This is a genomic window from Sphingobacterium sp. R2, from assembly GCF_040760075.1.
GTDB lineage: Bacteria > Bacteroidota > Bacteroidia > Sphingobacteriales > Sphingobacteriaceae > Sphingobacterium.
The window spans coordinates 807,401-865,071 of record NZ_CP142884.1 but is presented as its reverse complement, the minus strand read 5'-3'; the positions used below and the strand labels follow the sequence as shown (position 1 = coordinate 865,071).

Annotated in this window: 46 protein-coding genes and 1 riboswitch (2 of these 47 running past the window's edge); of the genes, 29 read left to right on the top strand and 17 right to left on the bottom strand. The window is 40.0% G+C overall.

Annotated elements, in window-relative coordinates; translation table 11 throughout:
• Together VXM68_RS03570 and dapF are read right to left on the bottom strand one after the other, a co-directional pair.
• A protein-coding gene (locus tag VXM68_RS03570) for a DEAD/DEAH box helicase (protein ID WP_294348314.1) crosses the window boundary here: on the bottom strand, window positions 1–462 show its 5' end (the start). 2,424 nt of this gene lie to the left of the window's left edge; only the first 462 of its 2,886 coding nucleotides appear in the window; the start codon lies at window positions 460–462; its stop codon lies beyond the left edge, outside the window.
• Window positions 463–606: 144 nt separating this feature from the next.
• Window positions 607–1,386, bottom strand: a complete 780-nt coding sequence (gene dapF / locus VXM68_RS03565) for a diaminopimelate epimerase (RefSeq protein ID WP_367210470.1) — start codon at window positions 1,384–1,386, stop codon at window positions 607–609.
• 230 nt (window positions 1,387–1,616) lie between these two features.
• Between dapF and VXM68_RS03560 the strand changes: the two genes are divergently transcribed.
• The 6 genes from VXM68_RS03560 to VXM68_RS03535 all read left to right on the top strand — a co-directional run bounded on the left by VXM68_RS03560 (window position 1,617) and on the right by VXM68_RS03535 (window position 6,020).
• On the top strand, window positions 1,617–1,976 hold the full coding sequence (locus VXM68_RS03560) for a hypothetical protein (RefSeq protein ID WP_367210469.1): 360 nt from the start codon (window positions 1,617–1,619) through the stop codon (window positions 1,974–1,976).
• Window positions 1,937–3,169: a trypsin-like peptidase domain-containing protein gene (locus VXM68_RS03555; RefSeq protein ID WP_367210468.1), complete on the top strand. Its 1,233-nt coding sequence runs from the start codon at window positions 1,937–1,939 to the stop codon at window positions 3,167–3,169. Before VXM68_RS03560 ends, VXM68_RS03555 begins: the two co-directional genes overlap by 40 nt.
• Before the next feature lie 404 nt (window positions 3,170–3,573).
• The gene (locus VXM68_RS03550) at window positions 3,574–4,020 is read left to right on the top strand and encodes a low molecular weight protein-tyrosine-phosphatase (RefSeq protein ID WP_293957135.1); all 447 of its coding nucleotides are present in this window, start codon (window positions 3,574–3,576) and stop codon (window positions 4,018–4,020) included.
• On the top strand, window positions 4,017–4,364 hold the full coding sequence (locus VXM68_RS03545) for a hypothetical protein (RefSeq protein WP_294185269.1): 348 nt from the start codon (window positions 4,017–4,019) through the stop codon (window positions 4,362–4,364). Before VXM68_RS03550 ends, VXM68_RS03545 begins: the two co-directional genes overlap by 4 nt.
• Window positions 4,365–4,419: 55 nt before the next feature.
• A complete protein-coding gene (locus tag VXM68_RS03540) occupies window positions 4,420–5,178 on the top strand; it encodes a peptidylprolyl isomerase (RefSeq protein ID WP_294348308.1) in 759 nt (252 codons plus the stop codon).
• Between the two features lie 74 nt (window positions 5,179–5,252).
• A complete protein-coding gene (locus VXM68_RS03535) occupies window positions 5,253–6,020 on the top strand; it encodes an exodeoxyribonuclease III (protein ID WP_293957130.1) in 768 nt (255 codons plus the stop codon).
• An 84-nt stretch (window positions 6,021–6,104) separates the two neighbouring features.
• On the opposite strand, the gene VXM68_RS03530 is transcribed toward VXM68_RS03535, so the two are convergent.
• Entirely contained in the window at window positions 6,105–7,169 is a 1,065-nt protein-coding gene (locus VXM68_RS03530) for an Mrp/NBP35 family ATP-binding protein (protein WP_293957128.1), read from the bottom strand.
• Window positions 7,170–7,461: 292 nt separating this feature from the next.
• Here VXM68_RS03530 and VXM68_RS03525 point away from each other — a divergent pair, with 292 nt between their 5' ends.
• A complete protein-coding gene (locus VXM68_RS03525) occupies window positions 7,462–9,636 on the top strand; it encodes a transglycosylase domain-containing protein (RefSeq protein WP_367210467.1) in 2,175 nt (724 codons plus the stop codon).
• Between the two features lie 27 nt (window positions 9,637–9,663).
• Window positions 9,664–10,203, top strand: a complete 540-nt coding sequence (gene hpt / locus VXM68_RS03520) for a hypoxanthine phosphoribosyltransferase (RefSeq protein WP_367210466.1) — start codon at window positions 9,664–9,666, stop codon at window positions 10,201–10,203.
• Between the two features lie 95 nt (window positions 10,204–10,298).
• On the opposite strand, the gene VXM68_RS03515 is transcribed toward hpt, so the two are convergent.
• Window positions 10,299–10,883: a DNA-3-methyladenine glycosylase I gene (locus VXM68_RS03515; RefSeq protein ID WP_367210465.1), complete on the bottom strand. Its 585-nt coding sequence runs from the start codon at window positions 10,881–10,883 to the stop codon at window positions 10,299–10,301.
• A gap of 121 nt (window positions 10,884–11,004) precedes the next feature.
• Here VXM68_RS03515 and VXM68_RS03510 point away from each other — a divergent pair, with 121 nt between their 5' ends.
• The 3 genes from VXM68_RS03510 to VXM68_RS03500 all read left to right on the top strand — a co-directional run bounded on the left by VXM68_RS03510 (window position 11,005) and on the right by VXM68_RS03500 (window position 13,958).
• Complete coding sequence (locus VXM68_RS03510) at window positions 11,005–11,979, top strand: DUF4271 domain-containing protein (RefSeq protein WP_293957121.1); 975 nt, start codon at window positions 11,005–11,007, stop codon at window positions 11,977–11,979.
• Window positions 11,980–11,989: 10 nt separating this feature from the next.
• Window positions 11,990–12,760, top strand: a complete 771-nt coding sequence (locus VXM68_RS03505) for a uroporphyrinogen-III synthase (RefSeq protein ID WP_293957119.1) — start codon at window positions 11,990–11,992, stop codon at window positions 12,758–12,760.
• 328 nt (window positions 12,761–13,088) lie between these two features.
• Entirely contained in the window at window positions 13,089–13,958 is an 870-nt protein-coding gene (locus tag VXM68_RS03500) for a cupin-like domain-containing protein (RefSeq protein WP_294185278.1), read from the top strand.
• Window positions 13,959–14,035: 77 nt separating this feature from the next.
• Here VXM68_RS03500 and VXM68_RS03495 read toward each other — a convergent pair whose 3' ends face one another.
• Window positions 14,036–16,912, bottom strand: a complete 2,877-nt coding sequence (locus VXM68_RS03495) for a PD-(D/E)XK nuclease family protein (protein WP_367210464.1) — start codon at window positions 16,910–16,912, stop codon at window positions 14,036–14,038.
• Between the two features lie 7 nt (window positions 16,913–16,919).
• Window positions 16,920–20,270 (bottom strand): UvrD-helicase domain-containing protein, encoded by a 3,351-nt coding sequence (locus VXM68_RS03490; RefSeq protein WP_367210463.1) that lies wholly within the window; start codon window positions 20,268–20,270, stop codon window positions 16,920–16,922.
• 363 nt (window positions 20,271–20,633) lie between these two features.
• On the opposite strand from VXM68_RS03490, the gene VXM68_RS03485 reads away from it, so the two are divergent.
• From VXM68_RS03485 to VXM68_RS03465, 5 genes are all read left to right on the top strand, one after another.
• Entirely contained in the window at window positions 20,634–21,155 is a 522-nt protein-coding gene (locus VXM68_RS03485) for a 30S ribosomal protein S16 (RefSeq protein WP_294185281.1), read from the top strand.
• Between the two features lie 119 nt (window positions 21,156–21,274).
• Window positions 21,275–21,799, top strand: coding sequence for a ribosome maturation factor RimM (gene rimM, locus VXM68_RS03480; RefSeq protein ID WP_367210462.1), 525 nt, complete (start codon window positions 21,275–21,277; stop codon window positions 21,797–21,799).
• 105 nt (window positions 21,800–21,904) lie between these two features.
• The gene (locus VXM68_RS03475; RefSeq protein WP_367210461.1) at window positions 21,905–22,756 is read left to right on the top strand and encodes a hypothetical protein; all 852 of its coding nucleotides are present in this window, start codon (window positions 21,905–21,907) and stop codon (window positions 22,754–22,756) included.
• A gap of 217 nt (window positions 22,757–22,973) precedes the next feature.
• A riboswitch (SAM riboswitch) is annotated at window positions 22,974–23,076 on the top strand.
• A gap of 72 nt (window positions 23,077–23,148) precedes the next feature.
• Window positions 23,149–24,105, top strand: coding sequence for a methylenetetrahydrofolate reductase [NAD(P)H] (gene metF, locus VXM68_RS03470; RefSeq protein ID WP_294185283.1), 957 nt, complete (start codon window positions 23,149–23,151; stop codon window positions 24,103–24,105).
• Between the two features lie 239 nt (window positions 24,106–24,344).
• Window positions 24,345–27,374 (top strand): DUF2723 domain-containing protein, encoded by a 3,030-nt coding sequence (locus VXM68_RS03465; protein ID WP_367210460.1) that lies wholly within the window; start codon window positions 24,345–24,347, stop codon window positions 27,372–27,374.
• A gap of 144 nt (window positions 27,375–27,518) precedes the next feature.
• Here VXM68_RS03465 and VXM68_RS03460 read toward each other — a convergent pair whose 3' ends face one another.
• The 5 genes from VXM68_RS03460 to VXM68_RS03440 all read right to left on the bottom strand — a co-directional run bounded on the left by VXM68_RS03460 (window position 27,519) and on the right by VXM68_RS03440 (window position 33,356).
• Window positions 27,519–28,184 (bottom strand): OmpW family outer membrane protein, encoded by a 666-nt coding sequence (locus tag VXM68_RS03460; RefSeq protein ID WP_293957106.1) that lies wholly within the window; start codon window positions 28,182–28,184, stop codon window positions 27,519–27,521.
• 425 nt (window positions 28,185–28,609) lie between these two features.
• Window positions 28,610–30,280: a glutamine--tRNA ligase/YqeY domain fusion protein gene (locus VXM68_RS03455; RefSeq protein WP_367210459.1), complete on the bottom strand. Its 1,671-nt coding sequence runs from the start codon at window positions 30,278–30,280 to the stop codon at window positions 28,610–28,612.
• A 175-nt stretch (window positions 30,281–30,455) separates the two neighbouring features.
• Window positions 30,456–31,103, bottom strand: coding sequence for a carbonic anhydrase (locus VXM68_RS03450; RefSeq protein ID WP_293957103.1), 648 nt, complete (start codon window positions 31,101–31,103; stop codon window positions 30,456–30,458).
• Window positions 31,104–31,311: 208 nt separating this feature from the next.
• Window positions 31,312–32,853, bottom strand: a complete 1,542-nt coding sequence (locus VXM68_RS03445; protein WP_293957102.1) for a SulP family inorganic anion transporter — start codon at window positions 32,851–32,853, stop codon at window positions 31,312–31,314.
• 230 nt (window positions 32,854–33,083) lie between these two features.
• Window positions 33,084–33,356: a hypothetical protein gene (locus VXM68_RS03440; RefSeq protein WP_293957100.1), complete on the bottom strand. Its 273-nt coding sequence runs from the start codon at window positions 33,354–33,356 to the stop codon at window positions 33,084–33,086.
• 234 nt (window positions 33,357–33,590) lie between these two features.
• On the opposite strand from VXM68_RS03440, the gene VXM68_RS03435 reads away from it, so the two are divergent.
• From VXM68_RS03435 to VXM68_RS03425, 3 genes are all read left to right on the top strand, one after another.
• Window positions 33,591–35,132: a helicase HerA-like domain-containing protein gene (locus VXM68_RS03435; protein ID WP_294185286.1), complete on the top strand. Its 1,542-nt coding sequence runs from the start codon at window positions 33,591–33,593 to the stop codon at window positions 35,130–35,132.
• 134 nt (window positions 35,133–35,266) lie between these two features.
• The gene (locus VXM68_RS03430) at window positions 35,267–36,178 is read left to right on the top strand and encodes a sugar phosphate nucleotidyltransferase (RefSeq protein ID WP_294185287.1); all 912 of its coding nucleotides are present in this window, start codon (window positions 35,267–35,269) and stop codon (window positions 36,176–36,178) included.
• Window positions 36,179–36,274: 96 nt separating this feature from the next.
• Window positions 36,275–36,958, top strand: coding sequence for a TIGR02117 family protein (locus VXM68_RS03425; protein WP_294185288.1), 684 nt, complete (start codon window positions 36,275–36,277; stop codon window positions 36,956–36,958).
• Between the two features lie 114 nt (window positions 36,959–37,072).
• Here VXM68_RS03425 and dnaK read toward each other — a convergent pair whose 3' ends face one another.
• The 4 genes from dnaK to VXM68_RS03405 form a co-directional block, all read right to left on the bottom strand.
• On the bottom strand, window positions 37,073–38,977 hold the full coding sequence (gene dnaK, locus VXM68_RS03420; protein ID WP_293957095.1) for a molecular chaperone DnaK: 1,905 nt from the start codon (window positions 38,975–38,977) through the stop codon (window positions 37,073–37,075).
• A 131-nt stretch (window positions 38,978–39,108) separates the two neighbouring features.
• Window positions 39,109–39,516: a GLPGLI family protein gene (locus VXM68_RS03415; RefSeq protein WP_367211289.1), complete on the bottom strand. Its 408-nt coding sequence runs from the start codon at window positions 39,514–39,516 to the stop codon at window positions 39,109–39,111.
• A gap of 29 nt (window positions 39,517–39,545) precedes the next feature.
• A complete protein-coding gene (locus tag VXM68_RS03410; RefSeq protein WP_367210458.1) occupies window positions 39,546–39,989 on the bottom strand; it encodes a hypothetical protein in 444 nt (147 codons plus the stop codon).
• A complete protein-coding gene (locus VXM68_RS03405) occupies window positions 39,982–42,669 on the bottom strand; it encodes a TonB-dependent receptor (RefSeq protein ID WP_367210457.1) in 2,688 nt (895 codons plus the stop codon). Before VXM68_RS03405 ends, VXM68_RS03410 begins: the two co-directional genes overlap by 8 nt.
• Before the next feature lie 226 nt (window positions 42,670–42,895).
• Between VXM68_RS03405 and VXM68_RS03400 the strand changes: the two genes are divergently transcribed.
• Complete coding sequence (locus tag VXM68_RS03400) at window positions 42,896–43,450, top strand: thioredoxin family protein (RefSeq protein WP_294185292.1); 555 nt, start codon at window positions 42,896–42,898, stop codon at window positions 43,448–43,450.
• Window positions 43,451–43,515: 65 nt separating this feature from the next.
• The gene (locus VXM68_RS03395; RefSeq protein WP_294185293.1) at window positions 43,516–43,878 is read left to right on the top strand and encodes an MmcQ/YjbR family DNA-binding protein; all 363 of its coding nucleotides are present in this window, start codon (window positions 43,516–43,518) and stop codon (window positions 43,876–43,878) included.
• Between the two features lie 221 nt (window positions 43,879–44,099).
• Here the strand turns inward: VXM68_RS03395 and VXM68_RS03390 are convergent, their stop codons facing one another.
• Window positions 44,100–45,062: a 2-oxoglutarate and iron-dependent oxygenase domain-containing protein gene (locus tag VXM68_RS03390; RefSeq protein WP_294185294.1), complete on the bottom strand. Its 963-nt coding sequence runs from the start codon at window positions 45,060–45,062 to the stop codon at window positions 44,100–44,102.
• 275 nt (window positions 45,063–45,337) lie between these two features.
• Here VXM68_RS03390 and VXM68_RS03385 point away from each other — a divergent pair, with 275 nt between their 5' ends.
• The 8 genes from VXM68_RS03385 (at window position 45,338) to VXM68_RS03350 (ending at window position 57,507) form a co-directional block, all read left to right on the top strand.
• Window positions 45,338–45,778, top strand: coding sequence for a MarR family transcriptional regulator (locus VXM68_RS03385; protein ID WP_294185295.1), 441 nt, complete (start codon window positions 45,338–45,340; stop codon window positions 45,776–45,778).
• A 40-nt stretch (window positions 45,779–45,818) separates the two neighbouring features.
• Window positions 45,819–48,248, top strand: coding sequence for a 3-hydroxyacyl-CoA dehydrogenase NAD-binding domain-containing protein (locus VXM68_RS03380; RefSeq protein ID WP_367210456.1), 2,430 nt, complete (start codon window positions 45,819–45,821; stop codon window positions 48,246–48,248).
• Between the two features lie 30 nt (window positions 48,249–48,278).
• Window positions 48,279–49,454 carry an acetyl-CoA C-acyltransferase gene (locus VXM68_RS03375; RefSeq protein ID WP_367210455.1) on the top strand — a complete coding sequence of 392 codons (1,176 nt, stop codon included), beginning with the start codon at window positions 48,279–48,281 and terminating at the stop codon, window positions 49,452–49,454.
• A gap of 135 nt (window positions 49,455–49,589) precedes the next feature.
• The gene (locus tag VXM68_RS03370; RefSeq protein ID WP_367210454.1) at window positions 49,590–51,371 is read left to right on the top strand and encodes an acyl-CoA dehydrogenase family protein; all 1,782 of its coding nucleotides are present in this window, start codon (window positions 49,590–49,592) and stop codon (window positions 51,369–51,371) included.
• 121 nt (window positions 51,372–51,492) lie between these two features.
• Complete coding sequence (locus tag VXM68_RS03365) at window positions 51,493–52,749, top strand: YeiH family protein (RefSeq protein ID WP_367210453.1); 1,257 nt, start codon at window positions 51,493–51,495, stop codon at window positions 52,747–52,749.
• 769 nt (window positions 52,750–53,518) lie between these two features.
• Window positions 53,519–56,116: a TonB-dependent receptor gene (locus VXM68_RS03360; protein WP_367210452.1), complete on the top strand. Its 2,598-nt coding sequence runs from the start codon at window positions 53,519–53,521 to the stop codon at window positions 56,114–56,116.
• Window positions 56,117–56,261: 145 nt separating this feature from the next.
• A complete protein-coding gene (locus VXM68_RS03355) occupies window positions 56,262–56,810 on the top strand; it encodes an RNA polymerase sigma factor (protein WP_075994424.1) in 549 nt (182 codons plus the stop codon).
• Window positions 56,800–57,507: a hypothetical protein gene (locus VXM68_RS03350; protein ID WP_367210451.1), complete on the top strand. Its 708-nt coding sequence runs from the start codon at window positions 56,800–56,802 to the stop codon at window positions 57,505–57,507. Before VXM68_RS03355 ends, VXM68_RS03350 begins: the two co-directional genes overlap by 11 nt.
• A 70-nt stretch (window positions 57,508–57,577) precedes the next feature.
• On the opposite strand, the gene VXM68_RS03345 is transcribed toward VXM68_RS03350, so the two are convergent.
• Window positions 57,578–57,671, bottom strand: partial view of a nitroreductase gene (locus VXM68_RS03345; protein WP_367210450.1) — the 3' portion only. The gene runs 470 nt beyond the window's last position; only the last 94 of its 564 coding nucleotides appear in the window; its start codon lies beyond the right edge, outside the window — the gene reads right to left on this strand; it ends in the stop codon at window positions 57,578–57,580.

The window sequence follows — 57,671 nt, the reverse complement described above, 5'->3', positions numbered from 1 at the left end:
GTTTCGACGGAAATGAAAAAGTATTGAGGCCGGGGATGTGGCCAGTTTAATTTCTTGATCTGCAGGATATCCATCTTTGCTCATCATAAAGAATGGTTTGTCTCCAACAGCTTCAAAAAATTGAATCATTTTTTCATCTATTTTAGGACGAAGGAGTTCATAGAGCTTTTTATCAAAAACTTTGGAAAAGAAATCTACAGGTCTGATCGCTTTTTTGTAGTATTTTTTGATGAGGTGTGTTTGTTCAATTTCATCAAGCAGTCGAATGAGTTTGTAATCTACCTCATCTAATTCGGCGGCGTAGGCACCGACAGTGTTACTAAATATGCGTTGATATCGGAGTGAGTAAGTCCCATTGGGATTGAGTTGGACCATGTGTGGCTCAATGAGATAGCCGAGATAAGGGTGCTCACATATGGAATAAACGATTTTATATACTGGAAATGACTTTGACTGTTGCATTAAAGATAGCGGACCTTGTAAATAAAGGTATCTAATATACAATAAAATATACCATTACTCGCAATTTGCCCGATGAAATTTTAAAAATTGACATGCTTGGATTGAAAATTCTGAAAACGATTAGTGTTGATTGATAGTAGAAACCTAGTAGTTGCCCTCGAAGACAAACTGCGCCGGCCCTTTTAAGAATACCTTTGTGAAATGCTGACCATCTTTATGGAAGGAGATATAAAGCTGCCCTCCTAATACACGGATAGGAATATGAATATCGCCTGTGAGATTCTGCTGCAGGGCGACGGCCATGGCTGCCGCAGTAGCACCGGTGCCGCAGGCATAGGTTTCGTCTTCGACACCGCGTTCAAAAGTACGCAGGAAATAACCATCTCCTTCAGCTTCAATGAAATTTACATTGATGCCTTCCGTTCCATATGTCGCGTTATTACGAATGGCGTAGCCGTCTTGATAGACATTCTTATGTGCGAGATTTTTTGCAAATTCAACATAATGTGGAGAACCTGTTTGTAACAGGTAGGCGTCTCCATCGCGGGCAAAATCATGCACGTTGATCATTTGGAGATTGACAAGATCTTCCGCTAAAGAGGCATGGTGTATACCGTCTACTGCCAAAAAGACAGTTTTGTCAGTAATAATGCCAAGGTCGCGAGCAAAAGCGACAATACAACGGCCTCCATTACCACACATGCTTCCTTCTCTACCATCTGCATTAAAGTAAATCATCTCAAAATCGTAATTCTCGTTCTGCTGTAAGAGCATCAGCCCGTCAGCTCCAATACCAAACCGGCGGTCACATAGCTTCGCTACCAATGCTTCGTCTGCTCTGTCAAATGCATTGTGGCGATTGTCTACTAAGATGAAATCATTGCCTGCTCCTTGGTATTTGGAGAATCTTACTTTTGTTGCCATTTTGTTGATTTTTAGTAACAAAAGTACGTTTTTTTGTTACAAAAAAACGTGATAAAGTTAAGATTTGTTAAAATGCTTGCATTTGTCTAGTAATTAACATTTTTTAACGTGTCTTATTTTCCGAAGGTTTCGAAATGGTATTACATTTGGACATATCCGAATAAAATCGGTAATTTTAAGAGCAAAAATTATCAGCTTATATTAAGACATTTTAAAATAGAAATAAGTTTATGAATAAGGTCGGTTTAACGCTATTAACAGCTGTTTTCGGTGGAGCGGTAGCATTAGGAGGTTACAAGCTTATTGAGAATAAGAAGTTTGATGGTCTGTCTTTCGAAGACAAACAAAAGGTTTATTTTGCAAATAATCCAACAGGAGTAATGTCCTCTACAGGTAATCCTGATTTTACCCAGGCTGCTGCGGCTGTGTCACCGGGTGTTGTACATATTAAAACCACATATAGCCGTAAGGGATCACAACAATCTCAGGGTTCTCCGTTTGACATGTTTGAAGAGTTTTTTGGCATGCCACAAGGGGGGGGCGACGTCAAATGCAGTCGCAACCGGTACAAGCATCTGGATCAGGTGTAATTATCTCAGATGATGGTTATATTGTAACCAACAACCATGTGGTGGAAGATGCAGACAAGATTGAAGTTGTATTAACAGATAAGCGAACATTTGAAGCCAAATTGATCGGACGTGATCCAAATACCGACTTAGCTTTATTGAAGGTGTCGGGCAAGGGGCTTCCTGTGGTTAAATTAGGTAACTCAGATAATGTCAATGTTGGTGAATGGGTATTGGCTTTTGGCTATCCACTTGGACTTCAGTCTACCGTGACTGCAGGTATCATTAGTGCGAAAGGTCGTCAGATCGGCATTTTAAGTGAAGGTCAACAACAACGTGGTAACCCATTTGGTGGGGGGCAAGACCAAATTCCTGTCAGTTCAGCGATTGAATCTTTTATTCAGACAGATGCAGTAATTAATAGGGGGAATAGTGGCGGCGCTTTAACGAATGCTTCGGGTGAATTGATCGGAATTAATTCCGCTATTGCTTCTCCAACAGGTACCTATGCGGGTTATGGTTTTGCGATTCCTGTCAATTTGGTAAAGAAAATTGTTGATGACTTTGTTGAATACGGTAATGTAAAACGTGGTTACATCGGGGTAACTTATACTGAAATAACCCCTGAATTGGCGAAAGAGAAGGGTTTTGCAGATGTTGATGGCCTTTATGTTCAGGATGTCGTAGCTGGTGGTGCTGCTGAGGCTGCAGGTATCAAGAAAGGTGATATACTGTCCAAAATTAATGGGAAAGTGATTACAGGTTCACCTGTTTTAAGTGAAACTATAGGTCGTGCGCGTCCTGGAGATAAAGTAAATGTGACTTACAAACGAGATGGTAAGGAAAAACAGGTTACGATGACATTGAAAGGAGAAGATTCGTTGAAGTCTGAGAATGCTGGCGGAAAAGCTTCGAAAAGTGCAACCGAAATTTATAACAAATTAGGAGCAAGCTTTATTCCTGCATCGGCTCAGAAGAAAAAGGAATTGGGTGTGAACTCCGGCGTTGTTGTCACTCAGGTGAACCGTGGTGGTATCTTTGATTACTTCGGTGTAGAGCGCGGATTAGTTATTACTGAGGTTAACGGAAAGGCTGTTAATTCAGTTGATGATGTTGAAGCCGCTTTAGGAGCAACACAACGTAATATTGTACGTTTGAAAGGTGTGTCGCCTCAAGGTGGTGCTGTTCAATTGAGCTTCCCAGTAGAATATTAAGCATTGAGTTAAGAATTGGTTGATTAATATAGTTTAGGTGGCTCTAGCCGTTAGGTTAGGCCACCTTTTTTTTGGTTCGGAAAAACTGCTAACGGTACATTGATTCTCTTTTATAAGGGTTGGGAGAAGCGTTAGGGTATTAGAAAACCATGGTTTGGTAAGAAGTTGGTCACTTTTAAGCGGGTTGTTTCGTTAATAATTTTAGTTTAGCTATTTTGCGGAACGAAAATACAGCAGGAATTCGGCACTTGATAAGCACAGAATTTTTGGAATTGCAATCTACTACTATTGTGCTATTGATGAATCGACGGAGTGACTCGTTGATTTAATTGAGTTTTTACGGAATTAGTCGAATTCCATAGCAGTCGTGGTATTTATTGTATAGCTTTTTAAACGTTATAGAAATGAAGATTTTAATGGTTTGTTTGGGGAATATCTGTCGTTCACCCCTTGCACACGGTATATTGAAGCAAAAGGCATTGGATCAACAATTAAACTGGGTCGTTGAATCGGCTGGTACAGGTGATTGGCACATTGGTGAAGCACCTGATCATAGGGCGATCGCAGTTGCCAAGAAATACGGTATCGATATATCTGGTCAGCGGGCTCGGCATTTTAAACCACAGTTTTTTGGTGAATATGATCTAATATTTGTCATGGATAGACAGAATTATGCAGATGTTTGTGCCCAGGTTGTAGATAAAGCGGATCTGAACAAGGTTAAACTATTTTTAGGCGACGATATTGTTCCCGATCCATATTTTGATGATAATTTGTTTGATCCGGTTTTTCAGATGATTGACCAACGTAGTGCAGAGGTGATGGCTAGTTTGATTAAATCAAAAAAATGAAGGCAGCTGAAGTTAACAAGAAATGGAGTATCTTGCAGGATGAGATTGCGGCACTATTTGATATGGAAAAACCAGACATCAAGGTGTGTTTATTTCTCATTGGTGTTCAGGAATTGGGCAAGGGTGCCCAGAAATTCTCGAAACGGGAAAAAGAAGAATTGATGCATATTGCCACCTGCCGTCTTTTCAGTGCGATGGGATTTTATACGCTGAAAGGCCTTGATGAGGAGGGATGGCCGCATTGGCAATTAATAAAACCAATTCCCAACTATACACTTTTGGAACAAGAACTGATTATGAAGTCGCTGATCATCGATTATTTTGAGGAATTAAATGTTATCTAGCGATCACATCAAGAGAAAAATAAAAGTTCAATTGGGAACGTAGAACCATCAACACATGAAATTTTTAAAAGCTAGTTTAATTGCAGTATTCTGCTTTTTACAGGTTTTGGCATTTGCGGCTAAACCTGAATTTAAATATGTACAGATCGTTACTGAGAAGGGCATCTGTGTTGTGCGGCTGTATAATGAAACGCCAAAACATCGGGATAACTTTGTCAAATTGGCAAAAAGCCAATATTATGATGGGACGCTTTTCCACCGCGTCATTCAAAATTTTATGATTCAGGGCGGTGATCCTGACTCAAAAAATGCGGTTGGCGGAGCACAGTTGGGTAATGGAGGCCCAGGATACACCATTCCTGCGGAGATTCAGGATGGTTTATTTCACAAAAAAGGTGCTATCGGAGCTGCCCGGGATAATAATCCTGAAAAAGCTTCGTCGGGATCTCAGTTTTACCTTGTTCAGGGAAAGGTATTTAGTCCTGAAGATCTCAATCGGTTAGAGCAGACCCGAATGAATGGCAAGAAGTTTTCTGAAACCCAACGTCAGGTGTACACCACTATTGGTGGTGCACCCCATTTAGATTGGAATTATACCGTATTTGGTGAGCTGGTCAAAGGTGTAGATGTTATCGATCAGATTGCGGCGGTAAAGACAGATCAGCATGATAGGCCGGAGACGGATCAAAAAATGACCATGCATGTACTTACGAGACGAGAAGCATTAAACTTGGAGCGGGAACTCAAAGGTTTAAAGCCTCAAACGGGTATCTTTTCAAAGATTGGTGATTTGTTCTCTTCAAAGGACTACTAATGTTATGTGGAAATAATATATCAGGGATTGATAAGTTTTCTTTTTTCTATAATCTAGCATCACAACAATAAACAATGAAAATAGTAACTTATAATGTGAATGGTTTGCGTGCAGCCTTAAAGAAGGATTGGTTGGGCTGGTTGAAAGCTGTAAATGCAGATGTCATCTGCCTTCAGGAGATTAAGGCTACGCCTGATCAGATTCCCGAAGTTGCCCTATTGGAGGAGATGGGTTATGAGCATTACTGGTATCCAGCACAAAAGAAGGGCTATAGCGGAGTTGCCTTGTTTACTAAGATGACGCCTAAGCATATCGAGTACGGTTGTGGTCATGAGGATTATGATTTTGAAGGTCGTATTATCCGTGCTGATTTTGATCAACTATCGGTGATGAGTACTTATTTTCCTTCGGGTACAACCGGAGACGTAAGACAGGATTTTAAATACCGTTTTTTAAAGGATTTTCAGTTGTATAGCGATAAGCTTTTGGTGGAAAAGCCGAATCTAGTTGTCTGCGGTGATTATAATATTTGCCATCGTGCGATCGATATTCATAATCCAAAATCAAATGCGAACTCTTCGGGCTTTCTTCCAGAAGAGCGTGAATGGATGGAAAATTTTATTAATTCGGGTTATATTGACTCTTTTCGCCATCTAAATCCAGATCCGCACCAGTATACCTGGTGGAGTTATCGTGCTGGAGCGCGCGCAAAGAATTTGGGTTGGCGCATCGATTATAATATGGTTTCTAAGCCTTTGGCCGATCATATTAAATCTTCCAGTATATTGCCGGATGCTGTGCATTCCGATCATTGCCCCGTAGTATTAGAGCTGGCGCTCTAATAAAATGTCAATCATACAAAAAGGCTTTCATACCCATGAAAGCCTTTTTGTATGATTGACAGCGGCATCACTGCCTTTGAATAGCTATTTTAACTGACTATGAATGATGGAAAGCTGCTGAGCAACTTTTTCTGCAATCGTGAGAAATGATTTTGTTACAGGATCTTCGTTGTCTATCGCAATGGGGAATCCATTATCTCCAGCATCAGAAATACCTTTTAATAGTGGTATCTCACCAAGGAAAGGTACTTTATATTCTTCAGCTAACCTTTTTCCGCCGTCTTTTCCAAAAATATAATATTTATTATCAGGAAGCTCTGCTGGTGTAAAATAAGCCATATTCTCCACCACGCCCAGTAACGGGATATTGATACTATCCATTAAAAACATACCGATACCTTTGACAGCGTCAGCTAGGGCAACTTGCTGCGGCGTAGTGACGATCACTGCACCTGCAATCGGGAAAGTTTGTGATACGGTAATATGAATGTCGCCTGTACCTGGAGGCATATCGACCACTAGATAATCGAGTTCACCCCAGTGTGCATCATTAAAGAGTTGCTTGATTGCAGAGGTGGTCATGGGGCCACGCCATGGGATAGGCTGGTTTGGGTCGGTGAAAAATCCGATCGACAGTAATTTTAGTCCAAATTTTTCAAGCGGTTCAATTTTAACCTGTCCATCAGGCATTTCTACTGATCCGGGTTTAGCACCTTCTAGGCCAAACATAATCGGAAGTGATGGCCCATAAATATCAGCGTCTAAAAGTCCTGTTTTAGCTCCTTTAGCCTGGAGGGCAAGCGCCAAATTGGCGGCAACAGTTGACTTTCCAACTCCTCCTTTCCCTGAGGAGACCAGGATGATGTTTTTAATGCCTGAAACCTGTGCGCCTTGTTTCCCGATCACATTGGAAGTCATGTTGATCTGAACTTCGAGATTTTTGTCGATGAAATGAGCGATGGCATTTCGGCATGCGTGCTCAATATGGTCCTTAAGCGGACAAGCCGGAGTAGTTAGAATGACATCGAAAGAAATTTTTTCACCTTCGATCCCGATATTTTGAATCATATTCAATGTGACAAGATCCTTTTTCAAATCAGGCTCTTCCACATAGGATAATGCATTTAATATTTGTTCTTTGGTAACCATCTATTGTTCATTTGTAATCATGGATTACAAAACTACTCATTGCGGATCAATTTCATGTCATTTCTCTGTTTTTAATGGGATTAAAATTATTGTATATAGGGCTGGCTTTTAGGAAAGACAGCTTTTTTGGAACATTTTTATTTTTATGTAATTAATGCGTTTTATCAATAAATTTGTCTTGCTGAAGCTGCGTATAAAGCGACCATCGTTTCCGTGAATTATAATTGTATATACAGCCAAATTTATCTAAGTTTGACTGTTGATATGCACGAATTTGCATTTAGTAATAATTATGTCCAATCGATTTATAACATCTTTTAAGTCCCGCAAATGGCGATGGCTTTATATCTCTTTAGCTGCTATTTTGGTTTTGGCGTTTGCAGTAGGCGCGTATGCTTATCAAAAAAGAGATGCGATGCTCATGGGGGTAATCAACAAAGCAAAAGCGAAGTTGCTTGAAAAATATGATTTGGATTTGAAGATCCAATACTATGCTTTCCGTGGAATTAATGCTGTACAGTTTAAGAATATCCAACTATTGCCCAAAAATAGAGACCAATTGGCTCAAATTAATGATCTGACAGTATCTGTAAAATTATGGCCTTTATTATTCGGGGATGTGAAGTTAGGACAAGTTATTTTAGATCACGGTACGGTTTCTCTTATAAAAAAGGATTCAATTAGTAACTATGATTTTCTATTTAGAAAGCAGAAGAAAGACACAATAGAAAACGATAATCCGAAACAGAATCTGGCCGCTTTGGCAGATCGATTGTTGAAAAATGTGTTTTTTAAGATTCCCAACGATCTCGATCTGAAGAGCTTTGAACTTTCTTATCGTGATGACAGCACTTCACAACGTGTTGTTATTCCTTCTGCTGTGATCGATGGCGGTGATATGGAAACTAAATTTTTGTTAAACGATCATGAGGCCGCCTGGAATCTGACGGGAACAATTGATTCGGATAATCAAGAATGCGATCTCCGTCTTTTTTCTGATAAAAAGGGCGTAAATCTTCCCCTATTGCAGCGCAAATTTGGTCTTGCTGTAAGTTTTGATGAAATATCCTTCCGATTGGACAAGGCACACAGAAGAAATAAAGAATTGCTGGAACTGCATGGGCAATGGGGTTTTAAAAATTTAAAAGTAAACCATCGGCGTATTTCTAGTAAAGATGTGATCTTTCCTGAGGCCCAAATGCAAGGGGCCCTGAATATCGGAGCGTCGTCGCTCGAAGTAAGCAAAGAAAGCACGGTAAAGGTTAAAGATTTTGTATTTTCTCCCTACGTTAAATATGTTCATAAGCCTGAGAAAGAGCTTTTTTTGGCCATTCACACGAATAAAATACAGGCCCAACACTTTTTTGATGCTATGCCAGTTGGATTGTTTCCTGGTCTAGAAGGTATTCAGGTGGAGGGGCATATTCAATACGACCTGAATTTTGCTTTTGAATTTAGGAAACCTGAAAATCTCCTTTTCTCTTCTAAAATGGATGATAAGGATTTAAAGGTAGTGAAATGGGGAGAGGCTAATATTGCAATGTTAAACACACCTTTTACGTATACCGCTTATGAAGATGGCAAGCCGATGCGGGAGATCGTTGTGGGCCCTCAGAATCGCAATTTTACGCCTATCGATCAAATCTCCCGGTATATGCAAATTAGCTTGATCAATACCGAGGATCCATTTTTCTTTAAGCACAAGGGATTCGAGGAGAAGGCTTTTAAATTGTCGATTGTTACAAACATCAAGGAAAAGGGATTTAAGCGCGGAGCCAGCACGATATCAATGCAACTGGTGAAAAATGTTTTTCTAAATCGCAATAAGACGGTTGTGCGGAAGTTGGAGGAGATTCTGTTGGTATGGCTGATGGAGCGCTCCCAGCAAGTGAGCAAAAAGCGCATGTACGAGGTTTATCTCAATGTCATCGAATGGGGAAATAATGTCTATGGCATAACTGAAGCTGCGCGCTATTATTTTGGAAAAACTCCGGCACAATTAGGCCTTGGAGAGAGTATATTTTTGTCAAGTATTGTTCCGCGACCCAAAAAAGGATTGAACTTTTTTGACTGGACAGGTCACTTAAAAGGAAGTATGTTGCGGTATTTTAATACTTACGGTCATATTATGACGAAAACCGGGCAGATTAGCGTGGATTCAACAACCTCAAATTATGGATTTTATGAGGTTGTTCTGCAGCCTCAATTGCGTGCAGCAAGACCGGCTGTGGTAGATTCTGTCGATATATTCGATATGGGAGAAGATCCGCTGTTGTTCGATCGTCTTGATGGCAGCTCTCCTGCCGAGGATCTCGAAAATGTATCTGTTCCAAAGAAATTAAACAAAATGGATCTCACGGAAAAGAAGGACGAGGAAAGCGGTGAGCAGGATAAGCCAAAGCGATCGTTATTTGACAAGATATTGGGACGTAAAAAAGAAGAAAAAGATAAAGATGCACAAAAGTAGTGTGTGTTATGAAAGATTAATAATAGCATGAAAAACATAGAAATTGACGGATTGTTATTTGAACCTCTCATTGAAGAGGAACAGATTCAGAAGCGTGTTCGCCTGATGGGTATCGATATCAGTCTGCGTTATGAGCATAAACAGCCTGTTTTTATAGGCGTATTGAATGGATGTTTTATGTTTATGGCAGACTTGCTCAAGCAAATTGAAGTTCCGTGCGAGATGTCATTTATTAAGTTGGCATCATACATCGGAACAGGCCAATCTGAGTTAAACGAGCTTTTAGGTCTTGGTATTGATCTGAAAGGGCGGGATGTGATTATCGTGGAAGATATTGTCGACTCTGGGCATTCACTCAAACATACGTTGGATGCAGTAAAAAAATTAAATCCGGCGAGTGTCATTGCCTGTGCGCTTTTGGTGAAACCTGACGCGCTGCAGTATCATTTCGAAGAATTGAACTATGTTGGGTTTGAAATAAGTAAAGAATTTGTGGTCGGGTATGGCATGGACTTTAATGGGCTAGGTCGGAATCTGCCGGATATCTATAAAAACATACCTGGTTAGAAAAAATCGGGTCTACTATGAGGCTGAAAAAAAGAAGGCTTTTTTGATTTTCAGTGCACTGCGCTATTTCACATTGCAGTGCACTTTTTTGGGGTTTAGGATACTGCATCTGCAGGATATTTAAAATAACAAGTTTCAACATGGTCATTCACCATTCCAACGGCTTGCATATAAGCATAGCAGATGGTAGATCCAAAAAACTTAAAACCTTTTTTCTTCATATCCTTAGCGATTTTATCAGAAATATCGGTAGTAGCTGGTACTTGTTGTAAACTTGACCAATGGTTTACGATGGGCTGCTGTTCGGGCAGGAAGCTGTATAAATAGTTGTAAAAGCTGCCATGTTCGGTCTGTACTTTTTTGAAAAGTTTCGCATTTGTGATGGTTGACTCAATCTTATTGCGATGTTTTATAATCCCAGAGTCGGCGAGCAACTGTTCTACATTTTCATTACTGTAGGTTGCTACCTGATCGACATCAAAGTTAGCAAAAGCTTCTTGGTATGCTTTTCTTCGACGTAAGATAGTAATCCAGCTTAATCCCGCTTGTGCTGATTCTAATACCAAAAACTCGAATAAGGTTTTATCATCTTTGACTTGTCGGCCCCATTCTTTATCGTGATAGGCAACATATTGTTCATCAGATCCGCACCATTGGCAGCGTGTGGTTTCTTTGTGCATGTTCTATAAAGATTTTTGAATGCAATATAACTTTTTATCCTAACTTTACGACCACAATTAAAGAGTTTCGATTATAGACGGTTCTTGAATATTTCATTGCCGTTAAAGACAATTCATTTTAATGAACGCAGCTATCTTCAAATATCATATTCTATTTGTACTATTTCTTTTATTCGCAATAACAAAATTGAATGCGCAGGGGCGTACTTATCGAGACGTTGTGCAGGACGGTAGCACAATTGGGATTGATAGTACGCATGTTGTAAAGGATTCGCTTTTAACACCTAACGAGAAAGTCTTGGTATCCTTGAATCCAGCGTTACAGGATCAATATCGAATCGTAACAGTGGAAAGGGAGGGGTTGATGGTTCATAATATTTATAACTTCGATGTGCAGCAATATTTTCAAGGAGAATGGCGAACTAGCAAGTTGGATAGACAATATGGGACACTTAAAGTGCACCGGGAAAATTGGATTCTTTTCACGGTTCTTGCATTAATTTTTGGTGTTGGGATGATTCGGATATTTTTCCCTTCTGATATCAAATTGGTTTTTCAGGGTTATTGGGATGATCGGGTGTTGCTATCGGTAAGCAAAGAGGATACAATCTTAACATCATGGCCTTTTATTTTTCTATTCATATTATTTTCAGGCGCATTGGGTTTATTTGTAAGTCTATTCTATGCATATGAATTAGATAGATTTGATTTTATCACGTTCTCCAATTATATGAAGACGGTGGCGATGGTTGGAGGCTTATTTGCGTTAAAAATCGGATTTATTCGATTTCTATCCTTTGTGTTTGAAATTAGGAAGTTGGTAAAGGAATATGTGACTGTATTGTATCTGATTTATTTCAATACACTTTTTTTAATGCTTCCTGTACTTTTAATATTGAGTCTTGTACCCTCAACATCGGTAGGTGTTGTACTGCACTTGGCCATTGTTGGAGCGGCATTACTTTTTTGCTACCGCTTTCTTAAGACAGCGGCTCATATTATGTCGATGTATAAATTTTCAATTTCCTATTTAATTTTGTACCTTTGTTGCCTAGAAATAGCACCAATATTAATACTATTAAGATTATTGAGCTAAAAGTGGTTATATGCAAACTTCAGACGTAGAAAGAGCAAAGAAGGTAAAAAGTGTACTGGTAACTTTACCGAAACCTGAAAACGATAAGTCCCCTTATTATGATTTAGCAAAGAAATACGGGTTAAAATTAGATTTTCGAGGTTTTATACACGTAGAGGGAGTTCCTGCCAAAGATGTGCGTAGGGATAAAGTGAATTTGGCAGATTATTCTGCCGTAATATTTACAAGTAGAAATGCTGTAGATCATTATTTTAGAGTTTGCGAAGAGATGCGATTTGAAGTATCTGCGGAGATGAAGTATTTCTGCATTTCGGAGACCATTGCACTTTATCTTCAAAAGTACATTCAATATCGGAAACGGAAAATTTTCTTTGGTAAACAGACGGCGAAAGACCTTGAAGACGTATTGAAAAAACACAAAAGTGAGAATTTCTTATTTCCATGTTCGGATGTAGCCAATGAGGAGACAAGGAATTGGTTACAGCAAAACGGCTATAAATTTACACCAGCTGTGCTTTTTAGAACTGTTGTAAGTGATTTGAGTGACCTAAAAGATGTTTTTTACGATGTTATCGTATTCTTTAGTCCTTCCAGCGTACAGTCTTTATATGATAACTTCCCAGATTTTAAACAGAATAATACAAGGATTGCAGCATTCGGTGCTTCTACTCAGCAGGCACTTTTGGATCATGGATTGATTTTAGATATTCCTGCTCCAACGCCAAAGGCTCCTAGTATGACTATGGCTGTTGAAGAATACATCAAAAAGGTAAATAAATAATAGCCTTGCAAAAGGTAAATATGAAAAAGGGTTTTTAAGACCCTTTTTTTTGTTATTTATAGAGCGCTTAGCAAGCGAAGCGCTGTTGGGGGGCATAGATCGTTAAACAGAAGGTTTCTTATGTTGGTTTATTGAGCTATGAGATGATGTTCAGCTGAATCGGAGGTGTTAAAATATAATAAAATGACGAAGGTCATTGAGATTTTAAGTATATTTCTGTTAAATTGCTTGGTATAATTCATTCTATGTAAAATAACGCATAGGTGGTATTTTTGAAATTTGGTAGAAATATTTTTTTATGTTTGTAATTAAGCAAAATTAATCAGTCGTGAAGTTAAAGCAAGTTGATAAAATTTCGGGCATTCGATCAGAGGACTTCCTAAAAAATTATCTGAAACCAGGTTTTCCTGTCATTATATCAGATTTTATAAGTGCAGAAAGTCCAGCGTGGAAGAAATGGAGTTATGATTACTTTAAAGAAATTGCAGGAGATATAAAAATAGATGTCTACGGAAAAGAGGAGGAATCGATGGACCGTGCTGCCAGCGCTCCTGTTGGCCAGATGACATTTGCTGAGTATTTGGATCTGATTACAAAAGAACCTACGGAGTTACGGTTGTTTTTGTTCAATCTGCTTAAAATTCGTCCCGAACTGAAAAATGACGTTATTTATAACGATGTCACAGGTGGCAAGGTGTTGCAATGGTTGCCATTTATGTTTTTTGGTGGTGAAGGTTCGAGTACCCGTAATCATTTCGATATTGATATGTCACATGTGTTTATCTCTCAATTTCAGGGGTTAAAGCGTATTTGGCTTTTTCCAAATGATCAATCTGATTTGATGTACAAATTGCCATACAATTTTCATAGTATTGCCAATCCAAAATACAGTAATGTAGAGGAATATCCTGGAATTAAGTATTTGGATGGCTATGAGGCAGTTATTCACCCTGGAGAGACTCTATATATGCCCGCAGGATGGTGGCATTATATTCAATATGAAACGGAGGGGTATTCAATTTCCGTTAGGGCTTTAGCAAATTCAATCAGCGAGAAATTGAAGGGCGCACGCAATTTGTTTATCACAAGACATTTTGATAATACAATGCGAAAGATCTTCAAGGGACATTGGTTCAATTATAAAATTAATACAGCGAAACGTCGTGCTAATAACGCGATAAAAAGAAAAGCACGTTGATATAGAAAGGGGACACCAAATGCAATGTCCCCTTTCTGTTTAGTTTGGTGTCCCTTGTCAAACCGTAGTTCATTTTATTATTCTGCTTCGGCCCATTTGCTTGCTTCTCGATAAAATAAGGTATAAGGATCGCTTGGATAAACGACTGTTTCCGGATTATGCCGAAATGGAATATCGGGATTAAAGATCTCTTGTAAAATATCGCGCAAGAATTTGATAAAATTCTCTTTCTGGAATGCGAGAAATTCATCCGTCAATATTCCCTCTTTACCACTAAATAAGGTTCCCTCTTCCCGCATTTTCCGCGCAACATAGAGATGAGGTTCGAGTTGTTTTCTTCCTGTTTTCTGTTCAAATACATAGGCATAAAATAGCGTCTGCACCATGGCCTTATTTTCGGTGTTGGGAGCAAATACCTGATCGATTTCTTTGAATAGGATCGAATCTCCGCCCGTTTTGTAATCGACAATTCTACTGATAATACGCTCGTCGTGGGTTACCACCTCATCTACACGGTCAATAATACCGTATAGTGAGACTTGATGTTCTTCTCCATTGATCTTTAGCGGGAATGGCAAGATATAATCGGTATCGTTTTCAAGTTCAATAATCCGAAATGATTTATAGTTATTGATGTCATATTCGAGATACATTTTGACATACTCGGAGGCAATTTTCAGCATGATCCGCTGCAAGCTATTTAAATTCTTTTCTTCTTTTAATTCAATCTGATATTGAATGCCTATTTCTCGGGTCACATATGCCTCGATACGGCCTATCTGCCCTCGTAGAATATGTGTTGGCGTAAACTCCTGTTTTCCTTTGAAGGGTAGGAATATTTCCTCCATGACATTATGGATGACTGTTCCGAGCTTATTCATTTCAAATTCCTGAGACAGTGAAGGTGGCTCTTTGATGTTGGCAATATGTTTTAGGAAAAACTGTAATGGAGATTGCAGGTATGTCGTCAGTGCGGTCGCCGATATCTTTTTCTGGTTAACGATAAAGTCCTCATACATTTTTTTCCATATTTCACCACGCTTTTGGATAACGATCTCTTGCGCTTTATCTGCAAATTGGATAGGTTGTTGTTGAACTTTTCGGTCAAACTGAAATTTGCTTTCAAATTCTAGCTGTTTGATAAACCGGCTTTCTTCACCAGTGGAGCTTTCATCAACTAAACCATTGTAGAAAATATGTATTCCCTCACTGTATTGAAAATGGCGATAAAACAAATAGGCCGATAGGGCATTCTGATTTTCCAATATAGGAAGACCGTACGCGCTCCTCAGGCTATTGGGTATGAAGGTCGGTGAATTGGATGTTTTGGGTAGGATGCCCTCATTAGCTCCCAGGATATAGATATTGTCAAAATTTAAACAACGGCTTTCCAAGAGCCCCATGATTTGTATACCTTCGAGTGGGTCCCCTTCTATGGCGGAATTTATTGGAGCAATGGCTTTTTTTATCAAACCGATCTGGAAGCTTATACTTAACGGGGCCACGGTTTCAAAACCCAGTAAAAGCTGGTTCAAGGTTTTTTTTGTTTCGATTAGGAGATTGTTGTCAATTTGGCGGATACGCTCTTGAGATGAGATGCTATGTAAGAGATCATCGACGAGCAGGATGAGCGCTGGTACCAAATGAACTGAATTTTCGATAGGTACAAAAAACTGTGGTAAGGAGCTCTTGAAATGAAGCTCTTCCAATGTGATCTCGAAGAGTTGTTTGTCGGCAATCTCTTTTTGAATCTGAAGCTTATCTGCCAAAGAAACCATACTCAGGGGATGATTTATGAAGGTCTCTATGATTTGATAGGGAAGTTTGCGTCTTTTAAACTGTGATATCTCCAAATGTACCTCCATCCATAGATCCAGTATGCCATAAATAGGAGACTGCGTCAAGGGGTAGCCCGTAGTGATATTAGGTTTTACATCTGGTAAACTTTGCAGTAAAGGAACAAGTAGATTTTCATCTGCCAGAAGAATAGCGGAGGTCTGCTCCATGTTCTTGTGCTGTTCGAGGATATCATGCAGTAATTTTGTTTGGCTGATCTTGCCGGTACTCGCATATAGATTTACGGTTGAGGTTCTATTGCCAATAATATTCGGGCTATCGCCGAGGGCATTTACCAAGCCTGTTTGGAAAATATTTCGACGAATAAATAGCCCGGCCTCCTGCATGGTGTCTTCCAGGTAATAGGCATCAGCATCGAAGTAAAATAGCGCACGGCCTTCCTCTTGCCATTGCCTAAATAATTTTGCTTCGACTTTGTTTAAAGCATTGAAACCGACAAAAAGGATATGGTGGTAGGATGATGCAAACTGCTGATGTGTAGCCTTGCCTTCAGCTAGATCGCGGTAAATAGTTGGATAGTTGGTTTGTCCTTCTGTTTTAAGCTTTTCCTTAAATTGACTATACAATACAGGTAGTCTTTTCCAAAGTTGCAGAAAGCGCTCTTGTACGCCACTATGTCCAGCAATGGAAAAAGACTGCCAAAATTGACGTATAAATCCTTGCTGTTCTTGGGTTAGATGTTGAAAAGCAATGTCGATTTTGGTGTTGTCATAAAGTTCTAGATAGATCTGCTCAATAGGAACGAGATCGTAATCGAGCTGGCCGAAGTCACTCAGTATTATTTCGGCAATTGGATAAAACTCTTCCAATGTTTCTGGCTGTTTTCCTTCAATCACCAATAACTCATTATGGATATTAAAAAGGTGGAAAAATTGTGTCAAAGGACTGGCTTCTGTATCATCGGTCGAACGTCTAAAAAATTCCTGAATTGTAAAAAACTGAGGAGACCAGATTGCCTGTCCATATACTTCAGAAAGATGTTTTTTGAGATAGGTAATTGGCCTTTTATTATTAAAGACGATGGCAATCTCACTCAGATCGTTTCCAAAACGCTTTTGAATATCTGTTGCTACTAATTTTAGAAAGGCTGTCTGCATCGTGCTATTATTTTACTTCAGTTAATTGATTTGATTTTGCATAATAGAGAAAAGCCCTAACATTGTTGTAGCCTAGATTCTCTAGATTTTTTTTGTAGTTATCGACTTGATACTGATGTCCGATATAGTCTGTCTGCGTAAACTTAAAATCGAGTACGATTGTTTCTTCTTTGGAAGTGAAGACCTTATCAGGCCGGATGGTTTCGCCCTTAGCGGTAATGATACTTGCCTCATTCCAGATCTTATAGTTTCCGGTAAGCCATTTATTAATGACGGGATGCTTCCAGATTTGGTTGATTTCGTGCATGAGAAAGGGTTGTTCCTCCTTGGAGAGAATACCTTCCTGGATCAGTTGGCCAACCAGTTTATGGATGTCTTCTTCGTTTGAAATCTGAGCCATAATATCGTGTGCCAATATGCCATACTGTGCCGCTTTTTCCAACATCATAATATCATTGATACTTCGCGTACTCGCTTTTTCCAGAGCCATTTCCAGTTCTTTGGAAATGGGATAATGGCTCAGCGAAATAATACTGTCATTACGCGACAGCGCTTTTCTTTTTTGGATGATCTGATCAATAAATAGGACTTTATTTTCGAGTTTAAACGGAGATTCTGGAGTATCTAAGACTTGGAAGAGCACATCGCTGATATATTCGTCTTTGGTATCATAGCCTGTAATCTCTCCTGTCTTTTTGTCGACAGATTCTTTAAAGCACGGAGCAGTAATATAAAGGTGTTCAACGGCGCGGGTTGTTGCCACATAGAACGTGTTAAGGGCGTCCATGTAGTTGAATAGCATCTCTTCAAAATATTGTTTGAAAAATATAGATTTGCCGACCGTAGATGTGTATTTGATTGGAATTTTCCCCAATTGGGCAAAAGGAGTTTCGGATGTCTCGATCCAAAAATCGCCATTGATCATGCCGTCGAGATCCCATGAACAAAATGGAATCATAACCACGTCATAAGCCAGTCCTTTTGATTTGTGTATTGTCGTTACTTCAATCGCATTAATTTCTCCATTGGAAGGGAGTACAGCCCGGTTGCCATCTTCTTCCCAGAACTCTAAGAACTGTATAATGCCACGTTCGCCATTGGTGGAAAACGTTGAGATCATATCTTTGAATGCGAGAAGGTAAGGGAGGTGAATATTGTCCGTGGTTGTGAAACCGTAGATTTCAATAAGCTTTTCAATCAAGTGGACCAATGGCTGTTTCTGCGCCATTTCCCAGGAGTCAATCAGCGCCTCAGGGAGATAATCTTGAAGTGCGCGGATGTCGTTGCCGGCAAATTTTAACCATGCATTCTGATCAACTGTATTATTCTGTATATGCTGATAGAGATAGACTATCTTTGCTTTATGAATGGTATGTTTCTCGGAATTATAGACCAATGCTTTCAGCGTTTCGATCAGTAGGAGAACAGCATCATTGCTGGCTAGCGACAGCGCATCTCCTGATATGACTTCAAACCTGAGCTGTTGCTGTTTTTTGAAATCCATGAGTTTTTCGATAACCAACTTAGCTTGTGAATTACTACGCACTAAAATACCGATCTGTTGGGGTTGATAGCGTTTGTCGAGTAGCCATTCGCTTATTTTTTGGCATAAATTGACGAGCGATTCTTCGATTACCTGATTTCTTCTGTAACGTCCGTCAGTAACTGGAATGTAAGCGATCTCAATAGAACCTGATTGGTCAAGTTTTCCTTGTTTATGGTCAGGCACCTCCTGTTGGCTGTTTTCATACGCTTTGACAAGCATGCTATCATTGCCCGAGGAAGCCCACCACTGTTTGCCTTTTTCATCCAGGCTTTCGGATACTTTTTCATTTAATACCTGTTGCAAATGTTTTGGAATACTGCTAAATAGGTAATTGTTTAAATGGATAATATTTGGAAGACTTCTAAAATTGGTATCGAGGCTTCCGTTTTCGATAAAGGTTGTTTTGTTATCGTCGTCCAAGTGAAAGGCTTGGACAATCTGTTGTTCTACCTGTTGGAGTAGTATTCGCCAATCGCCATTTCGCCAGCGATAGATGCTTTGTTTAACATCACCTACAATCAGGTGTTCGCTGACGGTACCTTTGGCATCTGCCAATGCATTGATCAGTAATGGACTATAGTTTTTCCATTGAATGCGCGAAGTATCCTGAAATTCGTCAAACAAAAAGTAGTTAAAGCGATTGCCGATTTTCTCCCAGATAAATGTTGGGTCGCTATTTTCATCAATTCCGAGCTTGTTTAACAGAATCTGAGAATCGGAAATTAACTGGGCACCATTATCGCGTCGCCACTGTGTCAGTAAATCGCTCATTTCTTTGAGTAAACGCAGGTAATAGAGGTTATTCTGTACTGCTTGATAGGCAATGTAAGCGGATAGGTTGTCGTGTAACTTTTGGAAGGATGCCAAGATCGGGTTAAATGCAGCCATAAGATCATGACGTATATTTTTATCACTATCCGTAAATGCATCTTCATTGTCGATTAACAGAAGGTATTTTTCTATTATCTTGGCAATTTCAGAAGCGCTCAGTTTTTCCGTCTTTTTACTGGTTTTGCTGGCTGAGATTATTTTATTGCGCGATTTACCCTTCAGGTCATTTTCAGTGAGGTTGAATTTTTTGAATGTCTCACTAAACGCTTCAATTGTCATGGATAGCGCTTCGGTAAATGCGCTTATCTTCTGTTCAATCTCCTGATTGAGGAGATTAAAAACCTCCTTGGGATTTGCCGAGTTGATGTAACTATCAAATTCCTGGAAATTTTCAGAAAAAATAAGGCTCGCTAAGCTCATTAATTGCTGACGGTAGTTCCAATTTTCATTTTTTGCTATCTTCTTTTCAGCATAAGTTATAATCCAATCGAGTAGATCGGGTCGCTCATCCAGTAATTGATTGAGCATGACTGTCAGCTCATTTTTCACTTTATTGACGTTCATTTCAATCTTGTAAGCTGCATCAAGATTGAGTTCATACGTAAATGCACGGATGACCTTTTGGGAGAAACCATCAATTGTACTTATCGTAAAATGACTATAATCATGTAGGATACGACGATAAACACGGTGAGCTTTCTCCTGCACAAGGTGTGACGTCCAACCTGGCTGTTGTGCCAGTAATAACTTTCTGAAATCTTCAATTTTAGGACTAGGGTGGCCTGTTGCCAGGCCATGGAGTACCGTTAGGATACGTTCCTTCATCTCGGCAGTTGCCTTATTGGTGAATGTCACCGCCAAAATTTCCTTGTAGCTATTCTCGTTGGATAGGAGGAGGGTGAGATAGTGTAAAGTTAAGCTAAAGGTTTTCCCCGAACCGGCAGAAGCTTTGAGTATTTTTAATGGCGCAACGGATTTCATAGAATGAAGGTAGAAAGTAAAAAGTGAATTGGCAAAAATGGCGAAGATTATTTTAATTGAGAAAAACAGACGTAATTTGAATCTAATTTATTAACCAAATTATCGTTTATGATATATACATGGTGACGTAATATGATGAGTTGATTACCTTTGGACGAAGCTAACAGCTGTACAAATTACGTTGGTGTTGACGGCAGAGCTCGTGTAATGATGTATGTTTTAAAAGGGGGGCAAGATGTTAAGGATGTCATTTTCAGTGAATTTTATAAAATCATGTTTATGATTAGAAAAAAATAACTATCTTTGCATCCCCTCTAGTATGAAGCTCGGGGGATATGTTGAATACATAAAATAAATTAAAAAATGGCAACTAAAATCAGATTGCAAAGACACGGTAAAAAAGGACGTCCTTTTTACCACGTAGTCGTAGCGGATTCTCGCGCTCCACGTGACGGTAAATTCATCGAACGTATTGGTTCTTACAACCCAAACACTAATCCAGCAACGATTGTTTTGGATTTTGAAAAAGCTTTGGATTGGATGAATAAAGGTGCTCAACCGACTGACACAGCTCGCGCTATCCTTTCTTACAAAGGTGTTCTTTACAAAAAACACTTGCAAGGTGGTGTGAAAAAAGGTGCTTTTGATGAAGCTGCTGCTGAAGCTAAATTTGCAGCTTGGACTGAAGCTAATGATGCAAGAATCTCTGGTAAAAAAGATGGTTTAGCACAAACTAAAGCTGATGCTAAAAATGCTGCTTTAGCTGCTGAAGCTAAGAAAAAAGAAGAAAAAGCTGCTGCTGTAGCTGCTAAAAATGCTCCTGTAGCGGAAGAAACTCCTGCTGAAGAGACTGAAGCTCCTGCATCAGAAGAAACTGAAGGTTAATTCTTTCATAAAGTATTCGAGAAAGCCGACTCAACCTTGAGCCGGCTTTTTTTGAAACAGCCAATAGGCTAATAGTTTGCCATTATCATGTCTTACATCTAATTGCCAAATACGAAAATATGACTATTGATCAAAGCTTTTACATCGGTTATATCAGCAAAACAAGAGGGCTTAAAGGGGAAGTACAGCTATTTTTTGAGTTCGAAGAATACGAGAGTTTGGATATGGACGTCGTCTTCGTGGAAGTGAACAAAAAGCTTGTTCCTTATTTTGTTGACGTCATCAAATTTCAAAAGAACAGCACCGCTTATGTGACATTCGAGGATGTGGATCATATTGATAAGGCTCAAATACTTGTGCGTAAAAAGCTATATCTTTCCAATGATAAAATGCCGGAGCGTGATCCAGATGATTTTAGATATACGGATTTAATCGGCTTTTTAGTAATTGATGAAAACCATGGTGAACTGGGGAGAATAACAGATGTTCAGGAATTTCCACAACAATTTGTTGCTACCGTAGATATGGATGGCAAGGAGCTGATGTTCCCGCTTTCGGACGATTTGATCTTAGGTATCGATGGCGAAGAGGAGATTATTGAAGTTGAATTGCCAGAGGGCTTGGTGGATCTCTATAAAGAATAAGCTATCCCCGAGCTTAATTCAAATGAATAGCGGTATACTATAACTATTGCAGTAATTTCTTATCTTGGTCCGTGTATTATTGTTGGCCATAATTATTCATTGATATTGAAACCGTTATTACTGCTGCTATTCGCATTTTCGTTATCTTCCTGTACTTTCTTTAGCAAGAAAAAGGCGTTTCCTGAAGGCAATTACCAAATGATATTTGGTTATTCGAATGAGGAGTATAAAAAATTAAAAAGCGAATCTTCCAAAAATGTGGAGGCAGATGTCTATGGTAATGACCCAATGCTATACCGATCTTTTCTCTCCCTCCATGATAAAGACCAATTTGTCCTAGCCATCGATGACATATTACTCTTCGGGAAGTATAGATTCAACGGCGACCGATTAGAGTTGACGGACGAGAAAAAAGGTAGCATCGGATTGGATATTGTTAAGGTAAAACAAGATTTTATTCAGCTGAGAGGTGATTTTTCACAGTTTAACTCCGAGCGTGTGCCTACTACCGAAAGACTTTATCTCAATTTTGCTTTAGATAAAACCCCTATACGCGAGACGCCAAGCAAATTTGACAGTCAAGTGAACTTGTGGCGGAATGCTCCCGTAAGAACAGAAAGTGAAAAAGAGATCAAGGCGAGGGCATTGAATTTTGTTGATTATTCTATCGCTTACTTTCAACATATATCGAGTTCTGGTACACATCACGATTATCGAATGGATGGTGTTGAATCGCCAATTATTTATGCGGAGAACGGTATTGTGCTGAAGGCGTGGAAAGATGTGCCCGAGTCGTGGAAAGCGTTGTTTTACAATGAACAAAATGCATTGATCGCTTATCGCTATTTATTTGATGGCTTTAAATATGGATCGAAAGAGGAATACCATGTAACAGGACTTCTATTAATCACGTTTTATCTCAAAAATCTACGGAATTCCCTAGCAACGCATCATTAGCCGATCCTGTTGTGGCGTAGTCAATCTGTTGGCTGTCAATGATCCTCGATCGTTAATTTTATCTGTTTTTTAGGTCTTTAAGTTTTGGTGGAGCGTAAATTCCTGTTATTACCTGGAAATAAACCTGAAGCCGTATTTATTGCGGTCTTTTCGCTGCCTTTTAAGCCTTTTCGAAAAAATATTTTTGTCTTTTGATTTTTTAAAACGATATTAGCAATGCTTATAGAGAAAGGCCGAGGGAATAGACCCGTTGAAGCCTTAGCAACCTGTATTGTTCAAGGTGCTAAATTCTACCCTACTCCATGTGGGAAAGATAAGTTACATGAAGATCAACGATTCCTCGACGTGTGCGTTTCGATATAAGCCAACCAAACTAAAAAACAGTTTTTTTAATGAAGATTATCGATCATATCCAGAATGCCAAAGGAAAAACATTGTTTTCTTTTGAGCTATTGCCACCGGCGAAAGGACAGGGCATCCAAAGTATTTTTAAAACCATGGATGAACTGATGGAGTTTAAACCTCCTTTTATCGACGTAACTTACCACCGGGAAGATTATATCTATAAAGAGCATGCAAGTGGATTACTGGAACGCGTTTCCTATCGCAAACGTCCTGGGACAGTGGCGATATGTGCAGCAATCATGAATAAATATAAAGTTGATGCAGTACCCCATTTGATATGTGGTGGTTTTACTAAGGAGGAAACCGAAAATGCACTGATCGATTTGAACTTCCTGGGCATAGATAATGTCTTGGTATTGCGCGGAGATGCACGTAAGGGCGATGCTGATTTTATTCCAACGGATGGTGGACATGCTTTTGCAACAGACTTATTGCAACAGGTTACTGATATGAATAAAGGAAAGTATCTTCATGAGGATATTGTCACTTCAGAAAAAACTGATTTTTGTATCGGTGTTGCAGGTTACCCCGAAAAACACTTTGAATCACCGAATTTTAATACTGACTTTAAATATCTGAAACAAAAAGTCGATATGGGGGCGGAATTTATAGTAACTCAAATGTTTTTTAATGTCGAAAAATATAAGGAATTTGTTACTAAATGTAGAGATAATGGAATCCATGTGCCTATTATTCCAGGATTAAAGCCACTGACAACTAAAAAGCAACTCGTGACCTTACCAAGAATATTTCATCTGGATATTCCAGAAGAACTGAGCGATGCTGTTTCGGCATGTAAAACAAATGCCGACGTCAGACAAGTCGGAGAAGAGTGGTTGGTACAACAATGTCAGGAGCTGATCAAGTTTGGCGCTCCGGTTCTACATTTCTATACGATGAGTAATCCGGGGCCAACAAAGAAAATTGTACAAAAACTAGCTTAACTCATAAAAATACCAGGTAAAGGGAGCTGATAAGCTCCCTTTTTCATTTTTAAGATATTCTATAATTGACCTTATAGCCCAGTCGTCGTGTTTATGACTTATTCTTTTAATTGAGTGGAAGCGACAGTGTATTTATTGTCAAGTACTTGTGTTAAATAGTGTTAATTAACATCCTGAAATCAGGATAACTTTTTACATTAATGTGCTATAAAGGATTTAATAAAAAACCAATTGACCTTATGACGTACAACAGAATAAATTCTCTACTGGGTTTTGCTTGTGGACTCATTGCCACATGTGTATATATTGCTACCGTGGAAAAGACGGTAAGCTGGTGGGATTGTGGTGAATTCATTGCCTGTGCTTACAAGCTGGAAGTAGCACACCAACCTGGGGCACCCTTATTTCTTCTGATTCAAAATATATTTTCTAACCTGGCTTTGGGTAATGCCGGTAAAATCGCCTATTGGATGAATATCGGATCGGCAATTTGCAGCGGGCTTACGGTTACATTTTTATTTTGGACCATAACAGCAATTGCCAAGAAGATACTCCGCGAAGACAAATGCATACCCTTATCCAACAGCTTGCAGATTTTCGGAGTAGGAATTGTTGGTGCAATGGCATTTAGTTTTAGCGATTCATTTTGGTATTCGGCTGTAGAATCCGAAGTTTATGCGATGTCGTCCTTGTGTACAGCAGTTGTGTTTTGGGGAATACTAAAATGGGAAGCTCGTGCTGATGAAGAAGGTAGTGACCGTTGGCTGGTATTTATCGGTTTTGTTATGGGGCTTTCTATTGGCGTTCATTTATTGAATCTTCTTGCTATCCCAGCGATAGCGATGGTTGTCTATTTCAGAAAAGCAACTCAGGTGAGTGGAAAGGGTACCTTAAAAGCTTTTGTCGTAGGTGTACTGATCCTGGGGGCTGTTTTGTGGGGTATTATACAATGGTTGGTTGGCCTGGCAGCTAAAGTTGACCTTGTATTTGTAAATTCACTTGGAATGGGATTTGGTTCCGGCATTTTCTTCTCATGTGCATTACTATTAGGCTCGATAGTTTACGGTTTGTATTATTCGCATACAAAGCACAAATACACGCTCAACACCGCTTTGTTAGTTTTTTGTTTTGTTTTATTTGGATACAGTTCCTACACCATGGTCATGATCCGGGCAAAAGCAAACCCATCCTTAAATAATAATGCACCGGATAATGTATTTTCGTTTTTGGGCTATTTGAGCAGGGAACAATATATTCGAGAACCATTACTCAAAGGTCCGTATTATGATTCGCAAGTGGTTGGTGTAAAGAGTAAGACAGGCTATCGGAAGGATCAATCGGCGTATGTTCCCTTCACACAGGTAGACAAATATCAATTTGATAAGGAAACCTTTTTCCCGCGTATCTATAGCCAAGATGGAAGCCATCAAGCCTATTATAGAAGTTACCTCAATTTGAAAGAAGGGCAACAGCCAACGTTCTCCGATAATTTTAAGTTCTTTTTCAATTTTCAGCTTGGCGATATGTATACCCGGTATTTCTTATGGAATTTTGTCGGTAGACAGAATGATAAGCAAGGGTATGGAACGTATAATGACGGGAATTGGCTGTCAGGAATCAAAACATTGGACAATTGGCGCCTGGGGGGCCAAGATAAACTTTCCCCAGCTCAAGAACATGATCCGAGCCGAAATACCTATTTCTTTCTGCCGCTGCTTTTGGGGATAGCTGGTGCGCTATGGTTGTATCGAAACAACAAGCCTTATACTTTGGTCGTAACCCTGCTGTTTGTATTTACGGGAATAGCGATTGTTGTTTACCTCAATCAAACGCCCATGCAACCCCGCGAACGGGATTATGCTTATGTGGGCTCTTTCTACGCCTTTGCAATCTGGATTGGACTGGGGCTGATCGCATTGGTTCGTTTCTTCAAACGCTTTTTACGAACACACTATGCTTTGGCGACAGGTTTATCCTTTGCGTTGCTGGGTGGCCCCATTATTTTGGTTCATCAGAACTGGGACGACCATGATCGATCGGAGAAATCGCTGGCAAGGGATTTGGCGCGTAATTATCTTGAAGCCTGTGCTCCAAATGCGATTCTATTTACCTATGGCGATCATGATACATTTCCGGTGTGGTACTTACAGGAAGTGGAAGGTGTGCGTCCCGATGTGCGCGTGGTCGTCTTAAGTTATCTTACCGGTGATTGGTATATGCAACAGGCCAAGCAGCCGACTTATCGGGCAGCAGGTCTCCCCGTAACAATTCCGGCAGAAAAGACAAAAAAAGGTGTCCGTGATTATATTCCCTTTGTGGATAGGCAACTTGACGAAGCTGTTGATGCCGGTCAGTTATTACAATTTGTGACCTCAGATGATCCAGAATATAAAGTTCAATTGAGTTCCGGCGAGATGGAAAATTATTTCCCCTCAAGAAAAGTAAAACTGGACGTCGATAGAGCGGATGTCGTTAAGAAAAATGCAGTTCCATCTTATTTGCAGGAAGCTATTGTATCAACGATGGAATGGGAGATACCAACTGAACACCTAACAAGGGCTGATTTAACAATCTTATCGGTGCTTGAAAATAACCAATGGAACAGGCCCGTCTATTTTTCAAATATGTTGCCAAGTGATCTTAAATTAGGTTTAGATAAATATCTTGTTAATGAAGGTTTCACGTCTAGACTGATGCCGGTCGCCGCTACAGAAGAGTCAACTGAAAAGCAAAGTGGGCAAGCCGGACTAGTGAACATGGAAGCTTTATATCATAATATTATGCACACGTATAATTGGGGGAATATAAAAAATGCTCGATATGTTGATACGGATTCATTCCGCTTTTCAAGCATGTATGCAAGAGATATTTTTGGAAAAGCAGCGCGTCTGTTATTGGCTAATGGCCGAATAAAACAAGCGGGAGAAGTTGCTAAAAAGGCATATGATCAATTACCGGCGCGCGTGTATGCTATGTCAGATGCGGTAAACTATGCTGATATTATTGATAGTCTATATCGTTCTGGACAACCTCAGCTCGCCAATAATATGATGGATCGAAATCTAAATTATGTAGCTGAACATATGGAATATTTGCATCAACTCGTAGTGGATAAGAAAAATTTAAGTTTCGAATGGAATGATATTCAGGTTGGATTGGACTCGGTAGACCGCTACCGTAAAATTTTATCGGATGCGAAAGAGGATAAACGATTGGCACGCGTTGAGGGCTTAAGGCGTCAATATCAAAACTGGTATGGTCTAGAGTAATGCTTTTAACAAACGAAACCAAATTATTGGGTTTGGCTCAATGGTAACTGGATGAATATGCTTGAGGTGATGAACCAGATGAGGCCGTTTTCATATACTGAAAGCGGCCTCGATACATATAGGATAGGGAAATGAGCCAAATGATTAAAATTTCATGCCTACTCCAAAGCCAAGCAGAAAGGGATTTATATCAACTTTTGCTGGTATGGATAAGTTGGGAGCTAAGTTGGATGCATCCACATTCACATCTGTCTTTAACAGAATATATTTAGCATCTAAATTCACAAAGTATTTGTCAGATAGCTTAAAATCAATCCCAAGTTGGGTAGCGAAGCCAAAAGCATTGTCGTATTTCACATTCTTTACAGTGGATCCAGCATTAGCACTATAGAATATCGTGTAATTTATCCCTGCGCCCACATAAGGTTTTATAGCTCCGTCGGGGAAGAAGTGATATTGTGCTGTAAGCGTAGGAGGAAGAAGCCATACGCTGCCTAGATCGACATTACTGGAGGAACTTCCACCAATCGCAGTTAAATCTGAACCTGTTGTATGCACCTTATGTTTTGTCGTTCCAAGAATCAATTCCGCCGCAATGTTTTTTGTAAAAAAATAGGTGAAGTCGAGTTCAGGAATAAATTTTGTGTTGATATCCACGTCTCCGCCTATCGTGTTAATAGTAGCCGATTCGTTTGGCATGACTGCCACTCCTCTAAGTCTCATTTGCCAACGTTGATTAGGGATTGTTTGTGCTTGTAAACTTAGTGCTCCTAAAGTAAGTGTCAATGCGATTAAAAATAACTTTTTCATATCGTTAAGGGTATTTGTTTGACGTAAAACTATTGCTAAAATCAAGGCAAAAGAGTGACGATAATCAAGTTGAAAAATGAATGATATAATGCTCGGAGTAGTGTACATGACGTACCTTTATAAATTATTGTCAAAAAAACACAGCTGTGTATGTTTTGACTCTGGGGGTATATTATTTGTCAGTCTTGAATAAAGCCTGAATTTTTGAAGGCTATATTACTTGTTGGAGGAAAAGCAAAAGTTTAGGATGATCTCATGTTTTATAGTGCTCCGTAATTTAAAAAAGCGATGTGAAGAAATTGGTGGTGCTTCGAAATTTTTTTAGGAAGAATGTCAACGTTAGGTCCATGTGTGGTATAATAAAATCCCATTAACTAAAAGAGGTCGGAATCACTTCCGACCTCTTTTAGTTAAGAATAAATCTTTTATGCATTTTTCTTGACCTCTTTACCCCAAGAATCTTTCAGTGTAACCGTACGGTTAAAGACTAATTGGGAAGGGGTAGAATGCGTATCTAAGGTAAAATACCCCAGTCGTATAAATTGATAACCCTTTCCTGGAGTTGCATGTGTTAGATCAGGTTCAATATAAGCGCGTTCAATAACATGCAAGCTTTCTGGGTTAATCGATGCTTTAAAATCTTCTGCAGCAGCAGGGTTTTCATCATTGAACAATCTGTCGTACAATCTCACTTCGGCTTCTTTCGCATGTGGAACCGAGATCCAGTGGATTGTTCCTTTTACTTTCAACCCAGAAGTATCTTCTCCTGATTTAGAATTTGGAACATATGTACAATGCACTTCCGTTATTTTGCCATTTTCATCTTTCACAAAATCGTGACAGGTGACGATGTAAGCATGTTTCAAACGCACAGAAAGCCCAGGGCCTAAACGGAAGAATTTTTTTGGCGCATCTTCCATAAAATCATCGCGTTCTATCCAAAGTTCTTTTGTAAATGGAATGGAGCGTGAGCCTTCACCACCTTCAACTTCTGGATTGTTTTCACCGATAAGTTCCTCTACCTGGCCCTCAGGATAGTTTGTGATCACCAATTTGATCGGATCTAGAACAGCCATTCTGCGCCATGCCGTTTTATTGAGATCCTCACGGATGCAGAATTCCAGAAGACTGACATCGATCATATTTTCGCGTTTTTGAACACCGATTTTCTCACAAAAGTTGCGGATACTCGCAGGTGTATAACCTCTTCTTCGTAATCCTGAGATTGTAGGCATACGCGGATCGTCCCAGCTTTCAACAAATTTGTCATTAACTAATTGCAGCAATTTGCGTTTACTCATGACGGTATAGGTCATATTCAAACGTGCAAATTCGTATTGTTTAGAAGGGAAAATCTCCAATTTATCAATACACCAATCATAAAGTGGACGGTGTGGGATAAATTCCAATGTACAGATCGAATGTGTAATTTTCTCGATAGAATCGGATTGCCCGTGTGCAAAATCATACATCGGATAGATGCACCATTGATCGCCAGTTCTATGGTGGTGAGCGTGTTTGATGCGGTACAACAAAGGGTCACGCATATGCATATTCGGACTAGCTAAATCGATCTTTGCCCGAAGTACTTTTTCGCCGTCTTTGTATTTACCGGCACGCATTGCTGCGAATAAGGTTAGATTTTCCTCAATAGGCCTGTCGCGGTAAGGCGTTGGCACTCCCGGTTCTGTTGGAGTACCTTTTGCTGCTGCAATTTCTTCAGCTGTGCTATCGTCAACGTATGCTAAACCTTTTTTTATTAGTTCAACGGCATAGCTGTATAATGTCTCAAAATAATCTGAAGTATATAATTCCGCTGCCCACTGGAATCCAAGCCATTGAATATCTTTCTTGATACTTTCAACATACTCCGTATCCTCAGTGACAGGGTTAGTGTCATCAAAACGTAGATTAGTCTTGCCATTATACTGCTGGGCTAATCCGAAGTTCAAGCAGATGGATTTGGCGTGACCAATGTGGAGGTAACCATTTGGCTCAGGAGGGAAACGTGTCAATACACGTCCGCCATGCTTTCCTGTACGAAGATCCTCTTCGACAATTTCCTCGATAAAATTTAATGATTTTTCTTCACTCATAGTACAAAGTTAATTATTCGCGACGAGATATTTGCTAGGAGATCGTAGATATTCGGTTCAGAATAAACAGTGGGATATGCTTACTGTAGAGCCTATAAAGCGCATTGTTAATCACCTTTGGATCTAGCATAAAAAAGGGGCAATTTGCCCCTTTATACCGATTATTATGACTATGCTATTTGTACGAGAAGATTTCGCCAAGCTCATCATTGTTGGTGAAAGTACAATGCTGGTCGATCAATTCTCCAGTACCGATATTGATAATCATACCATGCACTGCAAGATCATTACGTTCTTTCCATGCATTTTGAATGATTGAGGTGGAACAAAGGTTAAAAACTTGCTCTTTTACATTAAGTTCGATTAAGCGATTTACTTTTTCTTCGTGCTCTTCAATCGCATCAATCTCAGCGCTATGTAAGCGATATACATCTTTGATATGGCCAAGCCAATTGTCGATAATACCATATTGCTTGCGGCTTAGAGAGGCAGCTACACCACCACAACCGTAGTGGCCCGCGATAATGACATGTTTTACTTTTAAAACATTGACCGCATAGTCTAACACCGACAGCATACTCATATCAGAGTGAATAACCATGTTGGCAATATTACGGTGTACAAATACCTCGCCCGGCTTTGTGCCTGTCAATTCATTAGCGGGTACTCGGCTATCTGCACAGCCGATCCAAAGAATTTCTGGATTCTGCCCTTTGGCAAGCTGCTGGAAACGCCCTGTTACGTCATTTTTCACAAATTCCATCCACTCTTTATTCCCTTTAATGATATTGTCAAATCCGATTATTAAATCTTTATTTTCCATATTTTTCTTATTTCACTCTTGCCCGCAGGCATCGTTTCTATTTTATGCTAGTATATACAAATGTCTAAATTCATTGTTTACTTCAAACAACTTATTTTCATTGAATAACTGTTCCTGATCTCAATGAAACACCACTGCCGTCCCGACAGGATCTTTCATACACTATGATCTCTGGCAAAGCTTCTATCCAATGATGAATGTTTTGGTGCTAGGAAGGCTTTTTATAAACAACCTGCAAAAGTTCAATGTCTTTTCCTTTGCTTCTTGCATTCTGTTCAAAATCTTTGATGACTTCAATAACATCTTTATCGATAAATTTACTGAATGTCCCATCAATGCGGATCTTGCTGATCGATTTTGGTAAGCTGTATAATTTTTGTTGAATAGGAACTTTATTCAAAAATGATACTTCTTCAGCTAATGTAATGATAGCTTTATCTTCGTCGTTGTCTCTTTCAATATTGTATTTAAACGCATTTTTCATATTTGCTTTCAAGATATAGCAGGTTGCGACGACAATTCCTATACCTACCCCCATCAGCAAATCGGTAAAAACAATGGCTACAATGGTAACACAAAATGGGATAAATTGATCTAAACCTTTTTTGTACATGGAGGTGAACAGGCTTGGTTTTGCTAATTTATATCCTGTATGAAGGAGAATGGCGGCTAGACAGGCTAGTGGAATCATATTTAGCATTGTCGGGATTGCCAGCATAGCGACCAAAAGCCAAAGACCATGCATAATGGCAGATTGTCTCGTTTTTCCTCCCGCATTGACGTTTGCCGATGAGCGAACGATAACAGATGTTAAGGGTAGGCCCCCTAAAAGTCCGCTGGTCATATTACCGATTCCCTGCGCAACAAGTTCGCGGTTGGTTGGTGTATTTCTTTTGTAAGGATCTATTTTATCCACAGCTTCGATGCTCAATAAGGTTTCAAGGCTAGCGATAATCGCAATGGTAAACGCCGCAATCCACACCTCTTTGTTCACTACCTGTGTAAAATCCGGAAGTGTAAATAAACCCGTGAACTCCGAGAAAGAACCTACAACCGGAACTAAAACAAATTGCTTTTCATGCAATTGGAATGCTGATCCGTTGAAAAGGTAAGCTAAGCTGACACCTAAAATTACCACCACCAACGGGGCTGGAACTTTATTGAGCTTTGGAATCGCTGGCCAAAAGATAAGAATCGCTAAAGACAGCGCACAGATGGTCAATGCACCAAAGTTGATTGCTGAGACTATCGTGTCAAAATAAGCACCGATACCATGCCCATTGTTCACTTCAAAGGCATGTGATTCCACCAAACCCAATGCTAAAGGAATTTGTTTCATGATAATCGTAATACCGATTGCCGCAAGCATCCCTACAATGACTGCTGAGGGGAAATAATTGCCTATCATTCCAGCTTTTAATATACCCAGAATGATTTGTATTATGCCAGCAATAACGACGGCAAGTAGAAAGGTTTCATATGCACCTAGGCTTTGAATAGCACCTAAGACTATAACAGTTAGACCGGCAGCTGGTCCACTTACACTGAGTGGTGATTTACTGATGGAAGCGACCACGATTCCACCAATTACACCTGTCAATAATCCTGCAAACAATGGCGCACCTGAGGCCATTGCAATTCCCAAACATAATGGAAGTGCCACCAAAAACACCACAACACTAGCAGGGAAGTCATATTTTAAGTCTCTTTTCGATAATTTTAGAAAAGCCGACGTACGAGTTCCAAACATAAAATTTGTGTTTATCTGTAAATAAAGTTTTCATTAAGCAACTATCAATAGCTGCAGCAATAACGCATCGAGAGCTTATTGTCCCGGAGCATCAACGCACCCACTGCACTCAAAAGGTCAACAATAGACCGATCGTGCCAGCGTAAAGAATGCTTAAGAAAAATCAAGAATGCGTACACGCTTTTTCTTTCGCGTGCAGGTCGATAGGAAAACATCCCGATAGGATGTCATTATACGTTAGGAGGGGGTGTTGGAACCGTAGGATGAAAAGCTAGAATGCTTTTCTCATTTTTAAGATAATTCTTTTGTTTTCCTTGGTTCTCAACGATTATAGTTTCGAATACAATAGGTTCTTCTGACTTCGTATTGAAAAATTTTGAGGCCGTCTCGAGTGTATCATTACTCGCGCCATTATTGTTCTCGATTTCCAGTTGTAAAACAACCTGTAAGATTGTACTTTGATCTAAACTATTGGAAAAAATAGGTGAAATAGATATAGCCATCTTTGTGAAAAAGATGATCGCGCAAAGGAACGCTGCCACAAATCTAAACCGCTTATTTAACATTTTTTATTACCTTTAGTTTTACTGTTTTACATCGTAAAAATAGCAATTCCATGTTAAATTCAAATTAATAGTGCACTAAAAAATATATTTTGGCACTAAATTGTGACGAAGAAATTATTTTTATGAAACGTTTTTCAATGTTTATTGATTTATACATTTAAAGCCTTAGGTATGGCAAATAAAGAACAATTTATTGAGCAAGTAAAGGTATCCTATAACCCCAAAGGAGCATTCATTTATCTGGGTGCAGGGATTCTGAATGGGGAAATTCAATCTGAAGCAAAAGTGAATTTGGCGTTGAAAATGATGAACCGTCACGGACTTATTGCTGGCGCTACAGGCACAGGTAAAACGCGTACGTTACAGTTAATCGCCGAGCAATTGTCGGATGCCGCTGTACCTGTATTTATGCTGGATGTCAAAGGCGACTTATCAGGTTTAGCAGAGCCAGGACTGACTAATCAGGCACTTATTGACCGCGGAAGTGCTGTGGGCATACCATTTGAGCCATCATCGTTTCCCGTTGAATTGTACTCACTTTCTGGCAACAAAGGAATTCCTATGCGGATGACTGTAGAGGACTTTGGACCGGTATTGCTGGGCCGGATACTGGAGCTCAATGAAACGCAAACGGGCGTATTAGCGGCTATGTTTAAATATGCGCAGGATCAACAAATGCCTTTGATCGATTTTTCAGACACGAAGAAATTGCTTACCTACCTCTCGGAAGGACCGGGTAGCGAAGAGATAAAAAATGATTACGGTAAGATTAGCTCCGCCAGCTCGGGAACCATCTTACGTAAGATCGTTGCATTGGAACAGCAAGGTCTAGCGCATATTTTTGGTGAGAGAGAATTTGACATCAACGATTTGTTTCAAAAGGTAGATGGTAAGGGCGTGATTAGCTTATTAAATATCTCCGATGTACAAGACCAACCCATACTTTATTCTACATTTTTGTTAAGCTTACTGGCACAGCTGTTTAAAAATATGCCTGAGGTTGGCGATTTGGACAAACCTAAACTTGTCTTTTTCTTTGACGAAGCCCATCTACTGTTTAACGGAGCTCCTAAAGCCTTTCTCACACAGGTTGATCAGATCATTCGTCTTATTCGATCGAAAGGGATCGGGGTGTTCTTCTGTACACAGTCCCCAACCGATGTGCCAGAATCTGTATTGGCGCAGTTGGGAAATCGCGTACAACATGCCCTGCGTGCTTTTACACCCAACGATGCTGAAAACTTAAAGAAGATTGTTAAAACATATCCCAAATCCGACTTTTATGAAATTGATCAAGTCTTAACCTCCTTAGGGACAGGGCAGGCATTGATTACCGTATTGAATGATAAAGGTATCCCCACAGAGGTTGTTGCTACGCATTTGGTACCTGCCCGTGCCGTGATGGGGCCTGCAAGTGGCGCAACAATCCAACAAATGATCAATCAGTCTGATTTAAAAGTTAAATACCAAGAGCGGCAAGAAAATCGCTCTGCGGCTGAAATCATAGAAGAACGAATCCAGGCGGCAGCACAGGAAGAACAACGCGCGGCCCAGGAAAAAAAAGCGGAAAAAGCGAGTCGGCCCACTTCTCGAAGACAGACTCCTTTGGAAGCCGCACAACGAACTGCTACAACGACTTTAGCGCGCGAAGGGGTGAAGTTTTTGGGCAAATTAGCGGCGGGATTATTAAACGCATTCTTAAAAAAGAAATAATACTAATTTTTTGATCTTTTTCGTTTCAATACTATACCTTTGAGGGTAGCACTGAGCTTGCCGAAATTTGCTTTTAAAGGCAAATTTAGCTAAGTTTACCCACGAGAAGAAAATTCTATTAACGCAATTTAAATATGAGTAAACCAACCCTTTTGATTTTGGCAGCAGGAATGGCTAGCCGGTATGGTTCTTTAAAACAAGTAGATGGTTTTGGCCCACACGGCGAGACAATTATTGACTATTCAATTTACGATGCCATTCGCGCAGGATTTGGAAAAGTTGTATTCATTATCCGGGAAGAATTTCTGGAAAAAATGAAAGCAGTATTTGATGAAAAATTGAAGGGTAAAATAGAAGTAGATTATGCTTTTCAAGATTTTGACCTAACGAAATTTGGTGTCAATCATGTGATTGAAAGAACTAAACCTTGGGGTACAGCACATGCGGTGATGAGTGCCAAAGATAAAGTTAAGGAACCATTTTGTGTCATCAATGCAGATGATTTTTACGGGGCCGATTCTTTTCAAAAAATGGCTGAATTCTTAACGACCGAGGTTTCTGACCAGCAGATGTCATTAATGGGTTTTCAGGTTGGAAATACCATGTCTGATTATGGTTATGTCTCGCGTGGAGTATGTGAGGTGACGCCTTCTGGCCATATGGAAAGTGTAACTGAACGGACAAATATATATTATAAAGGCGAAGGGGATAACCGCAAAATCGTGTACGAGGAAAATGGGGTGGAAACGGATCTTGATCCGAAAACGCGTGTTTCAATGAACTTTTGGGGTTTTACACCAAAAATTTTCGAAGTAGCACAAGCGATGTTCCCTGCTTTTGTTGATGAAAACAAAGAAAATTTAAAAGCTGAATTTTTTATTCCTTCCGTACCTGATTATATGGTTAAACATAAGTTGGCGGATTTCAAAGTAATTCCAACTTCATCGAAATGGTTTGGAGTAACCTATAAAGAGGATAAACCTATTGTACAAGAATCAATATCAAAATTGGTTGCGGATGGAGTCTATCCTGAAAAGTTATTTTAAGAGCTAAAAGAAATAGTTTATCTTTCACCTGTATTGCCAGCAATACAGGTTTTTTTTACCCCGTTTGGTAGATTAATGAGTAGAAATAGATCTTAGATGAAAAAAGTTCTTAAAGTGTTAGGTTATTTTATTTTAGGATTGTTTTCTTTTTGCGTGCTTTATATTGTCGCGGAATACAGTTTGTCGCGCATTTCAGCACCGCGAAAAGAAATCAACGGAGATAGGACAGTGCAGGTATTTGTCAAATCGAATGGCGTTCATACCGATATTGTATTACCGGTCGTCAATGAAGAGATGGATTGGTCGCAATTGTTTCCTTATGAAAATACGACCGGAAAACATCACGGATACCAATATGTTGGGATCGGCTGGGGGGACAAAGGATTTTATTTGGATACGCCCGAATGGAAGGATCTAAAAGCCTCGACCGCATTCATCGCTGCTTTCGGATTAGGCGAGTCCGCCATTCATGTGACCTATTATAATACCGTTCAGGAAGATGAATTATGTTTTTCTTACCAGATCAGTAGGTCACAATATCATGATTTGATACAATATATCAAACAATCATTAGACGGAAATCAAAACGAAGCTATTTTGGTAAAAACAAATGCACAATATGGGGATTCAGATGCATTTTATGAAGCGAAAGGTGCCTATAGTATGTTTTATTCCTGCAATACCTGGACAAATAATGCCTTAAAGAAGGCTGCAATGCCCGCTGGAATATGGGCTACATTCGATAAAGGAATATTAAGTCACTATAAAAACAAGCAATAGCTCGAAGCGTATAAAAAGTAGTTGTTGAATGTTGAGAAATCGATAAGCGACAGGGTTAAAATAAAAAAAGCTCCAGGATTAATGTCCCGGAGCTTTTTTTATAGGGAGGAGTGATTACTTCACTTCTTCGTAATCTACGTCAGTTACATCATCACCACCTTGGTTTCCACCTTGAGCTTGACCTGCATCACCTTGAGGTTGTTGTGCACCACCTTGAGAAGCAGCATACATTTCTTCAGAGGCAGCATTCCAAGCATTTTGCAATTCTTCAGAAGCAGCATCGATATCAGTAAAGTTTTTCGCTTCGTAAGCAGCTTTTAGTTTTGTTAAGCCAGCTTCAATTGGCGCTTTTTTATCTGCTGAAATTTTATCGCCATATTCTTTCAATTGTTTTTCAGTTGAGAAGATTAAAGCGTCAGCTGCATTTACTTTGTCAGCTTCTTCTTTCATTTTTTTGTCAGCATCAGCATTAGCTTCAGCTTCTTCTTTCATACGTTTGATTTCGTCATCAGACAAACCTGAAGATGCTTCAATGCGGATATTTTGTTCTTTTCCAGTAGCTTTATCTTTCGCAGATACTTTGATGATACCATTCGCATCAATATCAAAAGTAACTTCGATTTGAGGAACGCCACGAGGAGCTGGTGGAATGTCATTCAAATGGAAACGGCCGATTGTACGGTTTTGGTTTGCCATAGGACGCTCACCTTGTAAGATGTGAATTTCTACAGACGGCTGATTGTCTGAAGCAGTAGAGAACGTTTCCGATTTTTTAGTTGGAATTGTTGTATTTGCTTCGATCAATTTAGTCATCACACCACCCATTGTCTCAATACCCAATGAAAGTGGAGTTACATCCAATAATAAAACGTCTTTTACTTCACCTGTCAATACACCACCTTGGATAGCAGCACCTAAAGCGACAACTTCATCCGGGTTTACACCTTTAGAAGGCTCTTTTCCGAAGAATGCTTTTACCGCATCAACGATTGCAGGGATACGAGTAGAACCACCTACTAAGATAATTTCATCAATATCAGATTTGCTGAAACCAGCATTTTTCAATGCAGACTCACAAGGAGCAATTGTTCTCTTAATCAAGTCAGCTGCCAAAGCCTCAAATTTAGCGCGAGACAATGAACGAACTAAGTGTTTTGGACCAGTTGCATCAGCAGTGATATATGGCAAGTTGATTTCAGTAGAAGTTGCGCTTGATAACTCAATTTTCGCTTTCTCAGCAGCTTCTTTCAAACGTTGCAATGCCATTGGGTCTTTTTTCAAGTCAAAGCCATTGTTTTCGCTTTTGAATTCTTCATTCAACCAGTTGATGATTACGTTATCAAAGTCATCACCACCTAAGTGTGTGTCACCGTCAGTAGATTTAACCTCAAAGACTCCGTCACCTAATTCTAGTACAGAAACGTCATGAGTACCACCACCACAGTCAAACACAACAATTTTCATGTCTTTGTGTGCTTTGTCCAAACCATACGCTAAAGCTGCTGCTGTAGGTTCGTTGATGATACGTTTTACAGATAAACCAGCGATTTCACCAGCTTCTTTGGTTGCTTGACGTTGTGCGTCGTTGAAATACGCAGGAACTGTAATAACAGCTTCAGTTACTTCTTGACCTAAGAAATCTTCAGCTGTTTTCTTCATTTTTTGAAGAACCATAGCAGAGATCTCTTGTGGTGTATATTTGCGGTCGTCAATTTCTACACGAGGTGTGTTATTGTCACCTTTAACGATATTATAAGGTACGTGTTCAGCTTCTTTCAACGCTTCATCGTATGAAAGTCCCATAAAACGTTTGATGGAATAAATAGTTTTATGTGGGTTAGTAATTGCTTGACGCTTTGCTGGGTCCCCAACTTTGCGCTCGCCACCCTCTACGAAAGCTACGATCGAAGGAGTTGTACGTTTACCTTCGTTGTTCGTAATTACTACAGGCTCGTTACCTTCCATTACGGCAACACATGAGTTTGTAGTACCTAAGTCAATTCCTATAATTTTAGACATATCTTGTGTTTTAATTTTTTACTTAAACAAATCTATCACTCTATTATCAACCCTTATGCCAATCCAACTTTTTTTTAAAAAAATCACTATTTGTCATCTATTTGTCTTTAGGTACTGCCAAACTGACATTTTCAATACACCAGTTGCTCTAAAATCCTTTTTTTTGCTGACTCGTTTTGTCGATTGCGTGGCATATATCTGCCAAATATTTCCGAGAATTCATTAAGTTCCATTTTTTTTGATTTCTTATCCCGCCACTCAGAAGGCACAAGTTTATTGGTATATTCAATAGCTGTAGCCCAGTATTGAATATGCATTTCAGGAATCACGAGACCTATTATCATCCCAGGGAGACCGTGACTTAAGGCCGGTCCTGCTGAGACAGGGATTTCTTCCGAATAATAGGCAATCAGATACAATGAATCTTTGGTGGCACCATTTACCCGGCGGCAGTTTACACCGGCAATATTTCGGTATTCCTCGGTGAACCGCCAAGTAATGCTATCCAGTGTTTCCGAAAGAATGTATTTCTCGTCAATATCAAGCTGAATATCTGCGGTGCCTGCTTTCAGATCCTGATAAAGGACTTTACCATTTTTAGCTCCACCTCTAAATTGTCCTCTCGGGGTTGGGCCAGATCGAGCTGCCCCTGAAATCTGCCCCCTCGACCATTGGCAGAAGTAGCTTTCGGTGCAGTCATTTTTATTGCGTTACTTTGCTTTTCACTTCCCACATTTTCCTCGGGCATTAATACCGTTGAATTCTCATCAAAGTACAATTTCAATTTTTCTGTGTGCGAATCAGGCATTTTATCCAGATAGTCCAGTATTCCTCCATCTCTGTCCATCCCTTTCGGATTCATGTCGTTTGACATCTGCCGCAGGCGCGCTTTTGTATAAGTGACCTTATCAAAACTGATCGTGCCTCTGCTTCCAAAATAGGCATATTGCGCCTGAAGCGATAATCCGCACATACAGCAGATCAGAACAGTTAAATATATTTTTTTAATCATTTCCTTTCCCTAGATATTTGTTGAAATCCCATTTTACACCGACCAAAAAATACTGCGTCAATACCTGTTGAACAGATTCGGAATAGTTGGTGTCACTTGCACTACGGCGTGTATTATTAAATGTGTTGAAAATGTCAAAAGCCTTTACACTTAGCGTCATGCTCTCATCTTTCAGTACTTTTTTCTCCAATTCGATATTGGTATAAAATTGATTGATTGATTTCTTATAAAGTTTCGTTGGTCCTGTGTAGCTATAGAAAATGTTTGCTACAATATTAAACTTTTTGGGTAAGAAGTATTTAACGTAGGTAGAAGTTCCGCCTTGAAAACTTGTAGCGTTGAACTGTGTGTTGATTGAATTTTGCTGAATATTAAAGCCCGCATTTGCAGAAAAGTCAAAATCAAATCCTTCTGAATCTTGCTCGTTTAAGCTCGACCCTAGGCTAAAATTGGCGTTCTTTGCATTGTTCAGCAGAAACTCGCCGCCGGATTGCCCCCCTTCAAACTTGGTATAACTATAACTATTGTTAAACCTAACGTTTGCACTTTTGTTAAAATTGATACGTCGATTGGACAGAGGCTGCATATGGTTAATATTCAATCCGCCGTTCCAGTTGGATTTACCGGATAGATTTTCATAAGTACTGATTTGTGCCGAGTTGTCCAATATGGTTGTTTTGTTAACAATAGGATTGTTCACAAAAGATAAGTTACCGTTGATATTAATATTGGTTCCTTTTAATAAACTGAAAGCATTATAATTGGCCGTAATATTATTGTTAACGGCACGTTTTAGGTCAGGATTACCAACTTGTTGAAACAAAGGATTGGTCTGAGGCTGTAAAGGCTGTAACTGATCAAACGACGGAATAATATTTGAACTCTGATAAGCAAAACGTAAATTTTTGCTGTTTGAAAGGCGATAATTGGCATCTACATTTAAATTGTTGTCCCAGAAATTACGTGCGAGATCGATTGATCTGTAACTATCGCTTAACTTTTGATTCTTAAAGAACGTACGGTTTGAAAAGTTTATTTCCCACTTTTCTCTGCGATAGGAAAAGTGAATATTAACACCTTGATTGGAGTTATTGTCGATTTGATTTTGCGAATATAGTGAATCAAACTTTTGCGTGATATTGTTTATCGATCTCTGTATGTTTGTATTCTTCGAATGATTGAAACTATAGCCGAGAGCGAGATTGACGTAATCGTTAATACGGTTATTGAAATTTATTGAGGTAGAGAAATCATTACCATTATTTTGACCATATCGATTTTGGTCAATAATGGTACTATCTCCTGTTTTGTAGAAATAAGTTCTTGAATTTACTTTACTGTCTGAATTTAACTCTTTGTGACTATTCCCAACCATAAGGTTGACAGAACGACCCGCTTTTAATCGTTTTCTATAATTCAAGCGAAAACTGTTGTTGGAGCTTGAAGAATTGGATTGATTGTTCTCGCTAAAGTCACTGATCAGGTTACCTGATTCATCACCTGTTTTGCTGTCGTTATAGGTAAGGTTATCACTGTTAGCCCAATTGGCGTTGGATTGAAGTTCGATATGTTGTGTGGAATCCAATCGCATACTAAGGTTTGACCTGAAACTATTACTTCGGCTGTGCCTTTCATTATAATTTTTACTGTTTTTTTCTTGAATAGATTCGTCGGGTAGCACATTTTTATTGTACGTTTCCGAACGATTTTTGTCACTGCTGTTATCGTAACCATAATTGGCGTTTACTTTTAGGGCTTTTTTCAAGAACTGATTTTCATAGTTGGCGCCAAGGTTGGTGTTTAGTGGTTCGCCCGTAATTTGGTTGTTCATTCGAAGAGAGCCCTCACGACCGCTGGAACTACCCATATTATTGTGGCTGGCAGTAATGCCAATACGCTCGGTTTTATTAAACTTGGCAGCAAAGAGATTTCCAGCATACAGTCCTTGGGATCCTCCTAATGCCTCCATGTTACCAAAGAGACCTTTTCGAGCTTTCTCCTTAAGTACAACGTTAACCGTTTGGATCCTTACGCCATCATCGATGCCCGAAAGCTCGGCCTCCTCCGATTTTTTCTCATAAAGCTGTACCTTGTCCACAGCATCTGCCCGTACATTTCTAATGGCTATTTTAGGGTCATAACCAAAAAATTCCTCCCCATCAATAAAGACCTTCTGTACTGATTTTCCCTGCGCCGTGATACTTCCATCTCCCGTAACCGTGAAACCAGGTAAACGACGCAGTAAATCTTCTAATTTGGCATTCTTTTCTGTTGCAAAACTTCCTGCATCATATTCTATAGTGTCACCTTTGAGCGTAATTGGAAGACGACGGGTGACAATCACCTCCTGCAAAACATTTCTTTGAGAATTTATTTTGATATCGTGCAAGTCGAGATCTTTGTCTGCAATTTGAATCGTATCACTATAGAGCTCAAACTTGGGATAGGTGGCCAGCATAATGTAACTCCCAGGTTTGATATTTTTAATTTGAAATCTTCCTTCTTCATTGGCGCGGTTAAAATAACGGAGGACTGAATCGCGGTTCAGTAGAATAATGGAAGCATGAGTTAGAGGCTTGTCGTCTGCCTTGTCTAAAATCCTTCCCTTGATGTTTATTTGCGAGTGAGCGCTGTTGATGAGGGTAAATAGCAAAAATAGTAATTGAACTAATCTTTTCATGTCCGGGTGTTATCCTTCAAATATAATTTACTTAATCGTTAATAAATGTAAAATATCTTTTCTGAATGTAAAATCTTTGGTATATGGTATCGGTATTTCAATTCTTTATTTCTTTAAAGGGAGTTTTGGAGCATTCTATTTTTTTATTGCATTCAATACAGACAGTTGCCACTAGGTATGTTGAGAAAGTTGAAAGTAAAATTTACCTTTGCATAAAATTGATGTTATGACTTTTGAAAATTACTTGCAACTATTCGAAGATATCTTAAACCATCCTGAGAATCACCCCACTTATCAAGATGAAGAATATTATCAATACACTAAAATGAATTGGGCCAGAATGGGTCGTTGGATAAGGCGATTTGAGCCAACTTCCGCTTTTGAACAGTTTGTGAAGTCAATTGCAGAAAAGCAACAATGGATTATTATTACTGAGCCTTGGTGTGGGGATGCAGCGCATTCTGTACCGATGCTCGCTAAGATGGCAGCCCAAAATCCCAATGTTACTGTCGATATCCAATTGCGTGATAGCGCTCCCTTTTTAATAGATTCGTATTTAACTAACGGTGGAAAATCTATTCCGATTCTTGTGATACGTGATGAAAATGGACAAGATTTAGCTGTCTGGGGACCACGCCCCGCAGCTTGTCAGGAATTGTTCTTGAAGTTGAAAGAGCAGGGAATGGATTTTTCTGGAATTAAAGAAGAAATTCAAAAGTGGTATAATACCGATAAAGGGGTCGCCATTCAACAGGAAATCCAGTCAGTGCTAGAAAAATAAGGGAAAGTACATTTTTTTCCTTGTCATGGTTTGGTAATGTGATGTTAAGCTAAATCCAATAAAATATGAACATTGAAGATTTAAGAGATTATTGTTTATCGATCGGTCCAGTCGTAGAAGAGACTCCATTTGGTCCGGATACACTTGTATTTAAGATTGGCGGCAAAATTTTTTTATTGGTTGGGCTGGATCAGATCGATGAACTTCGGTTTAATGTAAAGTGTGATCCCGAAATAGCAGTTGAATTGCGTGAAAAGTACGAGCAAACAGTGCTACCAGGCTATCATATGAATAAAAAACATTGGAATACGATTATTGCCAATCGAGAACTGGATGACAAAAAGCTTGAAGAACTAATTTTGCATAGTTATAGTCTAATTGTGGAAAGCTTGCCGACTAAAATTAAGCAGGAGATCAAGGGCGGTTGATAGCCCCTTCTTAAACACTTATTCGCCATCTATTCGTATCTTGCTTGTGAAAGCCCTAGTATTCTCTACTGTTCGCCTACTGTGGGGCCAATGTTTGCCTACTCTAATGGTGGGCGCCTAGTGTGCAGCCGTCGGACAGGTCCCGAATCGCTTCATTTTATAAAAAAAGTCCGCTAGTAATTAACTAACGGACTTTTATATACGGTACGTAGCCTATTCAGTTACATTTTCAATCCGATTTCTCTCAACCGCTCATCCAGGTATTGACCGGCTGTATAATCTTCGTAAACTTTAGGGTGCTCTGCATCGATGCATGATGCTAGTGAAGCCAGGCTCATGGAGGATTTTGGGTGCAAAAAGAAAGGGATAGAAAAACGAGAAGTTCCCATCTTTTCCCGTGGAGGATTGACAACACGGTGCGTTGTTGATTTCAGCTTATTGTTTGTTAATCGTTGCAACATATCGCCCACATTAATAACAATATCTTCGCCTTTGGCTTTAATAGGGAACCATTCGCCATCTTTTGTCAATACTTCAAGACCATCCGCACTGGCACCAATTAATAACGTAATGAGGTTGATGTCTTCGTGTGCACCTGCACGAACAGCGTCAGGCGCTAAGGCATCAGGATCATTGATAGGGAAGTAATGGATCGCACGTAGAATAGAATTACCATTGATAACAAATTTTTCGAAGTAATTCTCTTCTAGGTCAAGGTAGGTCGCAATCGCTTTTAATAATTCCCGGCCTGTATCTTCAAGCTTTTTATAAACCTCAGCTGTAACGCCGTTAAAGCGAGGAATTTCAGCAACTTCTGGATTGTCCGGGAAATCAGCTTTGGAATATTCTTCGCCAACGATAGTTTGGCCGCGCTGCCAAAATTCTTTTAAGTCAGGAGTCTTTGCATCTTTAGCTTTTTCTCTTCCTTTTGCTGTATAACCACGCTGACCTGCCAATTCCGGAAACTCATATTTTTCCTTCGTCTCAGTAGGTAAGCTGAAAAATTCAGGCACTACTTGGTACAGCTCCTCTATCAGATCTTTTGATAAACCATGATTTGCAATCGTTACAAAGCCCGTTTCGTTAAACGCTTTGCCAATATCTTGAATAAATTGATTTCTTTGTTCTTGGGTTCCTTGTGTGTAATGCTGCAAGTCCAAGCGCGGTATGTTTACTAAAGCCATACAGTGTTGATATTTGTTTAGGACAAAGTTAACGGAATTAATTTTGATTATTACATAAAGGTTGTTAATAAAAGTTTTGAGCTGTGTTGTATCGTTCTGTATATCAGTATTTAAAAGTTTTCCACATTTCAGTGGTGTTCGTAGTTTCGCTTAACTTATCAACCGTCATCATGCTGACGAATATATGACAAAATTTGTAAGTTGATTGTTGCTATTCTAATTCCTAACAAGTATATTTGTTATGCAAGCATAATAAATAGCTTGAGAGTGTGCTTATGAACCAAAATCAGACAATTGATTATTTTTTAAAAACAGGCTGGCAGACCATAGCCAATAAATACAATCAAATCGCTTCGCAGTACGGTTTTACCCAAGCGGCGGGTTATATTTTGATAAATATCCATAAAGAAGGTACGCCTGTTTCCCAGATTGCAAATCTGACGGGAGTTAAAACAACTAGTTTGTCTCGGGTGTTGAATAATTTGGAGTCGCTGGGATTTATTTACCGTGAGACTAGCGAAACGGATAAAAGATCTGTCAAAGTATATTTGACAGAACTAGGTCGTGAAAAGAGGAGAATTGCTAAAGATGTCGTGCGTAATTTCAATCAATATCTGGCAGATAATTTTTCAGAAAAAGAGCGTGACCAATTGATTGCTTCGCTAGCAAAACTAAATGATCTTGCAAACAGCTACAAGGAAGAAGTAATCGTTTAAAATTTAAACCAAATGTACAGAAGTGCATACTAAATATGTTATGATGAACAGAAATATTAGAAAAGTGGCAGTTCTCGGTTCGGGTGTTATGGGCTCGCGAATTGCTTGTCATTTTGCTAACATTGGTGTTGAAGTATTACTGTTGGATATCGTTCCACGTGAACTTCTCCCAGCGGAAGAAGCCAAGGGCCTCACGTTGGAGAGTAAGATCGTTCGGGATCGTATTGTAAACAGTTCTTTAGAAACGGCTTTAAAAGCAAATCCATCGCCAATTTATAGCAAGTCTTTTGTTAAACGAATCAAAACAGGAAACTTTGACGATAATCTTAAAGATATTGCCCACGTGGATTGGATTATCGAGGTTGTTGTTGAGCGACTTGATGTTAAACAATCTGTTTTCGAGCGTGTTGAGCAATTTCGAAAACCTGGAACATTAATTACTTCCAATACTTCTGGTATTCCCATTCATTTAATGACAGCGGGTAGAAGTGGGGATTTTAAAGATCATTTCTGTGGTACCCACTTCTTTAATCCACCCCGCTACCTACCTTTATTGGAGGTTATTCCAACACCGCATACCAAACCGGAAGTCGTCGATTTTATTCTTAAATACGGTGACAAGATGTTAGGTAAATCTGTTGTACTGTGTAAAGATACACCGGCATTTATCGGAAATCGTATCGGGGTTTATTCGATGTTGGCAGTCACTCATCTGGTGGAACCCTTGGGGTTGACAGTAGAAGAGGTCGACAAATATACCGGCCCCGCAATGGGACACCCTAAATCGGCAACATTTCGTACGGCAGATGTGGTCGGACTGGATACTTTGGTGAATGTTGCTAATGGACTGGCACAAAATGCGCCAGAAGATGAAGCGAAAGGGGTATTCGAACTTCCTCCTTTCATCAGTAAAATGGTCGAAAATAAATGGTTGGGTGAGAAAACCAAGAAAGGGTTTTATGAAAAAGTAAAAGCTGCCGATGGTAATTCGGAGATTTTGTCTCTAAATCTAAAAACACTGGAATTTGGCTCACAGCAAAAAGTGAAATCAGCTACTTTGGAAGCCACCAAGCCTGTGGAGGATATCCGCAAGCGGATGAAAGTCTATGAACAAGGAAGCGATAAAGCGGCGGAACTTTTCCGTGCCATGCATTATCCTTTGTTTGAATATGTATCCCGCCGTGTCCCAGAAATAACCGATAACTTCTTCCGTATTGATGATGCCATGCGTGCTGGATTTGGTTGGGAGTTAGGACCATTTGAAGTATGGGATGCTTTAGGTGTTCGTGAGACGTTAGCTAAAATTAAGGCAGAAGAAAAACGACTTCCAGGTCAAAATGGTGAAGTTGCGCCCTGGGTACATGAAATGCTAGATGCAGGACATGAATCTTTCTATAAAATTGAAAATGGTGTACGTCACTATTATGATATTGCAACCAAATCTTATAAAGCTATTCCGGGAACGGAAGATCTGATCGTATTGGATCATATTCGGGAAAGTAAAACAATCTGGAAAAATACGGGGGTTTCTATTATTGATCTCGGTGATGGTATTATCAATTGTGAATTCCACACGAAGATGAATACCATTGGTGGCGATGTGATTCAAGGTTTGAATAAAGCAATCGATCTTGCCGAAAAAGAATACCGCGGATTGGTAGTTTCTAATGATGGGAAAAATTTCTCCGCTGGCGCCAACATCGGAATGATTTTCATGATGGCCGTAGAACAGGATTTTGATGAATTGAATATGGCAGTCCGTGCCTTTCAAAATACATCGATGCGGTTGCGGTACTCATCAATTCCGGTAGTCGTTGCTCCCTTTCAAATGACCCTCGGCGGTGGCTGTGAATTCTCCATGCATGCTGATTTTGTGCAGGCTCATGCCGAAACCTATATGGGCTTGGTTGAACTTGGCGTTGGTGTTATTCCCGGTGGCGGTGGAACCAAAGAATTTACACTACGTGCCTCGGAGGAATTTAAGGAGGATCAGATTGTGCAGAACACCCTAAAAGATAAATTCCTGACCATTGGGCAAGCGAAAGTTTCGACTTCTGCTTATGAAGCCTATGAACTCGGCTATTTGCAGAAAGATAAATTTGCAATTACCATGAATCGTGCCCGCCTTTTGGCAGATGCCAAAGCAAAGGCACTGGAACTGGCTGATGAGGGTTATGTTCAGCCTGCTCCACGCAATGATATCAAGGTTTTAGGAAACCAAGGATTAGGGATCGTGTATGTGGGGGCTTCATCGATGCGTGAAGGTAATTATATCTCTGATTATGATCGAAAGATCTCAGAAAAACTAGGCTGGGTGATGTGTGGTGGAAATTTATCGTCACCGACCGAAGTGTCTGAACAATATCTATTGGATCTAGAGCGTAAAACTTTCCTCGAGCTTTGTGCCGAACGCAAAACGCTTGAAAGGATTCAATTTATGCTGACCAAGGGTAAGCCTTTACGGAACTAAAAATCACTACTCACGAAAAAATTAAAAATAATGGAAGCATACATAGTAGCAGGATTTCGTACAGCAGTAGGCAAAGCGCCTCGGGGAGTATTTCGCTGTATGCGGGCGGATGATTTAGCATCGGATGTGATTAAGCATCTTGTATCCACTGTGCCGAATTTAAATAAAGAAGATATAGACGATGTTATCGTTGGGAATGCCATGCCGGAAGCGGAGCAGGGACTCAATATGGCTCGTTTCATTTCACTGATGGGATTGGATACGGATAAGGTCCCGGGAGTAACCGTTAATCGGTACTGTGCTTCAGGTTTGGAGACTATTGCAACAGCCGTCGCAAAGATCAAGACTGGCATGGCAGATGTTATTATCGCCGGTGGGGTAGAGGTGATGTCCGGAATGCCCTTTGGAGGTTGGAAAATTGTGCCTAATCCTGTCGTGGCAAAAGAGCATCCCGATTGGTATTGGGGTATGGGATTGACTGCCGAAGCTGTAGCCAAGGATTACAATGTGTCACGTGAAGATCAGGATGCTTTTGCCCTTAAATCAAATCAAAAGGCAGTTGCAGCTATTCAAAATGGTCATTTGAAAGATGGTATCGTACCTATCACCGTAAAAGAAAATTATTTGAAAGACGGCAAGATTGCAACGCGTGAATATGTCGTTGATACGGATGAAGGTCCTCGAGCCGATACTTCCCTGGAGGCTTTAGGGAAATTAAAACCAGTTTTTGCAGCGAATGGTTCCGTGACAGCAGGGAATTCCTCACAAACTTCTGATGGGGCTGCATTTGTCTTGGTGATGTCTGAAGCAAAAGTGAAAGAGCTTGGTGTAAAACCTATAGCAAAGCTCGTTAGTTTTGCTGTAGCAGGTGTTCCACCTCGCATTATGGGTATCGGACCTATCTATGCCATACCCAAGGCTTTGGCAAAAGCGGGTCTTAAACAGGAAGATATTGATCTCTTTGAGTTGAATGAAGCTTTCGCCTCTCAATCGCTAGCCGTTATTCGTGAACTTGGATTAGACGAAGAGAAAGTAAATGTCAATGGTGGTGCCATCGCTTTAGGGCATCCTCTTGGATGTACAGGAGCTAAATTGACGGTCCAAGTCTTAAACGAGTTGAAACGCAGAGGCAAAAAATATGGCATGGTGACGATGTGTGTCGGAACTGGTCAAGGAGCAGCTGGTATTTTTGAGTTATTGGACTAAAATTAACCGCTAAGAATAGCAATATAAACGAAATATGGATCTCTGATCTCATAACGCATAGAAGTATTTAAAAACATTGTGGACAGCAGCATCACGTAGCAGTGATTTGCTGATCCCTATAAATCTAAAAAGACAATGAGCGAAAATAAAGCAATTAAAGGCGGAGAGTTCGTGATTAGAGAGACTCCCTATACAGCCGTTTTTATTCCGGAAGAATTTGATGAAGAAGCTAAAATGATTCGTCAGACCTGCTTGGATTTCCTGGATACCGAAGTACTAAATAAGCTCGACCGTATCGATGCCCAAGAAGAAGGACTTATGCCTAGTTTGATGGATAAGGCCGGTGAACTGGGCATGTTGGGTGTTTCTATTCCCGAAGAATATGGTGGTTTCGGCAAGAATTTCAACACTTCTATGCTTGTTGCCGATGCGGTAGGTGGCGGGTTTTCTTTTGCTGTCGCATTGTCTGCTCATACGGGAATCGGTACGCTGCCTATTTTGTATTATGGTAATGATGCCCAAAAGGCAAAATATGTTCCAAAGCTTGCTACCGGTGAATGGAAGGCATCGTATTGTTTGACGGAACCCAATGCTGGATCGGATGCAAATTCGGGTCGTACTTCCGCAAAATTAAATGCCGAGGGGACACATTATTTGATCAATGGACAAAAAATGTGGATTACAAACGGCGGTTTTGCAGATATCTTCATCGTATTTGCAAAAATCGATGATGATAAAAACCTGACAGCATTTATTGTTGAGAAAGACTTTGGTGGCATCACGATGAATCCCGAAGAACATAAATTGGGTATTAAGGGATCTTCAACACGACAGATCTTCTTCAATGATTGCGCCGTTCCTGTAGAGAATATGCTTTCTGATCGTGAAAATGGATTTAAGATTGCTGTAAATATCCTGAATATTGGCCGTATAAAACTAGGCGCTGCCACGATCGGTTCGGCACGGATGGTGATCAACCATGCGGTGCAATATGCCAATGAACGTGTGCAGTTTAATCTGCCGATTTCCAAATTTGGCGCCATTCGTTATAAGCTGGCTGAGATGGCAACACGTTTGTTTGCTGTGGAGTCGGCATCGTATCGTGCCGGTCAAAATATTGATGATGCCTACGATGCATTGATTGCTGGCGGTATGGATGAAGCAAAAGCAAAATTGAAGTCTGTGGAGCAGTTTGCAATTGAGTGCGCTATCATCAAAGTATGGTGCTCGGAGATGTTGGATTATGTGGTTGACGAAGGGGTACAGATTTATGGTGGAATGGGTTACTCAGCAGATGCGCCAATGGAACGCGCTTATCGGGATTCACGGATCAACAGGATCTTTGAAGGTACCAATGAAGTGAATCGATTGCTTGTCGTTGACATGCTGTTAAAACGGGCCATGAAAGGTGAATTGGATCTGATGGGACCTGCCCAAGCTGTAGCTGGAGAGCTTCTCGCTATTCCAGATTTTGGTGAAGAGGACGATGCGCCTTTCGCTGCAGAAAAGAAAATTGTGGCAAACCTTAAAAAAGCTGGGTTATTGATTGCGGGAGCAGCAGTGCAAAAATTGATGATGTCGCTTTCCAAAGAAGAGGAAATCCTCATGAATATTGCGGATATTATCGGGTATGTTTATATCACCGAGTCAGTCTTGTTACGTGCAGAAAAATTGCTGCATACAGGATCTGATAAAGCAGACTATGCAAAAGATATGGCTGAGATCTATCTGTATGGTGCTATTGATAAAATCAGCGCTGCCGGTAAAGAAGCATTATATTCGTTTGGTGAAGGTGATGAACTGAATATGATGTTGGTTGGTTTGCGCAGATTCACAAAAGCACAGCCATTTAATGTGAAAGATGCACGTCAGCGAATCGCTAAGAAATTGATAGATGAGAATAAATATTGTTTTTGATAGATAATAGATTATTGGTTTTGGTTAATGGCTGGAGAGAAATCTTCGGCCATTTTTGTGTTACAATTCCAGAAGTCATTGTAATTATATTAAATTTAACCTTTTAAACCCTAACCATTATATGACATCTTCAAGATCATTTACATTTACAGAAGACTGGGTAGTCGTCATTTTGGGGATCGCTACCATATTTCTCGCGCTCTCAGGAATTGTTGCGCCAGTACCTAGTTTTTCGTGGAGTAATTCCGCCGAACTCGTCGCAACGGTTTTCGACCCGACAAATTTAATGAAGCTTTTTGAGCAGTTTATTTTTGTATTCGTTACCGCGATATTGGGTGCCTTTCTTTTGGGGAAATCTGTAAAACATTTATTCGTTGTATTTCCTGTTGTATTTATCCTTACCGTATTTGCATTGGTGCTGGCAGGGAATGCAACAGTTAAAGAATACAATCTCGAAGCTGTAATTTTTAGTTTGATTATCGGTTTAGTCATCAGCAATTGCTTTAAACTGCCTAATTGGTTTAAAGAGGCGCTAAGTACCGAGCTGTATGTCAAGATAGGCCTAATTCTGCTCGGAACTACCGTGATCTTCGGGGATATCCTAAAAGCGGGATCCTTGGGGCTTATTCAAGCACTGGCTGTCGTACTGTCTGTTTGGTACTTTGCGTTCTGGATCTGTAAAAAATTAAATATTGACGAGGAGATGTCCCTAATGCTGTCGAGTGCAGTATCTATTTGTGGTGTCTCGGCAGCGATAGCAACTTCGGGAGCAATTAAAGGTGATAGTAAAAAACTCTCCTATGTAATTTCGTTGGTCCTTATTACAGCAATCCCAATGATGATTTTTATGCCTTATATGGCGGAGTGGATGGGCTTGTCGCAAGAAGTTACCGGTGCTTGGCTCGGCGGGAGTATAGATACAACAGGAGCTGTTGTGGCATCGGGTTCCCTGGTAGGTGAAGAAGCGTTGAAGATCAGTACCATTGTGAAATTTTCCCAAAACGTATTGTTGGGGCTGGCGGCTTTTGCAATCAGTATTTATTGGACTTATGCGAAATCGGTAGATGATGAAACCAAGCGGGATAAGCCTACGCTCAAAATTATATGGGAACGTTTCCCGAAGTTTGTGTTGGGATTTGTATTTGCATCGCTGCTCTTTTCCTTCGTGATATCTCCCGAGAAGATTGATGCCGTCAAAGGAAGTTTGAAAAATTTACAGGGCCTCTGGTTTACCTTGGCATTTACATCCATTGGTTTGGAAACGAACTTTAAGGATCTTTTTGTACAAGATAACAAGAAACCGCTATATGCTTTTCTGATTGCCCAGACTTTTAATGTTATTATTACTTTATTGATTGCACTGGTGCTATTTCGTTAAGATGCTAAGTGTTTCAAGGTGAAATAGATCGTTTTATATGACTGTAAAGATGGCCGTCTAACTAGGACGGCCTTTTTTATGCTTTTTCATCAAGGGGCTATGAGTAGCGTTTGTTTTCTGATTCGTAGCACAGATCTTCGTTTTTATAAAATTGATTTACTTTTTGATTTTCGCTGGATAGTTGGTGATTAGGATGGTTAGCTTCGTGATTTTTGCATGCTAAGAGAACTGTGAGTAGCCTTTTTATTGGTCTAAATGGTTGTTAGTTAGGTGTTAATTAGTTTTTAAAAAAAATATTATTAAATCTATCAAATTAGTAGTCTTTTAAAAAATATTTATATATTTGTATCGTTATCTGATTTACAGGTTAATAGGAAGGCGATCAAAAAGGACTGACATGATTATGAATCGAACTAGCCAAGACATTGATTTTAAAAAAAGACATGCGATTAAAGTTGTTTGAAATTGCCGTTTGGTAAGTGCATATACTGATTCGTTTATGCAGCAGGAAATAAAAGAAAATAACAAGATAAAAAGAATGAAACAAAATTACTTTTCAAAAACAAGTTTATTGGTTGCTTCGGTAGAAGGAGCTGTTGTTGGCCTAGAAAGTTGCCAAAAACGAATGTGTTGTTAAAATTTCTCTCTTACACACTCTTATATCAGAAAAGGGAAGCCAAGGCTTCCCTTTTACCAAGTTTTAACAATGAAGCAAGTATCGATTGGCGTTGGCACTTGTTTTAAATTCACCATTAAACTGAATAAATTTATGAAAAAAAATGCTATTTTTCGAATTAGCGTCATTTTTAGCTTGCTTTTAACAGGTTCTTACCATACTTATGCGCAAGTAGAAAATCCTAAACCTATTATAAATGCCTCATTGACAGGTACCGTAATTGACGCCGTAACAAAAGAACCCCTGCAAGGCGTGACGGTTCAGTTGGAGGCCGTTACACACCAGGTGAAAACCGACAGTAAAGGCGTTTTCCAGTTTGTAACAGGACAAAAATTACCTTTTTCATTGATTGTATCCATTGTTGGTTATCAAACCCGTCATATTGTTATTGATCAATCCCCTGCAGTAATTGAGCTTACGCCGCGGTTGGAAGCATTGGATCAAGTGGTGGTAACAGCGCGCCGTCGTAAAGAGCAGTTACAGGATGTTCCTATTCCCGTATCGATTATTCGTGGCGCTGCATTGGAAGATGCAGGCGCCTTTAATGTCAATCGACTAAAAGAGCTTGTACCTACAGTTCAGTTGTATGCATCGAACGCACGTAATACGACGCTTAATATCCGGGGATTGGGCTCAACTTATGGCCTCACCAATGATGGTATCGATCCGGGTGTAGGATTCTATCTTGATGGTGTATATATTGCCCGCCCTGCCGCGACTTGGCTGGACTTTATTGATATTGACCAGATAGAGGTATTGCGTGGCCCGCAGGGTACGCTGTTTGGAAAAAATACAACTGCAGGTGCATTTAATATAACCTCACGGTTACCACAATTCACACCAGAGGCCAATGTGGAAGTCAGCTACGGAAATCAAGGTTTTATTCAGGCGAAGACGTCCATCTCAGGACCATTGGCCAAAACCCTGGCTGCGAGAGCTTCTTTTTCTGGCACACAACGGGATGGAAACTTGTTTAATGTACATACCAATAGGAAGATCAATGATATCAACAACCTGGGCTTTAGAGGGCAATTGCTGTTTACCCCAACCGAGAATATCAAACTGGTGCTTTCGGGTGATGTGTCATCACAAAAACCCGATGGTTACGGCTGGGCGGTTGCCGGAGTTGTAAAAACACAGCGTGCAGACTACAGACAATTTGATGCAATTATTAAAGATCTGGGCTACGAGTTGCCCTATAAAAGTGCTTTCGAGCGTAAGATAGATTTGGATACACAATCTAAAGCTGATAATAAATTGGGTGGGGTCGCATTGAATGCCGATATCAAGATTGGAGAAGGAACACTGACCTCAACCTCTGCGTGGCGGACATGGACATGGGTTCCGCTCAATGACCGCGATTACTTGGGACTTCCGGTATACACCGTTTCAGCAGGTAATTCTGTCCATAACCAGTGGTCGCAGGAATTCAGATACTCTGGAAAGATCAGTGAAAAGGTCAGCGGGGTTGTTGGTTTATTTGGCCTTTGGCAGGATCTAAGTACAGATCCCGTACATACCGAAGAAACAGGGTCTGCCTTTTGGCGTTTTCAAAAAAGCTCTACCAGTGGTTTGTGGCAGACACCGGGATTATTTGACAATTTTGGAATCAAGACCGTTTACGGAATTAAGAGTACAAGCTTGGCAGCCTATACACAGATTGATTGGGCTGTAACGCCAAAATTACATATCCTCCCAGGGTTGCGCTATAACTATGATAAAAAGGTGGCTAACTACGATAGGCAGACCTATGGTGGTTTGCAGACGTCAGACCCCGCACTGCTTGCCTTAAAGAACGGTGTATATACCAATCAGACTTTTGATGTCAATGCGGATGCCGATAATTTCTCTGGTCAACTCTCCGCAAGATATCGTTTCAATCCGAAGATCAATGCTTACGCAACGTATTCCATCAGCTATAAACCTGTCGGTATCAACGTCGGTGGATTGCCGACAGCTAATGGAGCAGTGTTGCTGGATCTCGCTGAAGTAAAACCTGAGGCTGTCCGCCATAAGGAAATTGGTGTGAAGACGAATCCAACACGCAATTCACTGCTCAATCTGACCGTCTACCAAACGGATATCAAAGACTATCAGACCCAAGTGCAGACACCTGAACCGGGGGTAAACCGTGGTTATCTGGCCAATGCCGAGAAGGTGCGTGTAAAGGGAGTTGAATTGGATGGAAACATCAACATCGGACATTTTCTCCGATTGAATGGAGCGCTAGCCTATACAGATGCCAAGTATGTCAAATTTACCAACGCACCTGTCCCTTTAGAGGAGGTTGGCGGAGCTCAGGCTTTTAAAGATATCTCTGGCGGCGCCCTTCCTGGTGTTTCCAAATGGTCTTGGTCGCTGGGTGGCGAAGCAAATAAAAGCGGTAAGCTGATTGGGATTAATGGATCTTACTTTTTGGGTGCAGACCTATTTCACCGTTCTAAATTTTCGTCCAGTTCTTCACCATCCCAATACCTAAATATTGATGCCTATTCGGTCTTGAACGCCAGGCTAGGATTCAGGGGATCGAATGGTATTTCGGTGTTTGTGTGGAGTAGAAATCTAACCAATAAAGATTACTACGAGCAGTTGCTGGCGGCACCGGGAAGTTATGGGCAATACGCAGGTGTAGTTGCGGATCCAAGGACTTATGGCGTTACACTGCGATACAATTGGAAACAAGGTAATTAAATCCGTAATTCATAGTATATTCTTATCGACCGTCTCCATTTCATCATGGGGACGGTTTTTTGTTTTTTTACTAATTTTCAATAGCTCCTTTTATTATATATGGAAATTTGTATATTAAATCATCATTAAGGTGAATGATTTGCGCATGAACGAAAAAGAGCTTTTACAACACTATAAAACAAGCGGCGACTTGTCTACACTGGGGAAACTATATTCGCCCTATATGTCTTTGCTTTATGGTGTGTGCTTTAAATACTTACAGGATCCCGATCGTAGTCAGGATGCTGTGATGCAGATATTTGAAGAACTGATACCGAAGCTTCGTCAATATGAAGTCGATAATTTTAAGAGCTGGTTACACGTTTACAGTAAAAATTATTGCCTTATGCAATTACGTAAGGATAAGCGGACGACGCAGGTTGATATTGAAAACAATTTGTTTGAAAGCGAACAAAAGCTAAATGATACCAGTGAAGCGAAGTGGGAAGAAAAGGATTTCGAGAAACTGGAAGGCTGTATGCAAACTTTAAACCGCGAACAAGAGGAATGTGTACGTTTGTTCTATCTCGAGCAAAAATGTTATAAAGATATTGCAGATTTGACTGGATATGACTTGAATAAGGTCAAAAGTGCTATTCAAAATGGAAAGCGCAATCTGAAGATCTGTATGGAAAGGAAAGAAAATGGAAAATAATTATCAATTATCAAGGATCCATAATTACATCCATGGTTTGATGAGTAAGGAGGAAATGTTTCAACTGGAACGAGAAGCATTGGAGGATCCTTTTTTACAAGATGCTATCGACGGTTACCGATTGCAAAATGGAGTAGATACGCGTCAATTGAGCCTGCTCCAACAACGTCTTAATCGTAGGGTGGAAGATACCGTTGCAACACGGCACGCCCAGTATTTCACATGGCAGCGTTTGGCCATAGGTGCAACCGCAGGTGTGCTGTTTGTGACTTTATTGGCCCTCTTATATTTTAGGCATTTTAGCAGTAAAGCAGAGCGTACAACGGATGTGGAATTAAGTGAACCTGAGAACAAGGTGTCTGTTCAACCTTTGCTGGACGGTGGCGACGCAACACCGCTTGAAGGCTGGAAAACTTTTGAACAGTACCTCAATCAGAAGTCTGGAGCGCCTGTAGGAAGTGGCGAAATTATTGTCAATTTTACAGTCGACAAAAATGGAGTGCCCACTAATATTAGTGCCGAAGGACAACCCGATCATTCACTCATTAATGAAACGGTTCGCCTGCTACAGAATGGACCAAAATGGCAGGGAACAAAAGGACGGCTGAAGATCACTTTTCCTGTCAAGGATGAAAAAAAGCAAGCACAAGCAAATGTGATTAAACCACCGCATTGTTTTGGAATTGAAATGAAATAGAGATTGATGTTTTAAATAACAGCCCATTTTGTAAGAAGTGGGCTGTTATTCTATTGGAGAGGAATACAGTTTATTCTTCCCAGCGAATTTTTTCCTCAATTGGTGTACGGTTCGGTTCACGTGGCTCAGATTGATGATGCCCTAAATAAAATAGACCGATACAT

Coding starts and splice junctions, on each gene's coding strand:
- dapF (WP_367210470.1), bottom strand. CDS start 1,386: ATGGCAACAAAAGTAAGATTCTCCAAATACCAAGGAGCAGGCAATGAT.
- VXM68_RS03560 (WP_367210469.1), top strand. CDS start 1,617: ATGAATAAGGTCGGTTTAACGCTATTAACAGCTGTTTTCGGTGGAGCG.
- VXM68_RS03555 (WP_367210468.1), top strand. CDS start 1,937: ATGCAGTCGCAACCGGTACAAGCATCTGGATCAGGTGTAATTATCTCA.
- VXM68_RS03550 (WP_293957135.1), top strand. CDS start 3,574: ATGAAGATTTTAATGGTTTGTTTGGGGAATATCTGTCGTTCACCCCTT.
- VXM68_RS03545 (WP_294185269.1), top strand. CDS start 4,017: ATGAAGGCAGCTGAAGTTAACAAGAAATGGAGTATCTTGCAGGATGAG.
- VXM68_RS03540 (WP_294348308.1), top strand. CDS start 4,420: ATGAAATTTTTAAAAGCTAGTTTAATTGCAGTATTCTGCTTTTTACAG.
- VXM68_RS03535 (WP_293957130.1), top strand. CDS start 5,253: ATGAAAATAGTAACTTATAATGTGAATGGTTTGCGTGCAGCCTTAAAG.
- VXM68_RS03530 (WP_293957128.1), bottom strand. CDS start 7,169: ATGGTTACCAAAGAACAAATATTAAATGCATTATCCTATGTGGAAGAG.
- VXM68_RS03525 (WP_367210467.1), top strand. CDS start 7,462: ATGTCCAATCGATTTATAACATCTTTTAAGTCCCGCAAATGGCGATGG.
- hpt (WP_367210466.1), top strand. CDS start 9,664: ATGAAAAACATAGAAATTGACGGATTGTTATTTGAACCTCTCATTGAA.
- VXM68_RS03515 (WP_367210465.1), bottom strand. CDS start 10,883: ATGCACAAAGAAACCACACGCTGCCAATGGTGCGGATCTGATGAACAA.
- VXM68_RS03510 (WP_293957121.1), top strand. CDS start 11,005: ATGAACGCAGCTATCTTCAAATATCATATTCTATTTGTACTATTTCTT.
- VXM68_RS03505 (WP_293957119.1), top strand. CDS start 11,990: ATGCAAACTTCAGACGTAGAAAGAGCAAAGAAGGTAAAAAGTGTACTG.
- VXM68_RS03495 (WP_367210464.1), bottom strand. CDS start 16,912: ATGCAGACAGCCTTTCTAAAATTAGTAGCAACAGATATTCAAAAGCGT.
- VXM68_RS03490 (WP_367210463.1), bottom strand. CDS start 20,270: ATGAAATCCGTTGCGCCATTAAAAATACTCAAAGCTTCTGCCGGTTCG.
- VXM68_RS03485 (WP_294185281.1), top strand. CDS start 20,634: ATGGCAACTAAAATCAGATTGCAAAGACACGGTAAAAAAGGACGTCCT.
- rimM (WP_367210462.1), top strand. CDS start 21,275: ATGACTATTGATCAAAGCTTTTACATCGGTTATATCAGCAAAACAAGA.
- metF (WP_294185283.1), top strand. CDS start 23,149: ATGAAGATTATCGATCATATCCAGAATGCCAAAGGAAAAACATTGTTT.
- VXM68_RS03465 (WP_367210460.1), top strand. CDS start 24,345: ATGACGTACAACAGAATAAATTCTCTACTGGGTTTTGCTTGTGGACTC.
- VXM68_RS03460 (WP_293957106.1), bottom strand. CDS start 28,184: ATGAAAAAGTTATTTTTAATCGCATTGACACTTACTTTAGGAGCACTA.
- VXM68_RS03455 (WP_367210459.1), bottom strand. CDS start 30,280: ATGAGTGAAGAAAAATCATTAAATTTTATCGAGGAAATTGTCGAAGAG.
- VXM68_RS03450 (WP_293957103.1), bottom strand. CDS start 31,103: ATGGAAAATAAAGATTTAATAATCGGATTTGACAATATCATTAAAGGG.
- VXM68_RS03445 (WP_293957102.1), bottom strand. CDS start 32,853: ATGTTTGGAACTCGTACGTCGGCTTTTCTAAAATTATCGAAAAGAGAC.
- VXM68_RS03440 (WP_293957100.1), bottom strand. CDS start 33,356: ATGGCTATATCTATTTCACCTATTTTTTCCAATAGTTTAGATCAAAGT.
- VXM68_RS03435 (WP_294185286.1), top strand. CDS start 33,591: ATGGCAAATAAAGAACAATTTATTGAGCAAGTAAAGGTATCCTATAAC.
- VXM68_RS03430 (WP_294185287.1), top strand. CDS start 35,267: ATGAGTAAACCAACCCTTTTGATTTTGGCAGCAGGAATGGCTAGCCGG.
- VXM68_RS03425 (WP_294185288.1), top strand. CDS start 36,275: ATGAAAAAAGTTCTTAAAGTGTTAGGTTATTTTATTTTAGGATTGTTT.
- dnaK (WP_293957095.1), bottom strand. CDS start 38,977: ATGTCTAAAATTATAGGAATTGACTTAGGTACTACAAACTCATGTGTT.
- VXM68_RS03410 (WP_367210458.1), bottom strand. CDS start 39,989: ATGATTAAAAAAATATATTTAACTGTTCTGATCTGCTGTATGTGCGGA.
- VXM68_RS03405 (WP_367210457.1), bottom strand. CDS start 42,669: ATGAAAAGATTAGTTCAATTACTATTTTTGCTATTTACCCTCATCAAC.
- VXM68_RS03400 (WP_294185292.1), top strand. CDS start 42,896: ATGACTTTTGAAAATTACTTGCAACTATTCGAAGATATCTTAAACCAT.
- VXM68_RS03395 (WP_294185293.1), top strand. CDS start 43,516: ATGAACATTGAAGATTTAAGAGATTATTGTTTATCGATCGGTCCAGTC.
- VXM68_RS03390 (WP_294185294.1), bottom strand. CDS start 45,062: ATGGCTTTAGTAAACATACCGCGCTTGGACTTGCAGCATTACACACAA.
- VXM68_RS03385 (WP_294185295.1), top strand. CDS start 45,338: ATGAACCAAAATCAGACAATTGATTATTTTTTAAAAACAGGCTGGCAG.
- VXM68_RS03380 (WP_367210456.1), top strand. CDS start 45,819: ATGATGAACAGAAATATTAGAAAAGTGGCAGTTCTCGGTTCGGGTGTT.
- VXM68_RS03375 (WP_367210455.1), top strand. CDS start 48,279: ATGGAAGCATACATAGTAGCAGGATTTCGTACAGCAGTAGGCAAAGCG.
- VXM68_RS03370 (WP_367210454.1), top strand. CDS start 49,590: ATGAGCGAAAATAAAGCAATTAAAGGCGGAGAGTTCGTGATTAGAGAG.
- VXM68_RS03365 (WP_367210453.1), top strand. CDS start 51,493: ATGACATCTTCAAGATCATTTACATTTACAGAAGACTGGGTAGTCGTC.
- VXM68_RS03360 (WP_367210452.1), top strand. CDS start 53,519: ATGAAAAAAAATGCTATTTTTCGAATTAGCGTCATTTTTAGCTTGCTT.
- VXM68_RS03355 (WP_075994424.1), top strand. CDS start 56,262: ATGAACGAAAAAGAGCTTTTACAACACTATAAAACAAGCGGCGACTTG.
- VXM68_RS03350 (WP_367210451.1), top strand. CDS start 56,800: ATGGAAAATAATTATCAATTATCAAGGATCCATAATTACATCCATGGT.